Raw genomic sequence first — 57,671 nt, forward strand, 5'->3', positions numbered from 1 at the left:
GGACGGATTCGAACCATCGAAGGCAGTGCCGGCAGATTTACAGTCTGCTCCCTTTGGCCACTCGGGAACCCCTCCAGAGGATTTTTATACTTAGTAAGATGTTTTCCCAACTCATCTCCCAAGTGCGGAGCGAATCATAGCAAACTCGCTCAGGCTGTAAAGCGTTTTTCTTACGTTTTTACGTTGAATGCTGTCTTTTTGGGCAAAGATGGTAGAAAGTCAGCGTTTTGTTTGTCCTTTGAACAGAAGAGAAGCGCGCTTTTTACTTGAATTTACACTACTTGACGTTAAACACCGTATCTACTGATAAACTGTAAGCAGTTTAATGACATAAGTTTATTCGTTTAGAAGTCAATATCATGAGCATGAAAGCCACGTTATCGTTATCTGTTTTAACGCTTTCTATATTACTGAGTTCTCCATCGGTTTGCGCTGCGATGCGAGGAGGCTCAGCGGTTACCGTTGTGACTGAACAAGTAGAAACGCACGAGATCAATCAATCCTTAACTCTTATCGGCAAATTAAAGGCAGCGGAGTCTGTGGTTGTCGCATCGGAAGTCGCCGGCAAAGTGAATCAAATCGCTGTTAAAGCGAATCAAAATGTCCAGCAAGACCAGCTATTAATTAAGTTAGATGACGATAAGGCTCAAGCCGCTTTGATTGAGGCAAAGGCGTACCTTAAAGATGAACAGCGTAAGTTAAAAGAGTTCCAACGTTTGGTTAAGCGGAATGCGATTACTCAAACTGAAATCGATGCACAAAAAGCCAGTGTTGAAATAGCACAAGCGAGGCTTGATGCTGCTCAAGCCAATTTAGCTGATCTCCATATTACTGCCCCATTTTCTGGCACTGTTGGTTTTATCGATTTTAGCCGCGGCAAAATGGTCAGTGCGGGTACTGAACTTTTGACGTTGGATGATCTTTCCGTCATGGAACTGGATTTACAAGTACCGGAGCGCTATTTATCGATGCTTTCTATTGGTATGGAAGTCATCGCTAAAACCAGTGCATGGGGTAGCCAGACCTTTACTGGTAAAGTCACAGGTATTGATACGCGGATCAGCGCCGAAACACTGAATCTTCGCGTGCGTATTGAGTTTGATAACCCAGAAAATCAATTGAAGCCGGGCATGTTGATGAACGCTTCACTAGCATTTCCTGCTATTAAGGCGCCAATCATTCCTGTTCAAGCACTTGAATACTCCGGAACTAAACGTTTTGTATATGTAATTGATGAAAATAACAAAGCTACTCGTCAAGAAGTGTCGCTAGGTGCTCGTGTTGGCAACGAGGTGGTGATCGAATCTGGTGTTGAGATTGGTGACAAGATTGTGGTTCAAGGCATTGTTAACATGCGTGATGGTGTCGAAGTGAAAGAAATTGTCGCGCCACTAAAAGCGAACACCACGGATGTGACACGCAATGACAGTGAATCGGATGAGGAAGAAAACTAATGTTACTGTCCGACGTTTCAGTTAAACGCCCTGTCGCGGCGTTAGTTCTGAGCATGCTGTTGTGTGTGTTTGGCTTTGTGTCATTCACCAAATTAGCCGTTCGTGAAATGCCTGATATAGAAAGCCCAGTCGTTTCTATCAGTACGCGTTATGAGGGTGCATCTGCGACTATTATTGAAAGCCAAATTACCTCCGTTTTGGAAGACCAGCTTTCTGGGATCAGTGGAGTTGATGAAATTAGCTCCACTACTCGTAACAGCATGTCGCGTATCACGATCACGTTTGAGTTAGGTTACGATCTCAACACAGGTGTGAGCGACGTGCGTGATGCCGTGGCTCGTGCTCAGCGCTCGCTACCTGATGAAGCGGATGACCCTATTGTTTATAAGAACAATGGCTCGGGAGAGGCATCGCTCTACATCAATCTCAGTTCTGCAGAGATGGACCGTACTCAATTAACGGATTATGCCGAACGTGTATTGATGGACCGCTTTAGCCTGATCTCTGGGGTTAGCTCCATTGATCTCTCCGGTGGTTTGTACAAGGTCATGTACGTGAAGCTTAAGCCAGAACTAATGGCTGGACGTTCAGTTACAGCTTCGGACATTACATCAGCTTTACGAAGTGAGAACCTAGAAAGCCCAGGTGGTGAAGTTCGAAACGACTCAACAGTAATGTCCGTGCGTACGGCTCGTACTTATAACACGCCTGAAGATTTTCAATATCTTGTCATTAAACGCGCAAGCGACAATACACCTATCTATTTAAAAGATGTAGCAGATGTCTTCATTGGTGCAGAAAACGAAAATTCAACCTTCAAAAGTGATGGTGTAGTAAACATCAGTCTTGGTGTGGTATCGCAGTCAGACGCAAACCCGTTAGAGGTTGCTAAGCTGGTTCGTTCTGAAGTCGATAACATCCAGAAGTTCTTACCAGAAGGTACACGCCTTGCGATAGATTACGACGCGACAGTATTTATCGAGCGTTCAATCGAAGAGGTGTACAGCACGCTATTTATCACGGGCGGCTTGGTGATTTTGGTGTTGTACATTTTCATCGGCCAAGCTCGTGCAACCTTAATTCCTGCGGTTACGGTTCCTGTTTCTCTGATTTCTTCGTTCATTGCCGCGTACTACTTTGGGTTTTCTATCAACTTGATCACCTTGATGGCGTTGATATTATCGATTGGTTTGGTGGTGGATGACGCAATTGTGGTTGTAGAGAATATCTTCCACCATATTGAACGCGGTGAATCGCCATTACTCGCCGCATATAAAGGCACAAGAGAGGTTGGTTTTGCTGTTATAGCAACAACATTAGTGCTGGTGATGGTGTTCTTACCGATCTCCTTTATGGATGGCATGGTAGGTCTACTATTTACAGAGTTTTCTGTATTGCTGGCTATGTCGGTCATATTCTCCTCTTTGATTGCCCTGACGCTGACTCCTGTATTAGGTAGTCAGATTTTGAAAGCGAATGTAAAACCAAATCGATTCAATGAAGCGGTTGATCGCTTGTTTAGCAAGCTTGAGAGTGGTTATCGCGCATTATTGAAAGGCGCATTGAAAGTACGTTGGGCTGCTCCGCTGGTGATTCTAGCTTGTTTGGGCGGTAGCTATTTCTTGATGAATCAGGTACCGGCCCAGCTGACCCCACAAGAAGATCGCGGTGTTATATTCGCGTTTGTGCGCGGTGCAGATGCTACGTCATACAATCGTATGTCAGCCAATATGGATATTGTCGAAGACCGATTGATGCCATTACTAGGGCAAGGTTATCTGAAGTCATTCAGTATCCAAACGCCAGCGTTTGGTGGCCAGGCAGGAGACCAGACAGGCTTTGTGATCATGATTCTAGAAGATTGGAACGAACGTGATATCACGGCTCAGCAAGCCCTTAACAAAGTACGGAAAGAATTGGCAGGTATCCCAGATGTTCGAGTGTTCCCATTTATGCCAGGTTTCCAAGGTGGTTCGAGTGAGCCAGTTCAGTTCGTATTAGGCGGCTCTGATTACGATGAGCTCGTTGTTTGGGCTGAAATGCTAAAGAACAAAGCAGAAGAATCACCAATGATGGAAGGAGCAGAGATAGATTACTCGGAAAAAACGCCTGAGTTATTGGTTACAGTTGACCGACAGCGTGCCGCAGAGCTAGGAGTCAGTGTTCAAGACATTTCTGACACCCTAGAAATCATGCTCGGTGGTAAAAGCGAAACGACTTATGTTGAGCGTGGCGAAGAGTACGATGTGTATCTTCGCGGTGATGAAAATAGCTTTAATAATGCTGCAGATTTAAGTCAGATTTATCTGCGCACGAATAGCGGTCAGCTAGTGACGTTAGATGCGGTCACAAAAATTGAAGAAGTGGCGGCCTCTATTCGTCTTTCTCACTACAACAAACAGAAGTCCATCACTATTACTGCCAACCTGTCGGAAGGTTATACATTAGGAGATGCGCTGGATTACCTAGACCAGGAAGCCATCGACAACTTACCGGGTGACATTTCGGTGAGTTATTCGGGGGAGTCGAAAGACTTTAAAGAGAACCAAGCGAGTGTTGCTGTTGTGTTTGCATTGGCACTGCTAGTGGCGTATCTCGTGTTGGCGGCTCAGTTTGAAAGCTTCGTAAACCCGTTAGTGGTCATGTTTACGGTGCCGATGGGTGTATTTGGTGGCTTCCTTGGTTTAGTTATTATGGGCCAAGGTATGAACATTTATAGCCAGATCGGCATGATCATGTTGATTGGTATGGTGACGAAAAACGGTATTTTGATCGTAGAATTTGCCAATCAGCTACGTGATCGTGGCGTTGGGTTTGAAAAAGCGATCATTGATGCAGCTGCGCGACGTCTACGTCCAATCTTGATGACTGCGTTTACCACACTTGCTGGCGCAATTCCGTTGATCGTATCGACAGGGGCGGGTTATGAGAGCCGTATTGCCGTGGGTACGGTAATCTTTTTCGGGATGGGGTTTGCGACATTGGTGACCTTGTTTGTTATCCCGGCAATGTACCGATTGATTTCGGCGAAAACACAAGCACCAGGTCATGTAGAAGCAGAGTTAAACAAAGCAATTAGCCATGATACGAAGGGCCGTATAGCGCACCCTTAAATCAAACGTTAAAACATAAAAGCCGAGGTAATAACCTCGGCTTCTCTTTATCGGTTTAAAGTTAGCTCGGAAGCGTTCGATTAGAAGCGTTTCCCTAGGCTGATTTGTACACCTTCGTAGCTGTCGTAAAAATCTTCAAAACCCATATCCGCGACATTATAAATGTACTCTGCGCGTAACCAGATATCTTTGCTCATATCCCAATGGACACCAGCACCGATGTTGAATAGCGCGCCTGAATCATCTGTGACTTTTTGTTCGTTTGGAACATACATTTCAGCTTGAGTGCCAAGCGCAGTTACGCGACCAAACAGTGACAGCGGCGTATCGCCTAAGTTATCACTTGTTACAACAGCAGACATACCTGCTTGGTAATAGTGAAGATCTAAGTCAGTTTTTAGAGCATCGTTCTTAAGTTCATTTTGTGAATAGCGCAGAACCCCTTCAAACGCGAGGTATTGGTTTATATGGTAACCCCAGCCAACTGTGATATGTGGTGTTGACCACTCATTGTCTCTATCCGAGCCGAAATACGGTGTATCAAAACCAACGTTACCAGTACCCAGATAAAAATAAGATTGATGAGCTTGTTCTTGAGCAGCTAAAGTTGGCACGCTAATGGTCAAGGCAGACAATAATAGAATGGCGTTTTTCATAACTAGACGATAACCTTGGTAAAAGACCGTTGTAATGATTTGTTTAAATGTTAATTTAATCAATAGGATGGATGGTAATTATCATATCAGCTTTTATCAAAGGTAGTGATTTTAGAATGGGAATTGTTGCGCTAAAGCATACTTCTTACTCATGACTACCGACTAACTAGATATGGTGACGAAAGCTAGCTAAATAAGAGAGAAGGAAAGGAAAGTGGCTGAATTCAAATACAAAAACTTGACTCAAGAAGAACAAGATAAGTTAGACGCGGCGACATTTCGCCGTTTATTGGCGCATTTAGATGCTAACAAAGACGTACAAAACATCGACCTGATGATCCTTGCGGGCTTCTGTCGCAACTGCTTTAGCAAATGGTATAAATCTGAGGCTGAAAATCTCGGTTTGGATTTAGATATTGATGACGCTCGCGAACGTGTTTACGGCATGACTTACGATGAATGGAAACAAAATCATCAACCAGCGGCAACGCCAGAACAATTGGCTGCGTTTGAAGCGCGCCAGAAAAAGTAAAACCCAGCGATAAAAACAGCCCACATGAAGTTGGGCTGTTTTTTAAAGTCCAGTTTGCACGTTAAGCGTTAGTTGAGCCGCAACAAGCTGGCTCAACGCAACCTTTTGCTTGAATGACTTCGAGTTGAGCTAAGTAAGGTTGAATATCGCCGATGTTCTCTTTTACCCATGTTAAGTCATAATACGTATCTAGGTAACGCTCTCCAGAATCACATAGAAGCGTCACGATAGAACCCTTCTCACCGCGTTGTTTCATCTCACAAGCCAATTGCAGCACACCGTAAAGATTGGTGCCTGTTGATGCGCCGACTTTACGCCCAATCAGCTGAGATACCCAATGGGCGGTTGCCACACTGGCTGCGTCTGGAATTTTGCGCATTTCATCAATGACACCAGCAATAAAACTTGGTTCGACACGTGGTCGCCCGATACCTTCAATTTTGCTGCCAGTATCGCCTTTCAATGAGTGATTTCCTGACTGGAAAGCATCGTAAAACACTGAGTTTTCAGGGTCTACCACGCAAAGCTTAGTGTCGTATTTTTGGTAACGAATAAAACGGCCAATGGTTGCTGATGTGCCGCCTGTTCCAGGACTCATCACTACCCAGCTAGGAATCGGGTGATCTTCTAACTCCATTTGGCTAAAGATAGAGTTCGCGATGTTGTTGTTACCGCGCCAGTCAGTAGCGCGTTCAGCATAAGTAAACTGGTCCATGTAGTGACCATTTAGTTCTTGAGCCAAGCGTCGAGACTCGTCATAAATCTGATCTGATCGTTCAACAAGGTGCGCTTTACCACCGTAAAATTCAATTTGTTCGATCTTTTTACGTGCAGTGGTTTTCGGCATGACGGCAATGAACGGTAAGCCAAGTAAACGCGCAAAATACGCTTCCGAAACGGCAGTGCTGCCTGAGGACGCCTCGATTACAGTGGTTTCAGGACCAATCCATCCATTACAAATAGCATAAAGAAACAATGAGCGCGCCAATCGATGCTTAAGAGAGCCTGTTGGATGCGTGCTCTCATCTTTTAGGTAGATATCGATACCATCAAGAGAAGGCAGTTCAAGTTTAAATAAATGAGTATCAGCAGAACGTTGAAAGTCTGCTTCAATTTTACGCACTGCATTGTTGATCCAGTTGTGGTCAGTACACATGGCGTCTCTCCTTGGAAATCGATAGATAAGCATTAGATGGGAATAATTTACCTATAATACGAGAGAAAAACTTTGCTATAGTTGCCGGTAATGACTATTTTGATAGAAAAGTTTTCTACACTTCGTGGTTTTTATAGGATGAGTTTGGATCGGGTCGATAAACAGCTGCTTGCGTTGTTACAAACCGACAGCACCTTGTCATTAAATGAGTTAGCAGAGCAGGTAAATCTGACAACGACGCCATGTTGGAAGCGTTTGAAAAGGTTGGAAGAAGAGGGCTACATCGAAAAACGCGTGGCGTTGTTAAGTACAGAAAAGCTCGAGCTATCTTTCATTGCATTTGTTCAGTTAAAAACGATTGATCATTCCGAAGGTTGGTATCACCATTTTGTTACAACTGTGAGTGACTTTCCTGAGGTAATGGAGTTTTATCGTATGGCTGGCGAGTATGACTACATGATGAAAGTACTAGTCAAAGATATGAAGTGTTTTGACGAATTCTATAAGCGGTTAGTTAATAGCGTAAAAGGGCTATCTAATGTGACTTCAACATTTGCTATGGAGTCCATTAAATACACAACAGAGTTACCAATCCTAAAATAACTCGCCCTATAAGAATTCTATCTAATGTTAATTCTACCTTTTAGTATTTTAAATGTTAAAAGGTAGTTTGATTATGCTTTTAAAACTATTTCCTACCAGATTTTTATAAATATAAACGATATTTATTCTCTCTTCTATTTTTCATTAACCATTTGTTTTTGCAGTCCATTAATCCTATACATCATAACGAAAGAAAAAATAACGCAATTTTTTCTCTTTCTTTTTCATGTTTTATTTTATTGAATATTAATTTTTACTAAATTAATGGAAGAGTTTGATTTAAACGTTTGCTTTTTGTGTTTTCATGTAATTTGGTCGCTATTTTTGATTATTTGTTTTTAGGATTAATACAGTAGCAATTACTTAAGTAATAAAGTACTCAAAAATGGGGATAGTGATTAATAAAACATCGTATTATTATCGCCCCATCTTGTATGTAACAAAGTATTACTAAAAATGAACAGAAATTACTATTTGCTTTTTCTCGCAGCTTTACTCGCTGGCTGTGGCGGTGGGGGAGACTCTAAGCCGAACAATACGAAGACACCAACTACGATAACAAAGCAGAACCGTCCGCAATTAAAAGTGGAAGACACGGTGTTGAAGTTTGAAGGAGTGGGAACGGTTACTGAAGCAAAACTGAGCAATGTACATGGGTCGGTATCTTACCAAGTCATTGATTCTAATCCGCCAAATGTCGTGAAAATTAATGACTCAGGAATACTACAAATTCTGCGCCCAGGAACGGCGACTATTCTTGCTACAGATAGTAGCTCTGCTTATGAATCTTCTGAAGCAAGATTTTCTGTCACTGTAGAGCGAGGCATCAATACTGAACTTTCAGTGAGTGATCTGAATTTCAATGCGATTGAGTCAGAAGGAAAAGCGTTGATCGTCCGTGGCCAAAAAGGCGAACTGAGTTATGAGGTAGAAAGTGGTCATAACTTGATTCGTGTTGATGAGAACGGTTCGGTATATTCATTAGGTTCAGTTGGTCAGGCATCGGTGCTGATTACTGATTCAGGTAACGACTTTTACTTGCCGAAACAAGTTCGCGCTACGGTTAAGCTGCATGCAGTAGCTCCGGGGCAATTACAGTTCGCTTTGCTTGAAGACGAGTATCGAGAAGGGTTGACGTTAGAACCAGTGCGTCTAGATAAAGCTCAAACGCAACGTATTTCTTACAAAATTATAAATAGCGTACCAGACAGCAAGGTGGCCGAGTTGCTAGACCCTGAAACGGGTTTACTTCTTGTTCATAATGTTGGTCGATTAACGGTTGAAGCGACTGCAACTTACAGCGACGCGTTTCTGGATAAACAGCAAACAGCGCAATTTTTTGTGGATGTAAAACAAGGCAAGCGTCAAGAAATCAGGGCAGCGGATATCGTCACAACTTATGAGGAAGGTGGACGAATTTTCCCTAAGGTGACGAACGCCTACGGTGACTATGAGCTGAGAATCATTCGTGGTGAAGACGTTGTCGCTAAAACTGAAAATGGTGAAGCATTACTGATCAAAGGTGTTGGTGCTGCTGAAGTGGAAATTTACGAGCATGACATGCGTAATTATCCTGCAAGCAAAACTCGCTTTGATCTTGAAGTTAATCGCGCGCCTCATCCCGTTATAAAAGACATTGAAATGCCGCTTACCTATCAACCAAATCTTTCAATCCCTCTGGCGTTTAAAGGGCAAAAAGGTAACGTAAATCTAGTTAGCAGCTTACCTAATGGCTTACGAATGACTGACGGCAAGTTGGAGGTAGTGACTGCGGGTGAGTACGACCTTAAGTTTGAAGACGATGGTGGGGAGTTCTACCAACCTATTCAATTTAATGTCGTCATTAAAGTTGCAAAGGCTGAAGGCCAACCCATGGCAACGCACGATTATGACGTTGTATACAGCAACAAATACAGTTTTGATCTTCACCGTGATTTTGGTTTGAGTGCTGACGAGCAAATTGAGATTGTAGATAACACCGCACCAGATGTTGTCGGTGGTTTTAGTGAAGGACGTCTCCATGTGTATAAAGCGGGTAAAGCGACGCTAACTGTGCGCAGAAAAGAGAGCGCGAATTATACCGTTGGTCCTGATCAAAAAGTCTACGTGACAATTTTGAGTGCGCCGAGCCGAATTGAAGTTCAATCCGATGTGGAAGAGATTTGGAAGGTTGGCCAAACATTTGTTGCGCCGAAAATCTCTGGTACGGTTGGGGAAGTTACGTACCGATTTGCAGACAACGCAGCAACAGATGTGGTTTCCTTAAACAGCCAAACGGGTGCCATGCAAATTCTTAACGCGGGTAGCACAAAAATTATTGTTTCGGATGCGGGGGACGACAAAGTGGATCCGGGTGAAAGTGGTTTCTCGGTCACGATTAAACAAGGCACAAACCCTGTATCGGTTACTTACCCAACGGTAGAATTCTCCGCTGGTAGTGTTATCTCACCAGTGATGAGTGGTGGGACTGCGAAGGCAAGTTACCGTCTTATTAACCAAAAAGATCCTGTGGTCGAGCTAGTTTCCCCTGATACGGGGCGTTTGAAGATTTTGCACGCAGGCGAGTACCAAGTAGAGGTTACTCTTACTGGACGCAACTACAAAGCTAAAACAATCGTCGTAAATGGCACTATTAACAAAGCGAAGCACCCTGGTTTAAGTACTTCTACAATGAAGGTGGAATTTGAACCATTTAAAAAGGTTAAGCTAGATTTTGGTACACCAATAGGAAAACGCAGCTATCAAATATCCGGCTCAACAACTAACGGTGTCGCTTCATTAGATGTTGATAAGGAAGAGCTGACGTTACTTGACCTCCCACCAGTAAAAAGACGTTGGATTTCTCTCGACGTTTCGGAAGGAGAATCTCGAGATTACGAAGAGCTGGAAAGTAAGAATGTTCAGGTTTTTATAAGCTTCGCTGACAAAGGTGTTGCGGATCAATATGAATTGTTTGAGAAAGAACAAACGGTGTTGATTAGTACTCTGAATAAGCTTGAATTTTCCAATTTAGAAGAAAGTGAGTTTGGTTTGATGAACGTTCGTTCAGTGCGTGAGCCAACGGACGAAGAATTGAAATTATACGGCAAAGGTAAGGTTGCGAAGCTTATATTTAAGCCGGTGGGTAACGATGACCCAACTCTAATAAAAGCTGCGTGGGTACATGTGGCTCGATTTGATGGATGTACATCAGAACTGTTCGAAGATGATCTCAAGCCTTTTGAAGCAATTGACTACGATGACTCAGGATACTGCACCAGCGGCAGCACGATTCGTATGACTCGGTTCTTAATAATTGATGACTCGAAGATGGAAAAGGTAGAGTATGAGTTAGTAGCACCTGTGATTACTTACCGTCGTGGGGTTCGTGAATTTTTAGCAACGAATAAAGGTGGATTCTATGCCGACCCAAATGTCATTTACGGGAAAGGCGAATATGGTTACCCGAAATCACTTTACGAATGGTCGGTTATTAACATGAAGTATCAACCAAATTAATCATCGTTTGATACCCATTAAAAAAGGAGTGCGGAACAGCACTCCTTTTTTCGTCTGGCGAACACGAGCTATTTCGTGTAGCGCATCACCCCTTCTTGCACGGCGGTCGCCACTAAGTGACCTTGCTGGTTGTATATTTCGCCACGGACCAACCCACGAGTATTGCTCGCCGTTGGGCTCTCTATCGCATATAGAAGCCATTCATCCATCTTAAACGGACGATGGAACCAGATAGAGTGGTCAATGGTGGCCACTTGAAAGTTAGGCGTCATTAATGAGACTTCATGTGGATGCATTGCTGTCACAAGGAATCCCCAATCGGATGCGTAGGCCAGAAGGTACTGGTGAATTAGCTGATTCTCTGGCATTTCACCATTAGCACGAATCCAAAGGTACTGTTTGGGTTCTGCTTTTTTGGGCTTCAAAGGGTTGATAACCGTAACGGGGCGAGTTTCGATTGGCTTTTCCCCGCAAAATGTTTTGCGTAAGCGTTTGGGTAGAAATTCTGCAATATGGCTTGCGAGCTCACTCTCTGAGGCAAAGTTTTCTGGACCAGGGATATCTGGCATTTCTTTTTGATGATCAAACCCAGGTTGATCGCCATGGTAGGATGCGGTTAGGTAAAAAATAGGGCGTCCATTTTGAATTGCTTTTACGCGTCTAGTGCTAAAGCTACGGCCATCTCTCAGATTTTCTACATCATAAATAATAGGTTTTTCTGGATCGCCAGGGTACAAAAAATAGCTATGGAAGGAGTGTACCGTGCGTGTTTCTTCAACGGTGTAGCGCGCAGCAGAAAGCGCTTGCCCAATTACTTGACCGCCATAAACTTGAGGCAAACCTAGGTTTTCACTTTGGCCACGAAACAAGCCTTCTTCTAATTTTTCGAGTTGTAGTAGGCTGAGCAATTCTCGTAGTGGTTTACTCATTGTGTCTCCTCACCGTTGTCTTTCATTCCAAGTTACCTCAACAGCCTCACTCTTGTGAAGTGGCATAGTTAAGAACTATTGAGTAACTTAGAAATAGTATTGTTCCAATTATGAAACAAAATCAATTGTTTGATAAATTCTAACTCAGTCAAACTATTGTCAAATAAAGTGACAGGAAGCAGACAGTTTTATATTCCAGACCTATAATTGCTTCGGTTTAATACTCTTTTCGAGGAATATATGAAAAAAACACTACTACTTGTTACTTCTGTACTCTTTGGGGCTGCGTTAGTGGGTTGCCAAACTTCTCAAAATACAGAAATGGAATCTACAGAAGCGTCAATGAAGACGATTACAGGTACAGTGGCTTATCGCGAGCGGATTGCCTTGCCACCAAACGCAGTGGTTACTATTGCGTTAGAAGATGTGTCCTTGGCGGATGCGCCAGCAAAAGTGTTGGCGAAACAGACATTCGAAACAGAAGGTAAGCAAGTTCCTCTTTCTTTTGAGTTGAGTTACGACAGCAATGAAATCAAACCAAACCATCGTTACAGCGTTCGTGCTCGCATTGAGGTAGATGGAAAGCTGCGTTTTATCAGCGACACACATAACGGTGTTATTACAGATGAAGCACAAACTCACCAATTAGATATTCGTCTAGTTGGAACACGTTAATACGACGTACTGAGAACAAAAAATGGCAGCTTAAGGCTGCCATTTGTATTTTTTAAGTGAAGTTTTGCCAACTTCCGATACTTCAATCCCTTCTGCTTCTAATTTCTTTTTTTGTCGCTCTAAGTCTCTGCCTTTTAAAGATATTTTTCCTTGGCTATTTACCACTCTAAACCAGGGGAGTTTGCTGCCTTCTGGTAGGTTACCCAGTGCTTTACCAACATGTCTCGCATAGCCCGGATAACCGGCCATTTTTGCAATTTCCCCATAGGTGGAGACTTTTCCTTTTGGAATTTGGTGAATTACAGCAAAGATTTGCGCTAAAAATTGGTCCATACTCAAAAGTGTCTATTTTGGATTACTAAGGAATGGTAAACCATTGGACTTGTATATTGCTAACGGTTCTTAACCCTTGTGTTGCCAGCGACTCACTTTGAAGAATTACATTTTCTGTTCTTTAGTGTCGTTGGTTGATGAGCCTTAAACAGCATGAAGCAAACGCAAGCTAAGCTTGAATCTAGACCCTCTCAACGACTTTCAATCCCAGTTTTTGCCGTTGAGTTACCAAGTAGGTGGGGAAGCCAGGAGGCGCTATGATTTTATCGACACTTCAATTTTTCGTTACGACCTTACTCGCTGTTGTCTGCGTTCGGGCGATGAGTTTGAGCGAGGGTGACATTCCCGTTCTTGCACTTATGATCCCCGCGCTGTGGGTTTTGCCACAAGGTGGGTTCGCTGGCTTAGTATTACTGGGCGCGATGATGGCTTTTGGTGCGACACTCTCAATGCAGCCAATTGCTTTGTCGGTTGGTGTTTTGATCCTTTTCCCACTTTTAATGGTGGTATTTTCTCGTAGAAGCTCTTTAGGTGTGTTGCTCACCGCTGGTCTTATTGTACTTACACTGCAAGTTGGTCTTATGGTCACACAGCAAGGCGGTAAGCTGGATGGGTCTGCTTGGGTTACAGTGGTTCAAACCATTGCTGTTATGGCGATGTGGTGGTCGGCTGCGCATTGGACGCCATCCAATAAACACAGCTGGTGGCCGTTGTTTTTGTTGCTCCCTTTGTGGATTGCAGGCCTACCGTACGCCGTTCTTATGGCGTTAAGTTTGACGGGAATGTTAGCGTCAATGGAAGCACTTGCGAAGCTTCAACATACCATTCGTTGGAGCAAATTATTATGTTGGACATTACCGACTGTGGGTTTTGCCGCCTTAGTCGTCAGCCCGACCACGGATGTGCCAAACCCTGTTTTCGTGGTTTGGATCTGTTTGTTAGGGACGGCTTGGATGACTGACTATATTTTACGTAGTAGCGATGAACAGGCTGAATTATGAGTTTTTAGTCAGGTAAAAAGTGACATGTGCGGCAGAGTATCGAATTGGTTGTGGAACAAAATGGAGATTAGTATATGTTCTTCATTTCATATTTACTACACTTCCAATAATAATAACCACAATATAAGTGGTTGATTTAAGATAAGTTTGTCATGACAACTTTTGCTCGAACACTGTTGCTTTTTGCATGTTGCCTCTTGAGTTTGAATGTAAAAGCCGAAGCCCCTTTAATTGCTCATTATAAAGTCGCGACTGAAGCGGATGATGTCGTCACTCGTGTTCTTTTCAATGCTGCTTCAAAGGAGTTTGGCTTTACCGTTCAATACGTGAACTACTCCAGCTTTAATGCCATTCTAAATTCAGTAGCGAATGGGGAAGCGGACTTTGCTGCGAATATCACTTACACACAAGAACGTGCTCAACGTTTTAGTTATTCCCGCCCAACAAATATCGAATATACCTACCTCTTTGGTTTAAAAGATTCGACGTTGAGTGACATTTCGCGTGTTGGCGTCCCCAAAGATACAGTTTATGCCCAATTACTTAAACAACACTACCCTGAGCTAGAACAGATCTCTTATCAAGGTCACGAACAAGCAGTAACACTGCTACGTTCAGGTGCTGTGGATGGCGTTGTCGATGCCATTAACCAGCTCAAGCCGATGCTGATGGAGGGGTTTGACGCCAAGATGCTCAATGATCAGATTTCGATAAAGCCCGTATCCATCATCAGTAAAAAAGATCATCATCTTGAAGAGTTGGACACGTTCGCTACGTTTATTCACGGGGAAGCGGTGCAAAAGCAGCTTCGCGAAGAAATTTCCCAGTATCAATTTGAATTAAGGCGAGCAGCGTTGCGTGATTCTATTCGTTTATTACCCCTTGATTTTAATGAACCAATACGGATTAAGCTCGAATCTATCTTTCCATATGTTGTATACAACGCAGATGGTAGTGTCGAAGGGATGACGGCTGATGTAGTCCTGAGAAGCTGTGAGATCTTGGCTTTAAACTGCTTGATCATTAGTGAGCCTGGTGAAAGCTGGGGTTCTATGTACCATGAGTTTATCCAAGGTAATTTCGAAATTTTGGCGCCGTTAACGGTCAGCCGTGAGCGGCGCGCATTTAGCTACTTTCCAAAGCCCCATTACGCGCCAGCATCGGTGATGGTCAAGCGTTTAGGTTACAAACCGAGCACATACTCTCATGTTTCACAGTTGATATCTGAGCGGATTGGCGTAGTTAAGGATGACTTTTTCGATCAAATGATGACGCAACTGTTACCGCTAAAAGAACTCAAACGTTATCGTACCCAACAAGAGCTCATTCAGGGGCTACTAAATGAAGAAGTCGATTACATTCCGATGGATACGGCGATGCTCAATCATTTTTTACGTCTCAGTGAATTGGTTCCGATAGAGCAGGATACCGCTATTGGCGAGTTTTATGAGTCACAACTCTCTGTTGGATTGGTCGCGAATGAAAAAGGAGCCATGCTTGCGCCTTTCTTCAGTCGAGCGATAGCGATGTTAGAAGTTGATAAGATCATTGCTCAGTACGATGTACGCCCAGATTGGCGTACCGCACTTGAATATGAGATTCGATTAGCGACGCAAACACAAGCTGTGTTTATCTTTGTATTATTGTTTGCTATTTGTGTTTCGCTTTATCTTTACCGTCAATCGAACACTGACAACTTAACAGGGTTAAGGAATCGTCGTGCGTTGCAAGTAAAGTATCGAAAAGGAGTAAACAAAGATCTATCCATACTTTACTTAGACATTAATCATTTCAAACGAATCAATGACACTTATGGTCATCGCGCTGGGGACGAAGTTTTACAACTACTGGCGCTAAAAATTCATTATGTCTGGTCGGGAAGATGTTATCGAATTGGAGGGGATGAGTTCATATTACTGGGTTATCCTACGCAAGCCGAGTTAACTAGAGCAATGAGAGAGCTCAGTAGAATCGATGTGAAAGGCAAATTATGTAGTGATTTGGAGTCTATAAGTATCTCTATTGGTTTCTCTGCAAAAAGGGAACGGCACATGAGCTTAGAGCAAGCGATGCATTTGGCTGATGAAGACATGTACATGAGTAAGCAGTCCTCACGGCACGACTCCTCTTATCGTGACTGCACGGTTTCATCATAAAGGAATGAATTGATCGAGTTTTGTTCAAACGGTAATGAAATGATGAAATTCAAGGTTTTTGCTCTTGCATTATGAGAGCTGATACTGAATAATTGCCCCATCGATTGAGGCAAGACCTCTCGAAAAGAATTATGGGGCTCTGGTCCTCTCGCAACAATAGCTCGTGAACTCGGTCAGGTCCGGAAGGAAGCAGCCGCAGCGTGTGACTTGTGTGCCGGGATGTGGCTGGGGTCCCACCCTTTGAAAGCCCTGCGTTATCGCAGGGCTTTTTTCGTTTTTGAGCCTTCTTTTATTTTGGCTACGCTTGGTGTTCAACGTCTTCTGATGATCAAGCTTCTTGAGGTTATTTAGGTATAATTTATAATCTCATCCGCTCGATACCGAACTTTCGTGAAGATTGTTTAGGGTACACTCGCCGAATAACCATTTTCACCTGGGATACTTTAATGATTTCAAAAAACCAATTAAAACTGCTTCGTGCTTTAGGTCAAAAGAAACAGCGTAAAGCGCATGGCTTATTCCTAGTTCAGGGTGAAAAGAACGTACTAGAGCTAGCAAGTAGTTCATTGAAGGTGAAGCAGGTTTTTGCAACAGCGGCATTTCTCGAACAAAATGCTGGTACGCTAAATCGTTTTGATTGTGTTGAAGCATCGCTTGATGAATTGACCAAAGCGAGCACGCTTGTGAGCAATAATGCGGCCATTGCTGTGGTTGAAATTCCGAGTGTAAAAGAGCCTCAAGCGAAAGGCTTGATGATTGCGCTAGATGGTGTATCCGACCCTGGTAATCTAGGTACGATTATTCGTGTTGCAGACTGGTATGGCATCAAGCACATTATTGCGAGTACAGATTGTGCTGATCCTTATAATCCTAAAACGATCAGTGCGACCATGGGCAGCTTTGGCCGCGTACAAGTGAGTTTGGTGGATTTGCCAAGTTACTTGGAACACGCCAAATTGCCAGTATATGGCGCGTTTTTGGAAGGAGAGAGCGTTCATAAAACGGATTTCGCTGCTGAAGGTATTTTGTTGATGGGCAGCGAATCTCATGGTGTGCGTGAAGCCGCAGCAAAATTCGTGACAGATAAGATCACGATTCCGGCGTTTGGCGGTGCCGAATCACTGAATGTCGCGATGGCGACTGGCATTATTTTAGACAACATGCGCCGCCAACATAGCTAACGCAACAATTACATAATAACAAAGCCAGTCAATTGACTGGCTTTGTTGTATTTTGCCTAGAAAAATCAGCCTGGCTGAATCTTGCGTTTAACGAAATACAGTGAATGTTGTTCGGTGAGTTAATTTTGTTTTAGTTCAATAGGCTGTGCCTATAAATAAAATTACTCCTTTCCATTTAGTAAAATCAGGAAATTAGGCGACACTTATCTAAAGGCCGCAATAAAATGCCCTTAAGGAGATAAGAATGCATTCATTAAAAGTAAAAGATTACATGACGTTGCAAGCGGTGACTTTCACGAAAGATATGTCACTTTCGGCAGCTTTAAACAAAGTAATGCAAAGTGTCACACTAGGTGGCCCTGTCATTGATGAAAATGAAAAAGTGGTTGGGTTTTTATCGGAGCAAGACTTATTAGATAAGTTGGTGAAAGCAAGTTATCACTGCCAAGATACACATACGGTACAAGAGTGTATGCATGATGATGTCTTATCTGTTTCTCCAGAAATGTCAGTAATTGAACTGGCTGACATGATGAAAGTTGGAACGCCGAAAATGTATCCAGTGGTGGATGGCAAAGGTAAGTTGGTTGGTGTTATCACAAGAAGAGACGTGCTGCGTGCCATAGGAATGACATTAAATGAGTGTTTTAAGCATCCCGTTTAACCTCTCTGTTTAAACTTTACGGAATATTGCTTTTAAACTGGTTTGGAAAGACGCTTCGGCGTCTTTTTTATTTTCTATCGCCGAACTGTACAAATTTATCTTGACCTTGGAGCTTACTCTAAGGTTTATCCTTAGCAATAGGTAAATCACCGATACCAATAAGGAAAAAATTATGTGTACAAAACATCAAGGTTGCCAATCTAGCAAAATCAAAACTGCGGTGCCGCTTGGTGCAAGCGAGTCATGCTGTGCGCCAGTAAAATCTTCGCTCAATATCTCTCAGGCCAGTGTTGATGTTTCTGAAAGCTCTTGCTGTAGTGGAGGAGGCTGCAGCGTTGACACAGGCGAGGAAGACGATCCCACAAGGGAGAGTAATTCCTCCGTTCGGAACGCTTGGCTTGTGTCAGGTATGGATTGCCCATCTTGTGCGCAAAAGCTTGAGAAAGCCATTACGTCTTTACAAGGCGTCAGCCAAGCCAAGGTTTTGTTTGCAACAGAAAAACTGGTCGTCGATTTTGATGGTCTAGAGCTGATAGCTACGATAGAGCAGACAGCCCAAAAAACGGGTTTCCCGCTCTTTTCACTTGATGCTCCAAAACCAAGCACTACAAAGAAAGGCTGGCTTGGCGTCATAAGAGACAACATCCAAATTCTCTCGATTGCTGGTGCAATGGCTACTGCGGCAGTAATTTCTAAGATCGACCCTCAAATAAGCGCTTGGTTATTCACTTTGACGTGTTTACTTGGTTTATACCCAATCGCGCTCAAAGCATTTAAGTTGGCGCGTAGCGGTACGCCTTTTGCGATTGAAACGTTAATGAGTGTAGCGGCGCTCGGCGCTTTATATTTAGGTGAAACCGCCGAAGCCGCAATGGTGTTATTGCTTTTCCTTATTGGTGAAAAGTTAGAAGCATATGCATCATCTCGCGCGCGAAGCGGTGTCCAGGCGTTAATGGACTTAGTCCCAGAAAATTCAATTTTAATTATTGATGGTGAACGCAAAGAAGTACCAGCTGCGCAGCTTAAACCAGGGGATATCATAGAAGTCGCACCCGGAGGTCGTTTGCCTGCCGACGGTGTTTTGCAAGATGCGCTTGCGAGTTTTGACGAAAGTGCGTTAACGGGAGAATCTGTTCCCGTTGAACATCAAACCGGTGGCAAAGTGATGGCCGGGGCTGTGGTTGTCGATAAAGTGGTTCGTTTACAGGTGACTTCCCGTCAGGGCGAGAATGCGATAGATCGAATTCTTCATTTGATTGAAGAAGCAGAATCCCGTAAGGCACCATTAGAACGCTTTCTTGATAAATTTAGCCGTTGGTATACGCCACTAATGATGTTGGTGTCTCTGATGGTTATCGTTACGCCGCCATTACTATTTACCCAACCGTGGGAAACGTGGATCTATCGAGGACTCGCCCTGCTGTTGATTGCTTGTCCATGTGCATTAGTCATTTCAACGCCTGCGGCGATCACTTCTGGCTTGGCGGCAGCGGCTAAGCGGGGCGCATTGATCAAAGGTGGAGCGGCGCTTGAGTTGCTTGGCAAGGTTGAGTCTGTCGCATTTGATAAAACTGGGACACTGACGCAAGGTAAACCAGAAGTGACCGACGTCTTTGCTTTTGATATGGATGAAGACAAGTTACTTAGCCTAACTGCGTCAATCGAGGTTGGTTCAAGTCATCCTCTAGCGGTTTCTTTAGTTACCAAAGTGCAAGAGCAGGGGCTTACTATTCCTGAAGCGTTGGATAAAACCGCGCAAGTAGGCTCTGGTGTCACTGGTTACGTCGATGGAAAAATGGTCCAAGTGGTCACGCCTTCAAAGGCAGACTTTCCACTTTCTCAAGAAGCCAAAGAGCAAGTGGTTACGTTGGAACAACAAGGTAAAACGGTTGTCATTGTTCGTTACGATGACGAGGTCATTGGCGTGATCGCATGGCAAGATACATTGCGCTCAGATGCCCAGCAAGCCATCGCAATGTTGAAGGAACTTGGGGTCACGTCGGTGATGCTAACGGGTGACAACCCGAGAAGTGCAGAAGCAATGGCAAATAGAATAGGCTTGGATTATAAAGCGAGTTTGTTACCTGCAGACAAGGTGCATTACGTCGAGAAACTATCACAACAACATACCGTTGCGATGGTGGGAGACGGTATCAATGATGCTCCAGCCATGAAAGCTTCGAGCATTGGTATTGCGATGGGAGGCGGTACGGATGTTGCGCTCGAGACTGCTGATGCGGCGTTAACACACAACCGTTTGATTGAGCTACCTGCCATGATAGAACTGTCGCGTGCGACGCTAAGTAACATTCGTCAGAATGTCGCGTTAGCGCTAGGTTTGAAAGGTGTATTCTTAGTGACAAGTTTACTTGGTGTTACTGGGTTGTGGGTTGCTGTATTAGCCGACAGTGGTGCAACAGCACTGGTGACATTGAATGCGTTGAGATTACTTCGTTTTGAGTCCAAGCAGATCAAATAACTGACCTAACCATTGATCCCACTCATTAATAGCCCGAGGCATTCGTGTATCGGGCTTTTTTTAACCGAATTCACCTGATGCGATCAGACGTTTTTCTCGTCCTTGAAATCACGCATTGCTATGCAACAAAATGATATAATGCCCCTTAAAGTGTGATCAATACCAGTTTTGTTTGAAATTTCATTTTCATTACATTTTGTCATTGTGATTGTGATCACTCTATGTTGGTGAAAGGTTCGCTACAGTGCATCTGTACCCAATAACTGATTAATGAGCTTATTGTTCATAAAATAAGCCACAATAAGGAGCGACTTATGTCTCAAGCTGTATTCCATTTAGGTGTTACTGAAGCTGATCTTAATGGTGCGACTCTAGCGATCATTCCTGGTGACCCAGCGCGTGTTCAAAAAATCGCAGAACAAATGGAAAATCCAGTATTTCTAGCAAGCCATCGTGAATACACGCTATACCGTGCAGAGTTAGACGGTAAACCTGTTGTGGTTTGTTCTACAGGTATTGGTGGTCCTTCTACCTCTATCGCAGTTGAGGAATTGGCACAGCTTGGTGTTCGTACTTTCCTACGTGTTGGTACAACGGGTGCAATTCAACCACATGTAAACGTGGGTGACATGATCGTAACGACGGGGTCAGTTCGTCTTGACGGTGCGAGCCTACACTTCGCTCCTATGGAATTCCCAGCAGTTGCTGACTTTGAAGTAGCAACCGCAATGAAAGCAGCAGTAGAAGAGTCTGGCGCTACAGTTCACATGGGTGTGACTGCATCAAGCGACACGTTCTACCCTGGTCAAGAACGTTACGATACGTTCTCTGGTCGTGTTGTTAAGCGTTTCCAAGGCTCTATGCAAGAATGGCAAGACATGGGCGTACTTAACTTCGAGATGGAGTCTGCAACACTGCTAACAATGTGTGCGAGCTCTGGTTTAAAAGCGGGTTGTGTGGCAGGTGTTATCATCAACCGTACACAAAAAGAGATTCCAGATCATTCAACTCTGAAAGAGACGGAAGCGCGTTCAATTAAAGTGGTTGTAGAAGCAGCGCGTAAAATGCTTTAAGCCGCTATAGTTGGCATTTAAACAAACAGAAAAAACCAGAGGCTAACCTCTGGTTTTTTTCTACTTATAGAAATGCGTACAGCTAAAATTTAGGTATAAAAAAGCAGCATTAATGCTGCTTTTTATCGTTGTGAATTTTAGCTTTTCTTAATGGCACTAGATCTCGTCTGAACCGCCCGCGTCTTTAAACCAAGCCGTTAAGTGCGTTCTTAAATCTTTAAGCTCATCAGGGCCAATCAGGGCTAGCCCTAAGTCTTCAGCACGAGTAATGTCATTGTGACGAAGAGGACGGAAGCTCACCAACATTGCGCGCGCTTGTAAGCCACCTAATAGATCGCGAAGCGATTCTAACTTATATAAAGTATCGTCGCCGTCATCTCTCATGCCTTTGGTTTTGCACTCGATTATGTGCAGCTTGTTGTTTACAACTGTTGCGACATCTAACTCATTGCGTACTTCACTTTCACCAAGTTTGCGATAAACCTGAACATTTAACGATCGATCTTGGATCGTCGGCATGGTGTCTTGGATTTGCTTCACGGTGCTGTGAACCAAAGTTTCTAACCACTCACCGTTTGAAAAGCGTCGAGCATCTTCATCTGCAAACGTTAAAACGCCATTCTCATAGGTGGCGATTTCTGCTTCTACTAAATCTGAAAGCAACATGTTGAGCTCACGGTAGCCCTGCTGTTTTTCGGAGAGCTCGACATCAAGCTTTTGTTCTTTGCGGCATGTGGTTGCAAGGTAGTTAAGTGTTGCTAGACCTGGCCCAAGCTCAAGCGCATTTGAGGCCCATCGTTCACCAAGTTCATACAATTTTTTATCAAGAAGAGGTGGTAAATCAACGTGGTGAAACTCGCCGCGTGCACCAAAGATAGTGAGGTAATCTGCAATCGTAATGTGATCTTCGACTTGGGTATCTTCTTTGCCATCAGGGTATAACCAACAAAGCTTATCGCTACTAGGCTCAACCACAAAAATTGGCCAGCGATAGGTACGGAAAACTTCGTACACCGACAACAAGCGATGACGAAGACCACAGCTCGCGTTCAATTTTACATCTTCGCCGCGTTCATGGAGATCTTTTGCCAGTTTTTGAATTGCTTGTTTGATCAGAGATGTATTAACAGCGGATGGAATTTCAAAAAATTCAGAAGTAATTTCTCGTTGATCTAAAACGGCACTCAGTCGGTCAAATATATCTAACTGGCTCTTGTCTCCGATGAAGACGATATGTGTGCTTAGCGTACGATTATCTAATAGAGGAGTGACCAATCTCACTGGGTCTTGGTCGATAATACCAACATGAACAGCCATAGATTTTCCTTTTTATGAGGCCGCTCGAAAAGAGTTGTGCAAGGGGATGAGCTGGCCTTATTAATCATATGTAGACATGGCCGACAAAAAACAAGGGCGACTTAACAAAAAGTCGCCCTTATACAGTTGATTGCACTAATTAATACTCTTAATTATAAAGTATTTATAACTTAAAGCGGTGGACCAATTCATTTTGCTGATGAGCCAAGTGGGTCAGTGATTCACTGGTTTGTGCGATACTCGACATGGCTTGGAAACTTTCATCGGCGATGCTGTTGATATCTTCAATACTGCGAGCAATGTCTGTTGATGTTTCACTTTGCTCTGCTGCTGCTTGTGAAATGTGCGTACTCATTTGGCTGATCTCAATGATTAGCGCCTGGATCTCTTCCATTGAGCTGTTCGCTTTTGATGCTTGCTCAACCGACATCTCCATATCGCTCATACAGCTTTGTATGACTTGGTTCGCCGATTGCGAGCTAGATTGCAGATTACTGATCATGGATTCAATTTCAGTGGTTGATTGAGTCGTTCTTGATGCGAGTACTCGTACTTCATCTGCCACTACCGCGAAGCCGCGACCTTGTTCACCAGCGCGAGCCGCTTCAATTGCCGCGTTCAATGCCAGTAGGTTGGTTTGCTCCGCAATGTTGCGGATCACATCAAGGATAGACCCAATTTGACCACTCATTTTTTGTAGCTCAGAAACTGCGGAGACCGATTCGTTCAAACGTGTTTCTAGTTGATTAATGGTTGAGATATTACTGCTCATAACATTTCTACCTTCTTCAGAGGCAGATTCGACGCGTTGCACCATTTCTAACGAGCCTTGCGCACTTTGCGCGACTTCCTGCACTGAATGAGACATTTCTGTCATCGCGGTAGCGACGTTTGCTGTTTGTTCGCGTTGAGAGCTCAATTTAATTTGTGCTTGCGAAGAGGTGCATTCGTTGGTTGTCGCGGTTGACGATAGGTTTTCTGACGCTTCGTTGAGTTTCACCAAGATCTCGTGAAGGTTGTCGGCGAGTGAGTTAATGTGTCCACTCACACGGCTGAATTCGTTGTTATAGCGAATGTCGATACGCTGTGTCATATCACCTTCAGTCAGGCTTTCTAACACTTTTAGAATACGAGTCAACGGTTCGCGAACGCTTTGTGCGATGTGGTAGCCAATCGCTGTCGCGAGTAAAACGACAATAACGCCAATGATGATGGCTTTCGTTACACCCGCCGAATATATGTCACCTGCGTCTGCCAATGATTCATTGAGCTTATCTGTTGCGGTTGTCGTGAATTGCTCAAGAATCGCCATGGTTGAATCCACTTTATTTGCTAGGTTGGCGATATTGTTATACAAAGCGGTGCGAGCATTGAGGTAATTATTATGTTGGTCTAGCACACCGCCACGCATACCAACGTCACGAGTAAATTGCTCTACAGATTCGCCAAAAGCTTTTTCTAGCTCAGGAAGCTGAGTCACCAACCCGCGGAATGCGTAATTCAAGTGCGTTACTGCTTTGCGGTTTTTAGCTACGGCTTGCGTAACAAACTCAGGGTTGGAACTGGCGAGGGCATCAGAGGTAATTACTTCGGCATCTTTTAACTTGATAAAGTAGCTCTTTGCCATGACTTTGACAGAAATGCTGGTTTGATCTGCCACATATTCTTTAAGACCAACCGACAGTTCGGTATTCAGTTTTTGGAAGCGGCGTGAGGATTTTTGCACTTCTTCTTGAGCCGCGAACATTGCTTCGTAGTTGTCCATGGCCTCTAGAGCTTCTGTAAAATAGCTCTGCTCTAACGTTTTTAACTGTGAAAACGGTTCGGCAAGAGAAGGGTAAATTTGGCTTGCGGTTTTCAGTTGAGCCAATGTGGATTCGAAGCGCTGTTGAGATCTAGCAAATTCCTGACGCATTTCATCCATGCGTTGTTTATTCTCTGTTGTCAGGAAGTCTTTAAATGATTTGTCGGCAGAAAGCAGCTCAACACTGGTTTGATTAGATAACGATACCAACGGTAGGGATGATTTAGAAACCGTGCCAAATTTTCCGTGAATATCACTCATTCCTCCCATCATAATGGCAATTGTGACGGCAAATAGGATGATGATCAGTGCAAAGCCGGCATACATCCTTTTAATAACTGAACCTCGCATAAGTGAGCTTCCTCTCCCAAAAATAGACAAGCTACCCAAGTATTTTTGAATTTACTTGGGTATAAAAATAATAATTGTCTTAAAAAAGTAACAAAATTCATTGGATTGTATTCAGTTTGTGATGCGCATTTTATGACGCACACGACAAAAAAAGCTTCGTTAATTAGCATTTGATTAATAATGTTAAGTGAACACTGTTTTTATTGAGCTCCGCTTTTGGTTGGCGCATACTAATTGGGGTCTAATTACGTTTATAAAATGGAGTCCTCATGGCGGAAGAAACGATCTTTAGTAAAATTATTCGCAAGGAAATCCCTGCCGATATCCTTTATCAAGATGATTTGGTGACTGCGTTTCGCGACATTAACCCTCGCACACCAAGCCATATTCTCATTATTCCGAATAAACTGATCCCAACAACGAATGATGTAGAAGCTGAAGATGAAGCAATGATGGGGCGTTTGTTCACTGTTGCTAGAAAGTTAGCGAAAGAAGAAGGTATTGCTGAAGACGGCTATCGCCTGATCGTTAATTGTAATCCACATGGTGGCCAAGAGGTTTACCATATTCACATGCACCTACTAGGCGGCCGCCCTCTAGGTCCAATGGTATTGAGCTAAGCTTTTAAAAGTGGGTGGCGATTCACCCACTTCTTTTTCCTGTCGAATGACACATTTGTGGAGATAAATGTGAAACTAGGTGTAAAGCTGTTAGGGCTGATGAGCTGGGCTTTAATGGCCTCTGGCTGCGCGAATTTATCTGCGGGCAATCTGTTTAGCCATTACAGCAACCAGAATCAAGAAGTTTATCAAGCCGTTGTTGCAGGGGAATATGCCAAAGCAAAACAACTTCAATCAAGTCAAGTGGGTGGCGAGATACTTGGCAATTTTGAAAAAGGTCGTATCTCTTTTCTTGCTGAAGATTACCCGACAAGTTTGAATGCGCTAGAAAGCAGCGATCGTGCCGTACGTGTTCAACAAGATCGAGCGACGATATCTGTGTCAGACACGGCAACGAGCGTCGGCTCTCTCGCAGTGAACGACAATCTCCAAGACTATCATCCCGCCGATTACGAACTTGGCTTTTTGCACCTGTATCTAGGACTAAATTACTTACAGAAAAACGATTTAGAAGGAGCACTAGTTGAAGTGCGTCGAGCTAATCAAGTTCAGGAAGCGGCAAGAAAGGCGCGTGAAAAAGAGCTAAAAGCAGCAGAGAAAGACCTTAACAAGCAAGGCATGTCTGCCAATTTAGGCAGTGTATTAGCGAACTACCCTGATGCTGGTAAAAAACTAAGCGCGGTACAAAATGGTTATCTGTTCTATCTTTCTGGCTTGTTATATGAAGCGTCGCGAGACTTAAACAGTGCTTACGTTGATTACCGACGAGCACTCGCTGTAATGCCAGACAACAAGCAAGTTGTAGAAAGCACCTTATACGCTGCTAAGAAGTTAGGCATGCGTGAAGACTTGCGCATGCTAGAGAAGCGGTATGGCAAAGCACCTTCTGGATTAACTCAGTCACAAGGGCGAGTCATCGTTATTGATGAGCAGGGTGTTGTTGAGGCGATGAAAGGGTGGCGTATTGATTTACCGATTTACGACAGTCGCGATAATGGCGCGATTTATTCGTTGGCGCTTCCTTATTATCAGAACCGAGGTGCTCAACGTTTTAGCGATGTTGTTTTAAATGGTCAGGTATTGCCTTCCAGTACGCTGGTTGATGTTAATGCGATGGCGCAAAACGATCTTAATGAACGCCTTACTACAATAGTGATCCGTCAAGCTCTTCGTGTTTGGGCAAAAGATCGAATCCGAAAAGAGGCGGCGAAAAAAGGCGATGATGTGGGCAACATACTTTTCAATGTATGGAACACATTGACCGAACAGCCAGATACGAGAAGTTGGCAAACATTGCCAGCGCAAGTGAAAACGGCTTCAAAAATCGTGAAACCGGGAACACAAAGTTTAAACTTGGGTGATCAAACCTACCAGTTTGAAGTGCCTGCACAGCAGACTACATTGGTATGGGTATCTCGTCAGGGAGCACACTCAACCGTGTGGCATAAACAGCTAGGGAGACTGTAATGAAAGCATGGCTTGTTTGTTTAGCAATGGCTATTGGTTTAGTTGGATGCGCCGAAAACACGGCTGGTATTCGAATTGATGGCCAAACGCAAAAAGTATTCTTTAATGATAACGTTTTAGGTAGTCGCTTATTAGTTGACAACATCACCACCACTTACGTTGATGATCGCCCACGAGGAGTCGTGCAGTTGAGTAGCAATTACAAAGGTGATCAGCACATTCTTTACCGATTTTATTGGTATGACAACAATGGTTTAGAAGTGAATACCAAACCTGGTCCGTGGCGAAAAATGATTGTGCGAGGATTTGAGCAAGTCACGTTATCTGAAGTTACTGTGAATCCAAATGGCACAAAATTCCGTGTGCAAATTAGAGAAGCACAAGACGATTAATCTTAACGGCTCTGCCGAAGCTGCCGCGCTAACGATGCGCTGGTATTGAAAAACTAAGGAACTCTCATGAAAAAAAGTATTATTGCTCTTTTAGGTCTTGCCGTCATTTTAGGTGGCTGTTCTAACAAAGTCTCTTACGGCGATGCGCAAGCAACAGAAACCACGACTATCGATTTTGGCTCAACAGATTTACAAAAAATCGCGGCTGAAATGGTGGATAGCATGATGATGTCGGGCTCTGTAGCAGCAATTACTCGTGACCAACGTCCTATCGTTTTTGTTGAGCGAATTAAGAACAAAACCAGTGAACATATTGACACTGAATCCATTACTGACACGATCTCTACTAAGATGTTGAACTCAGGTAAGTTCCGTTTTGTTGATATGGATCGTGTTGAGTCTGTGCGTGAACAACTTAACTTCCAAAACACGGATGAGCTTGTTAACCAAAGCACAGCGATCCAATTTGGTAAAATGGTTGGTGCTCAATACATGCTTTACGGCAACCTATCTAGCATTGTGAAAAATGCAGGTAGCGATAAAGATGTATACTACAAGATGACCATGCGCCTAATGGACCTAGAAACAGGTTTGATTGAGTGGGCGGATGAAACTGAAATTCGTAAAGCGCAATCTAAGAGCCTATTCGGTCTTTAATCGAACAGGGTGGAGAAGTCATCAATGGCATGGTTTTCTTGGCAACAAGCAAAACAGTTAGATCCGAGTCTTAATGCTCTCGATGGCTTCTTTACGGAGCCTCCGGTAAAAGTACAAACTGTTACCGGGGGGCTAACCAACCGCTGTTGGCGGTTGGAATCTTCTCAAGGCCTTGCATACATCTGGCGACCGACCAGTCATGTCTGCAAGGCTTTTTCAATTTCTCGTCACAATGAATATCAAGTGCTGAATGCAGTCTCTTCATTGGAAATTGGCCCCAAGCCAGTTTTTATTCATGAGCAAGGGTTGCTGGTGGAATGGATAGAAGGAGAGGCACTGACGGAATCAGGCTTAGCACTAAGCGATTTATTATCCATTGCGGCGAAGATTCATCAATATCCGATAAGCGCAATTCCTTTGGTTCCATTTTCATATATTTCTCGCATCGATCATTATTGGCTTGAGCTTGATGGTCAGTATGTGGGTACGGAGTTTGATGCTTTGTACATGAAGTGGCGCACGGAACCGAACGTTGAACCTGTTCCACTTGCCCTATGTCACTTCGATCTGGGGTGTTATAACCTAGTGCGAGGAGAGAATGGGGTGAAAGTCATTGATTGGGAGTATGCCGGGATTGCTGACCCTAGGCTTGATTTGACCTTAACTATTCAGGTCGCGAATTCGCCTGTGGAAGAAGCGGTAAAGCAGTATTGCCAAATTCGAGGTATCGAAGATGTGTCTCTTTGGCTGAGAGGTGTACATGCTTGGCAACCAAGAACCTTGGTGATGGCGATGCTCTGGTATCTACTTGCCTATAAATTGTGGGGAAATGAACAATACTTAAACAGTGCGTATGAGTTGAAAGGCTCATTGTGTATGGAAGATCACTGTTTTGAGAACTCGTGATATTTTCCCCTTTAACAGTAAGGAAATAGTGGTAGTTTTAATAAAAGTACCAGATACACACAGGGAGAGGTACAGATGATTATTTACTTACACGGCTTTGACAGCACAAGCCCGGGTAACCACGAAAAAGTTCTTCAACTGCAATTTATCGACGACGACGTTCGTTTTATCAATTACAGCACCCTTCACCCAAAGCACGACATGCAACACTTGTTAAAAGAAGTGTCTAAAGTTATCGATCAATCTGATGACCCAAACCCGTTAATCTGTGGGGTAGGTTTAGGTGGTTACTGGTCTGAGCGAATTGGTTTTCTATGCGGTATCAAGCAAGTGATGTTCAACCCGAACTTGCACCCAGAAAAAACGATGGCTGGTCGAATCGATCGCCCAGAAGAGTATGAAGATATCGCAACAAAATGTGTTGATCAGTTCCGAGCGAAAAATCAAGCGCACTGCTTAGTGATTCTCTCTAAAGATGATGAAGTGCATGACAATTCGAAAACGGCAGCTGAGTTAGAAAAACACTATCAAATCATTTGGGATGAAACTCAGTCTCATAAGTTCAAAAAAATCTCTCATCATTTACAAGCGATAAAGGCATTTAAAAATACTTACTAATGTTGAGTGTAGACAGTAAAGCGGCGTTTTTATCGGCTGCTTTGCTGCGATTCCTTCTCTTGAGTATGCCGAGCCACTGTCTCTTTGAAAGGCACATTTTCTTGGTTTAACGCTTTGAATATTGTGTTCTCCTTACCGTTTTCTTACTTCCCTCCTATGTAGCACGAACACCTTGTTGTAGAGTAGTCGAAAAGTAGTCAATCCGTACTCGTTACACGGATTTTGGTTGCCTTCAAAGTTGGTCTCTATATAATGAACCGGACTAAAATAATTTGATAAATATCAAAAAAAATTGAGAGCGAGTAATAAACTTGCCCAAAAACTTCTGGCGCCGTATGCGTACCAGATAAACATGCCAAACCCTGACAAGTCATTGATAGATAAAGAATCAAAGTGGGTGGTAGTTTTTTAATCCAAGTAATTGAGACACCTCTAAGAACCAAGAATTCATCGGTTGGATGGATGCCACAAATGTTTGTGAGTCATGCATCGAGCTGAACCCCATATATTCATTTTTGTAGAGGAAAATCATTGTGACACGCATTATCGTTGTAGGCGGCGGTGCAGGTGGTCTTGAGTTGGCAACTAAGCTTGGTCGAACTCTAGGTCGCAAAAACCGTGCGCAAATTACGCTAGTCGATCGAAAAGCGAGCCACTTGTGGAAGCCATTATTGCATGAGGTTGCTACAGGTTCTTTGGACGAAGGAGTAGATGCACTGAGCTACCGAGCTCATGCAAAAAACCACAGCTTCGACTTCCAAATGGGTAGTCTTCAAGACATCGACCGTGAACGTAAAGTTATCATCTTAAGTGAGCTTAAAGACGAACACGGTGAACTTCTTATGCCAAGCCGTGAGCTAGAATACGACATTCTAGTGATGGCGATTGGCTCGACATCAAACGACTTCAACACGCCTGGCGTTCGTGAAAACTGTATTTTCCTAGACAGCCCTGAGCAAGCACACCGTTTCCGTACAGAAATGAACAACGAGTTCCTAAAGCTGCACGCGAAAAACGGTAACGGTACGGTCGATATTGCGATTGTTGGTGCTGGTGCAACTGGCGTTGAACTATCAGCTGAGTTACATAATGCTGTTAAAGAGCTGCGCACTTATGGCTTCGGTGATCTTGATTCTAGCAAGTTGAACGTCAATCTGATTGAAGCAGGTGAGCGTATTTTACCAGCGTTACCTCCACGTATTTCTTCTGCTGCTCATCAAGAGTTGGTGAAGTTGGGCGTAAACGTGCGCACCGCCACTATGGTGACTAAAGCTGAAAAAGATGGCCTTACTACAAAAGATGGTGAGAAAATCCCAGCTCAAATCATGGTTTGGGCTGCAGGTATCAAAGCTCCAGACTTTATTAAAGATATCGCTGGCTTAGAAACGAACCGTATCAATCAGCTTGTAGTGAAAAACACACTACAGACAACACGAGATGATGACATCTTTGTTATTGGTGACTTAGCACAATGCACCCAGTCTGACGGTTCGTTCGTGCCGCCACGCGCTCAAGCTGCACACCAAATGGCAAGCCAGGCATTTAGTAACATCGTCGCGAAGATCAACGGGCGCGAGTTGAAAGACTATGTATATAAAGATCACGGTTCATTAGTGTCTCTAAGTCGCTTCTCAACCGTTGGTAGTCTGATGGGGAACCTAACTAAAGGGTCGATGATGGTAGAAGGCCGTATTGCTCGTGTCGTTTACATCTCATTGTATCGCATGCACCTAATGGCGTTGCATGGTGTATTCAAAACCGGTCTGATGATGCTCGTCGGCCGCATTAATCGCGTGCTGCGTCCAAACCTTAAGCTGCACTAAGGTTTTAAATCCACTCTGTGTGGATGTGTTGTATCTTAAAAAATGCAGAAGCCACCGCAAGTCGGTGGCTTTTTGTTTATGTTAGATCTGTCGGTAAAAGTGAGAACACAACGCCATCTTTAGGCTTACCCTGAAAAATAAACCGGTTTCTGGCGATGGCTTCTTTTTGTGCACCGACGGACTCAATTAAGGCTTGGCTAGCTTCGTTGTCGGGGTCACAAACAATCTCTAGTCGAGTTAAACTTAGCTTTGCGAAGCAGAATTCTGCTAAGGCTTTAACGGCTTCTTGGGCATAGCCTTGCCGTTGATAGCGGTCGGCAACCCAGTAACCAATACTCGCCATATTAAACGTATGATATAACTCATTAACCGCTGCCATTCCAACCAAAGTGTTACTTTGCCGCTCATAGATACCGAAACCAAAAGCCTCAGTTTTGACCCAGTTAAGACGGGTTGCCAACAGAAAGTCCTGCGCGGTTTTCAATGTGACGTTTTTATCACACCAGTCAAGCCATTGGTGCAGCGAAGGGGATTCTGCAAGTAATCGTTGTAGTGAATGTGCTTCTTCAGCAGGGATGAGCTTGAGCGCTAAGCGGGGCGCAATGATTTCAAAGTCTGGACTCATGAACTAATACGACTTCCATGTTGAGTGTAAGTAAATTGAAAGCTGTCTATTTATACTTGAACGCAGCTATTTTCCTTGCTCTGCGTTGGTTAGGAATAACTGAGGTATAGCAGATAAAAACAAAGCGCAGCTTTGCTGCGCTTTGTCGAACCGCTCGTGCTTATCGAACCCGACGAACTTGAATGATCATACCCATCAACGGGTTATCTAGGTAATGAGTCTCGCTGCTACGCATACGACGTTTTTGATCCATTCGATAACTCTTCAGGAATTTCTCTTCGGTTACTGTCGGCGATATTTCTGCCAAGTTACCGACTTGGACGTTACCATCTACTTCACCTAAATCATCCGCCAATTGCTCAGTTGAGGTTGGTTCAAAACGCACCTCTCTAACACTTGGTTCGCGCAGATCTAGTGTTGTTTCGGCGAAGAGGTAATGCTGTACGTATATTTGGAATCGACCATCTAGTTCATATAAAGGACCATTGACCGTCTCTTCACTGTAACCGTCGCTGGAAAATGTTTGATTGCTATTGCCATTGATTGGGCGGCCATCTGCTTGATAAGAATCAGAGAAATCTCGCCCGCCAACGATGCGGAAAATTGGGGCGCTAGATTTACCTCGGTCACCTTGACGCCAGGCTACGTGTTTAAGCACTTTAAAGCCGGCATGATTATTTAGTGCCGCTTCTTGCGCGTTGAGACGGAAAGAAGAACTTGGCAAAAGTGTCACGCCTTTAGAGCGGCGGTAGGATTCACTCTCTAGGCTACCGACATTTTCCATATCGATTTTTGGCAGTTGATTCGGCCAAGATTCTGTTGTGCTTTCAGCGTCGACTGCTCGCTTGAAAATGATCACTTCAATATCAAATTGGCGCTGTGCCCAAGAGGGCATTGAGACACATAGAAGCAATAACGGGATCAGTATTCTCATTCGACTATTAGCTCGTTGGTAATAAATTCTGTTTAAAATCATTCAGTAAGTCTTGAGCAAACTGAATGCGTTTACGTCGGTCCACCAATGGTACGCTAAACTTGAACTTAGTTGGACCTTCCATTGCAAATTTTTGCGGCTGTGATTGCAGCAGTTTAACTAAATACGCTGGATTTATGTCAGCATCAGGGTAAAACTCGATAAATCCACCTTTATCATGGGCTTCTATCTTTTTCGCTTTTAAACTACCAGCCGAAATTTTCAATTCTGAGACGGCAAGTAAGTTCTTTGTTGCGTCTGGAAGCAGACCAAAGCGATCAATCAGTTCCACTTTTAGCTCTGATAGTTCATCACTGCTTGTGACACTCGCAATGCGTTTGTACATCGACAGTCGTGTGTTTACATCTGGAATGTAATCATCTGGTAAGAGCGCTGGGATTCGCATTTCCACTTCAGTTTGCTCACGAAGCAGCTCATCCAAAGATGGCTCCTTGCCTTCTTTTAATGCTTGCACTGCTTGTTCCAGCATTTCCATATAAAGTGTAAAACCAACGGATTGAATTTGCCCACTTTGCTCATCACCAAGCAGCTCACCAGCACCACGGATTTCTAAATCGTGGGTTGCTAACGTAAAGCCAGCACCTAAGTCTTCCAGTGAGGCAATCGCATCAAGACGCTTGATGGCATCTTTGGTCATGGCTTTTGGATGTGGCGTTAATAAGTAAGCATAGGCCTGATGGTGCGAACGTCCAACACGGCCACGCAATTGATGCAACTGCGCCAAGCCAAGATTGTCCGCACGATCCATGATTATGGTATTTGCCGTTGGTACGTCGATACCGGTTTCGATGATGGTTGTACACACCAACACATTAAAGCGCTGATGGTAGAAGTCATTCATGATTCGCTCAAGTTCGCGCTCGCGCATTTGACCATGAGCCACGGTAATGCGTGCCTCTGGGATGAGTTTCTGTAAGTCTTCTGCCGTTTTTTCAATGGTTTCAACCTGATTGTGCAGGAAGTAAACCTGACCACCACGCATAATTTCACGCAGTACCGCTTCACGGACCACTGGCTCTTCTTTTTGTCGAACAAAGGTTTTAATGGCTAAACGGCGTGCAGGAGGTGTCGCGATGATCGACAGGTCTCGCATGCCACTCATTGCCATATTCAGTGTGCGTGGAATTGGTGTTGCGGTGAGGGTAAGAATGTCCACATCCGCACGCATTGCTTTGACTTTTTCTTTTTGACGAACCCCAAAGCGGTGTTCCTCATCAACGATCAACAAACCTAAATCTTTGAATTTAATGTCGCTCGAAAGCAGCTTATGCGTACCAACGACAATATCGACTTTACCATCGGCAACGTCTTGCAGAATGACTTTTTGTTCTTTGGCAGATTTAAAACGAGACAGTACTTCAACTCGGATTGGTAAGTTGGCAAAACGGTCACGGAAGTTTTCGAAATGCTGCTGAGCAAGCAAGGTTGTTGGTACGAGTACGGCGACCTGTTTACTGTTATCCGTTGCGACAAATGCTGCGCGCATAGCGACTTCCGTTTTACCAAAGCCCACGTCACCACACACTAAGCGATCCATCGCTTTTGCCTGGCACATGTCTGACAAGACGGCATTGATGGCCATCGCTTGGTCATCTGTTTCTTCAAACGGGAATGTTGCTTTAAATGTTGCGTGTTGCCCACGATCTAGCTCAAATTTGAAGCCAGGTTTTAATTCTCGTTTAGCATATACATCCAGCAATTCTGCCGCGACATCACGCACTTTTTCTGCCGCTTTACGACGTGCTTTTGCCCACGCTTCACCACCTAATTTATGCAGTGGCGCACTCTCTTCAGCGCCGCCAGAATAACGGCTGATAAGATTCAGTGATGAAACTGGCACGTAGAGCTTGGCATCGTTTTGATACTCAAGGGTGACGTATTCCGTTTTCATACCACCGGCTTCAAGTGTTTGTAAACCGATGTAGCGGCCAATACCGTGATCAATATGAACCACAGGTTGACCGGGTTTTAGTTCCGCAAGATGGCGAATAACGGTGTCACTGTTGACGGCTTTTTTATCTTTGCGGCGTCGCTGGATAACACGGTCACCGAGTAGATCACTTTCACAGATCAGAGCGAAGTTCAGCTCTTCGTGAATGAAACCATGCTCTGCTGCGCCTAAGATCAAGCTGAATCGATCACCCGAGTCTAGAGCTTGGTAAAGTGAGCCATGTACGACCGGCCGAACTTTGATGCCTTGCAACAGCTCCGTTAGCGCTTCACGACGACCTTCTGACTCTACCGAGAAAACGATTTTGCCGCTGAATTGCTCACTAAACTGACGAAGGCGCGAGAGCGGCTCTTTATTTTGTTGTTGAACGCCAAGCTCGGCTAACGATTGTACTGGTAGGTTTTGACGACCGGCACGCTTAACCACTTTATCTAGGCTCAATTGAGCGATAGGGAGCTGTTTTAGTTTACTGAAAAGTTCGTCTTTTTTCAACCAAAGCTGTTCAGGAGTCAAAAGAGGACGCAGCGGATCAACTTTTTTCTGGTCGTATCGATATTCGACATCGGTTAAGAAAGTATCGACCGCAGATTCGATATCACCATATGTGATGACTTGAGAGTCTTCTGGCAAATATTCAAATAAAGTCTCGGTATGGTCAAAAAACAGCGGCTGCCAATACTCAATACCAGCGGGCCACGTGCCTTTGGTAACTTGCATGTAGATTGATTCAGGCTCGCGGCGTGCGTCGAACTGGGTGCGCCAACGTGTACGGAAATCTTCAATCGCTTCTTTAGTGGTTGGGAACTCATGTGCAGGCAGCAATTGGATTTGCTGAATATCGTCGATAGAGCGTTGGTTCTCTGGATCAAACGTGCGAATGGTATCTATTTCATCATCAAAGAAGTCGATGCGGTACGGGTCATTGCTGCCCATAGGAAAGAGATCCAGAATAGACCCACGACTTGCATATTCACCTGGTCCAAATACTTGATCTACATGGCGGTAGCCTGAATTTTCAAGTTGTACACGTAACTTCTCTAGCGAGAGCCGATCACCAGTTTTCACCATTAAAGTGTGTTGCAACAGAAAATCACGTGGCGATTGGCGTTGCAATACTGTACTGACCGGGACGATGGTTATGCCATCACGTTGACTTGGCAGTTGGTATAGGCGTGCGATACGTTCAGAGATGATTTCTTGATGCGGAGAAAAGTTATCGTAAGGCAGCGTTTCCCAGTCGGGGAACAGGCTTACCGTTTGGTCGGTGAATTGCTCAATCTCTGCCTGAAGCTTTAAAGCGATTTGCGGGTCAGGCACAACGAGTAGCGAGTGACTCGAATGCTGCTTGGCCAGCTCTGCAATGGCTAGAGGTAGAGCTGCGCCCGGCAAATTACCTAGCTGTTTTTTGTCGCCACGCTCTGAAGGGTTTGTGACGGAAAGAATCGTTGCTTTTGTCATAGGAATTATTTTTTATCTCGCTCCATCGAGCGCTGACGTAAAAGTTTTTGTTGTTGATACAGTGCCGCCTTTATCAGTAAATCTTGATCAGATTCTCGGAGCATCTTGTATCTAAGCGTGATAATGAAATCTTGCTCTGAAGCATCACATTCTTCTACTTGAGCGTAACAGTAAATCGCCGCAGCAGGGTGATCGAGGAACAGTTTAACACGAACGAGTTGTTGAGTAGTTAACGCTGTATCTGAGCGGAAACTGAGTTGACTAGCACCAAACTGCGTCGTTTGATAGCGAATGGAGGCGTCATCTTGTTGTGAAAGCATAAAGCTCAACAAGAGGTTAAGTTTCGCGTTTTGCGTATCAAGCAAGTTGATCACATGCTTTAACTCTTTGTTTTTCAGCTCTAGACGCGCGTTGTCTGCCAACATATCTAAGTGACTAAATTCACTGGCGACAATAAATGGTGCTGGAATTTCGGAGACAAACGTTTCTTCATCTGGCAAAGCAAAGTCCGCACTCAACGTTTCGACGTTGATGGTGAGGTTATGATGGACGGTAAAGTATTCTTGCTCTGTCATATAGTCGATCCTTTTGCCAGCGAGCGCTCCTTGCTCACTCAACAAACAAAGAGAAATAGGGCACTGATTATCGCTAACTGAATGAAGTTATCAAGTTTAGCCGATTTGTCCTTGAACTTTTTGCCCTAAATACAGACTTATTGCATGTCGTTGACAAATTTAGCGATTCTCTTGTCTTCTTAATGAGAAGAGTAAGGTAAGATAATCCGCTAAAGCTTTATATCAAAACAACCAGTTGGTTTGTCTTATATGTATCATCCTATCTCATTGTTTATTGGCTTAAGGTATCTTCGGGGACGCTCTGGAGATAGGTTCAGCCGATTTGTTTCTTATATGTCGACGGCGGGTATTACGATCGGTGTAATGGCGTTGGTGACGGTTCTTTCTGTGATGAACGGGTTTGAATCGCAGTTAAAAGAACGCATTTTAGGTGTGCTACCTCATGCCGTTGTTTCGCAACACGATGGAAAAACGCCTATGACCGAGTCTGCCCCTCCATTTGTTCAAGCGATGTCGAGTGAATCTCAGCCGGAGCCTATCGTTAGAGGAGAGGCTGTTATTCAGAGTTCTGCACAGCTGACGGCTGGTTACCTCATCGGTATTGAACCTAAGAAAGGCGATCCGATTAGCAACCATTTGATTGCCGGACGATTATCGTCACTTCAAGCAGGTGACTACAATGTATTTTTGGGTCACAGTTTGGCGCGTTCACTAAAGGTCTCAATCGGGGATAAAGTGCGCTTGATGGTGACCAACGCGACGCAGTTTACCCCACTTGGTCGTATTCCTAGCCAGCGAAACTTTACTGTCTCAGGCATTTTCAATACGGGATCGGACGTTGATGGTCAATTAATGATTGTGAACATGACGGATGCATCTAAGCTGATGCGTTTCCCTAAAGACACGGTTTCTGGTTGGCGTGTCTTTTTCTCTGACCCATTTATGGTGACGGATTTTGCTGACCAACCCATGCCTGATGGGTGGCAATGGAGTGATTGGCGCGAACAGCGTGGTGAGCTTTTCCAAGCGGTGAAAATGGAAAAGAACATGATGGGACTTATGCTAGGTCTAATTGTGGGTGTCGCTGCATTCAATATTATCTCCGCTTTAATCATGGTGGTAATGGAGAAGCAATCAGAAGTCGCAATATTGAAAACTCAAGGCATGACTCAATCTCATGTGATGACCATTTTCATGGTGCAAGGTGCAAGCAGTGGTGTAATTGGCGCGATTGTTGGTGGCGCTGCGGGCGTGATCTTGTCACTTAATCTAAATGCGATTCTTGAATCTGCTGGTGTGGCGCTATTCAGCTTTGGTGGTCATCTACCCATCTTGATTGATTCACTGCAAATTCTTTTAGTGGTGGTATTGGCGATTGCTCTTAGCCTTGCTGCTACGCTTTATCCTTCTTATCGAGCATCTTCTGTTAAACCTGCTGAGGCACTTCGCTATGAATAAGCTATTAGAATGTCGTGATATTCGTAAAGTCTACCGAGAGGGTTCGTTAGATACGGAAGTGTTGAAAGGCGTAAGTTTCGATATCGACAAAGGGGAGTTGGTTTCTATTGTTGGCTCTTCTGGTTCGGGAAAAAGTACCTTATTGCATATTTTAGGTGCGTTAGATGACGCAACTCATGGTGAAGTTGATTTTCTAGGGCAAAACCTATCAGCTTTGAGCTCGAACAAACAGGCGGCATTACGCAACAAGCACCTTGGTTTTGTATACCAGTTTCATCACTTATTGGCTGACTTTACTGCGCTTGAAAATGTGGCGATGCCACTGATGATTGGCGGTGCTAAAGTAGCGGATGCAAAACAGGCGGCTAAAGCGCTGTTAGATAAAGTTGGTTTGAGTCATCGGATGCAACATAGACCCTCCGAGTTATCGGGCGGTGAGCGTCAGCGTGTTGCGATTGCGCGTGCATTGGTGAATAAACCTGATCTGGTCTTGGCTGATGAACCTACGGGGAACTTAGATCACAATACGGCACTGTCTATCTATGATTTGATGCGCGAGCTCAATAAAGAGTCAAACATTGCATTTTTGGTTGTCACGCATGACAAAGAGCTGGCAGCAAAAATGGATCGTCAAATGCACATGCAAGATGGTTTGCTCGTAGATCGTTTTGTGACTGATACAGCATCTGCGGAGGGCTAGTTTTGTTTACCTCTTTAGCTTTGATGATTGGTGGTCGCTTCAGTCGAGCGAAAAAGCGCAACAAGATGGTGTCTTTCATATCGCTTTCTTCGACCATTGGTATTGCGGTTGGCGTTGCTGTGATCATTATCGGTTTGTCTGCAATGAATGGCTTTGAGCGCGAGCTGCAATCGCGTGTGTTGTCTGTGATCCCACACGGCGAGTTAGAAGGTGTTAATGGACCACTTCATGACTACACCAAAACGATGAATCAAGCTCTAAAACATGAACATGTTGTCGCGGCAGCACCGTACGTTCGTTTTACGGGTTTGGCAGAAAAAGGCAGTAAGCTAAAGGCGATAGAAGTTCGTGGCGTAGAGCCTACTTTCGAGCAAGCGGTGTCGAGCTTATCGAATTTTATTGACCAAGCAGCTTGGCAAAACTTTTATGCCGGTCAGCAGCAAGTGATCTTAGGCCGAGGTGTAGCAAACGAGCTAAATGTCGCCGTGGGGGATTACGTTACGTTAATGATTCCGCAAACAGGCGGCGCAAATAAAGTGCAGGCTCCTAAGCGTGTGCGCGTGAAGGTGTCAGGGTTCTTAACGTTGAATGGCCAAATCGACCACTCTCTAGCGTTAGTACCATTAGCTGATGCGCAGCAATACGCGAGGTTAGGGGGAGGGGTCACAGGCATTTCACTAAAAACTGACGATGTTCTCAATGCGCCTTCTATTGTTCGCGAGGTTGGTAGCATGGTTGATGTTTACGTGTATTTGAAAAGCTGGCAGCAAAAGTTTGGTTTTTTGTATCGCGATATTCAGCTCGTGCGCACCATTATGTACTTGGTGATGGTACTGGTGATTGGCGTGGCATGTTTTAATATTGTGTCTACGTTGATGATGGCAGTGAAAGACCGAGCGGCGGAAATTGCAATTTTGCGAACAATGGGAGCAAAAGATAGCCTAATCAAACGGATCTTTGTTTGGCAAGGTGTATTCTCTGGTGTATTTGGCAGTCTCGTCGGCAGTGTTATCGGTGTCTTAGTGGCGTTAAACCTGACTCCGTTAATTAAAGGGTTAGAGAGCTTAATTGGTCATCAGTTTTTATCGGGTGATATTTACTTTGTTGACTTCTTACCATCACAACTACACTGGCCAGATGTGGCATTGGTGTCAGTGACGGCGATAGTGCTTAGTTTACTTGCGACGTGGTATCCTGCTTCTCGTGCCGCAAGGTTGAATCCGGCGGCTGTACTGAGTTCTAAATAGCTGATTGTTTTACAATATGCGAAAAACAAAAAGGACCGAATTCGGTCCTTTTTTGTATTTATCCGACTTGAGTAACATCGCGTTTCATTCTAACTGTTAGATGCCCCTCAACTGATAGCTCAAATGCTGATTTTTACGCAGTAAGGTCTTATCTTATTTTGCGTTTTTGCCAGCTCCGTACCACGGAGTAGCGCCAAAGCCCTCGAATTCCGAAGTAGCCAATAATCGCGGATACAACCCCACAAATTGCGCAGCCCAATAGAAATGGAGGTCCAATGGTGCTCATTTGCTGCATGATGAATTCCCACGATAGTTCAAAATGAAAAGGTTGCGGGGGAAGACGCATCACTAGAGCACCTAGCTTGTACGCAAAGTAAAATAGCACAGGCATAGTGATAGGGTTGCTGATCCATACCAAAGCGACGGAGAGGGGCAGATTGACACCCAACATAATGGCCAAGCCAGCGGCCATGATCATTTGGCTTGGCAGCGGAACAAAAGCCATAAATAACCCGACAGCAAAAGCCCCTGATGCCGAGCGGCGGTTTAAGCACCACAAGTTCGGGTTGTACAACACATTGCCGAAGACCTTCAATGCTTTTTGGCGTTTGATCAATTCATGATCTGGCATGAAGCGTTTTATCAGCTTTCTAGGCATAGGACAGCATGACTCTCTCAGAAAAAAGTTGGACCTTGGCGTTATTTGTAGCGAGCGTAATCTCGTCGGCTTGGTGGCCGACAATACCAGATTGGCGTTGGTTGCTGCTGGGAATAATAACCACTGGCTCAATAATCAAATTACGTCGTGGCTTAATTAGCATAGGCGCAATTGCGGGCTTTATGGTTGTCATCGTCCACGGCAATGTATTGGAGTCTCAGAGACAAGCCCTTTTTCAAGCAGGGGAGAATATTACCATAATTGGTAAAGTTGACAGCCCTTTTACGCAAATAAGTCACGGTTATGAAGGTATTGTCGCGATAGAAGCGGTAAATTCTCAAACTCTGTTACCTTTTCTTAAACCTAAAATCCGTCTTATTACGCCTTTTCCACTCGATGTTAACAGTGAGTTTACGACATCCATCTCGTTAAAGCCGATTACAGGTCTACGCAACGAAGCTGGCTTTGATGCTGAAAAGCACGCGATGGGTAAAAATATTATCGCCCGAGCGGTTGTTAACAAAGATGCTAAGTGGATTGTTCGTTCTAATGTATCTCTGCGTCAATCCATTATTGCCGATGTCGCTGATGATGTGTCTTCCCTTCATCATTTCTCGTTAATAAGTGCGTTAGTTTTTGCTGACCGTTCTTGGTTGTCTAAGGAAGATTGGCAAGCGCTCAGGGACAGTGGTTTACTGCATTTGGTCTCCATTTCTGGTTTACATATTGGTATGGCGTTTACTTTTGGGCTAGTCGTGGGCGGTACCGTTCGTTATCTATTACCCCAATACCAGTTGTTACCTAGCTTATATGGGCTGATCTTCGCTGTTGCCTACGCTTGGTTAGCGGATTTCTCTCTGCCTACTACGCGAGCAGTGTCGGTATGCGTTGTTTACGTTCTCCAGAAGTATACTCTGGTGCACTGGACTTCTTGGCGAGTTCTTTTGCTTGCAGTATCTCTACAACTGCTTGTCCAACCTTTTACATCCTACAGTATGAGCTTTTGGTTATCATACCTCTCCGTTTGTGCGGTATTGTTCGCAATTAATTTGATTCGACATCAAAGGGGAGGTTGGAAAGCGCGATTAAAAGCGTTATTGCTTACTCAATTGATGTTGAGCGCTTTAATCGTACCTGTTAGTGGCCATTTCTTCTCCGGTTTTAGTTTGTCCTCAATAGCCTACAACTTGGTATTTATTCCTTGGTTCGGATTTATCGTTGTACCTTTGATGTTTCTAGCCCTGTTCTCATCTTTGTTTCTTGAAATGATAGCGAAGCCTCTGTGGCATTTGGTGGACTGGTCATTACAGCCATTGAGCACGTCAATACAGTACGCAATAGGTTCTTGGCAACCTATTAGCATGGAAATGACAATGCTGGTTATGGCGATAGTGGTTTGCTTAATATTTCAACGGTTCATGTCTCAGTACGCGTGGTATTTGTTACTCGGCATCGTTATTAGTATCAAGCTTGCATCGGAGTATGAACCGCATTGGCGTATCGATGTATTAGATGTAGGTCATGGCCTTGCAGTGGTTGTAGAAAAAGACGACAAGGTGTTGCTGTATGACACTGGTAAAGCATGGCAAAGCGGCAGTATCGCAGAGCAGGTCGTCACTCCGGTTTTGCATCAACGAGGTTATGAAAGCATAGATACACTGATTCTAAGCCATTCCGATAATGATCACGCAGGCGGCCGCTTTTTCATTGAAGATGCCTTTTCTCCACAACGTAAACTTAGTAGTCAATTCTTTATCGAATATGAGCCTTGCACTAGAGGCGACCAATGGAAATGGCAAGGATTAAACATGGAAGTGCTCTGGCCTCCTGCACTTGTTCAACGTGCGTATAATCCGCACTCCTGTGTATTACGACTTACTGACCCTATTTCTAACTTTAGTATGCTTTTTACTGGTGATATTGAGGCCATTAGCGAGTGGATTTTGCTTAGAGAACCCGGAAAGTTACAAAGCGATGTGATGCTAGTCCCTCACCACGGGAGTAAAAGTTCATCGAATCCTCGATTTATCGAGTCGGTGAGCCCGAGTGTGGCGGTTGCTTCTTTAGCAAAAAACAATCGATGGGGAATGCCAGCGGAAAATGTCGTTGCTTCATACCGAAAGCTTGGCATTACTTGGCTTGATACTGGTGAGGGTGGTCAGGTAAGCTTCTTTATTCACCGTGATAATTGGCACTCAGAAACCAAACGTAGCGATACATTTGAGCCTTGGTATAGGCAGATGCTGCGTAAGGGAGTAGAATGAGAGTCTTAATGTAAGAAAATAAAGCACTTCTATGTCGATAAATACTGATGAAACGACTTGGCAGACGTTTAAGCGTCTATGGCAATTTATTCGCCTTTATAAGTCAGGTCTTGTCGTTGCAGTCATTGCATTAGTTATTAATGCCATATCAGATACCTATATGATTTCCCTGCTAAAACCACTACTCGATGAAGGTTTTGGGAACGCTGAATCTGATTTTTTACGCACGCTTCCATTGATTATTTTTGCCATGATGTTCATCCGTGGCATAAGTGGATTTGTCTCCACCTACTGTTTGAGCTGGGTATCTGGCAACGTAGTTATGCAAGTCCGTCGCATGGTGTTCAATCACTTTATGCATATGCCAGTGTCTTACTTTGATAAGGAAAAGACGGGCAATTTATTGTCGCGTATAACCTACGACTCAGAGCAAGTGTCAGCGGCAACTAGCCAAGCGTTGGTGAGCATTGTCCGTGAAGGCGCAAGTATCATTGGTCTGTTAGTTTTGATGTTTTACAACAGCTGGCAATTGTCGCTAGTGCTGTTTGCTGTTGCTCCCGTTGTAGCATGGGGTATTGGTGTTGTTTCTAAACGTTTTAGAAAAATATCCAAAAATATGCAGACCATGATGGGTAACGTAACTGCATCAGCAGAGCAGATGCTGAAAGGCCATAAAGTTGTGTTGAGCTATGGCGGCCAAGACATCGAACGTAAACGATTTGAAAAAGTCAGCAACCAAATGCGTCAACAAAGCATGAAGTTGGTGACGGCTCAAGCGGCGGCTAACCCTATCATCCAAATGATTGCATCACTTGCAATTGTTGCCGTTCTTTATTTAGCAAGTATTGATTCGATTAAAGAGCAACTGACTCCAGGTACATTTACTGTTGTCTTCTCTGCAATGTTTGGTCTGATGCGCCCACTTAAAGCGCTGACTAACGTTACTTCTCAGTTCCAACGTGGTATGGCCGCGAGCCAAACGCTCTTCGCGTTAATTGACCTCGAGCCTGAGAAAAACGAAGGTAAGTTGACAGTTGAACGCGCAAATGGCGATGTTTCAGTTAAAAACGTCAGCTTTACTTACACTGGTGCAGAAAAACCAGCATTGGAAAATGTCAGCTTCGATATTCCAAGAGGAAAAACGGTGGCGCTAGTTGGCCGTTCTGGTTCAGGTAAAAGTACCATCGCGAACTTGTTCAACCGCTTCTATGATGTTGACAGTGGATCTATCACATTAGATGGGCATGATATTCGTGATTACGAGCTAAAGAATTTACGTCAGCAATTTGCACTAGTATCGCAAAATGTTCATTTGTTTAATGACACGATAGCAAACAATATTGCGTACGCAACGGATGGCCAATACGAGCGCAGTGATATCGAGAAAGCGGCAACACTCGCGCATGCGATGGAGTTCATCGGCAAAATGGATGATGGACTTGATACCATGATTGGTGAAAATGGTGCTAGCTTGTCTGGTGGTCAACGCCAACGTGTTGCGATTGCGCGAGCTCTATTGCGTGATGCTCCAGTGCTGATTCTTGATGAGGCAACTTCGGCTTTGGATACCGAATCCGAGCGAGCTATTCAAGCTGCACTTGATGAGCTGCAAAAAGACAAAACGGTACTTGTAATAGCGCACCGCTTATCCACAATCGAGAAAGCCGATGAAATTCTTGTGGTTGATGATGGTGCCATCATTGAACGTGGCAACCACGCTGAGCTTATTGAGAAAAATGGTGCGTATGCACAATTGCACCGTATTCAGTTTGGTGAATAAGCGCGGTGATTGAAAAAATCTGGTTTGAAAGCCATCCAATAAAATATCTCTTGTGGCCGCTTTTGTGGCCACTGAGTTTATTATTTGGAACGATAAGCAAGTCAAAGCGAAAGCAATACCAAACTGGCCGCAAGCAAGCTTATAATGCGCCAATACCTGTTGTTGTGGTTGGCAATATCACTGCTGGTGGCAATGGTAAAACACCAGTTGTTGTGTGGCTTGTTGAGCAACTACAGCAAATGGGCTTTAAGCCGGGGGTTGTTTCTCGTGGTTATGGGGCAAAGGCTCCTGCCTATCCGTTAGTGCTAAAAGAAGATACGCCAGCGAAGCATTGTGGCGATGAACCTAAGTTGATTCATCGCCGTACAGGAGCACCTGTTGCGGTAGATCCTGTGCGTTCAAATGCAGTGAAAGCACTGCTAGATTTGGATGTGGATATCATAATTACGGATGATGGATTACAACATTATGCGTTAGGCCGTGATATTGAGTTAGTGATTGTGGATGGTAATCGCCGGTTTGGGAATGAAAGCCTGATTCCATTAGGTCCTTTACGTGAAGGTATTGAGCGACTTAAAGAAGTCGACTTTATCATCACCAATGGCGGTCAAGCGCATACGGGCGAAATCGCAATGGCTTTAGCACCCTCTAAAGCTATTAATCTTAAGACTAAGCAACATGTGGATGTCTCGGAGTTGAAAGACCTCGTCGCATTTGCGGGCATTGGTCATCCTCCGCGTTTTTTTCATACACTAAACTCGATGAACGCAGATGTTAAAGTCACAAAAGGTTTTGCTGACCATCAAGACTTTGATCAACAAGAATTAGAAGCATTGGCTCAACAAGGGACCAATGTGATTATGACCGAGAAAGATGCCGTCAAGTGCAGCCATTATGCGCAAGATAATTGGTGGTATCTGCCTGTATCTGCCCAGTTTGAATCAAACGATGCAGAGCAAATTTTAAATAGAATAAAAGAGGTTAAAGCGGCTTATGGATCACCGTCTACTTGAGATTGTAGCTTGCCCTGTTTGCAAAGGTAAGCTGACGTACGATAAAGATAATCAAGAGTTGATCTGCAAATTGGATCGCCTTGCTTACCCGATCAAAGAGGGTATTCCAGTTCTGCTAGAGCCTGAAGCTCGCACTATGAGCATGGATGAGGGACGCTAATGTCTTTTACGGTTGTCATCCCTTCGCGCTACGCATCGAGCCGTTTGCCTGGTAAACCGCTAGCGGATATTGGTGGTAAGCCTATGGTTCAGTGGGTTTATGAACAAGCGCTACAAGCGGGTGCGGAAGATGTCATCGTTGCAACTGATGACGAGCGTGTTGCGAAAGCGGTTTCGTCATTTGGTGGTAAAGTTTGTATGACCTCTCCCCAGCACGAATCAGGTACGGAGCGTCTTGCAGAAGTTGTTGAAAAGATGGCTATTCCGTCAGACCACATTATTGTTAATGTGCAAGGGGATGAGCCTTTGATTCCGCCGTCCATCATTCGTCAGGTTGCTGATAACTTATCAGGGTGTGAAGCCCCGATGGCGACGTTAGCTGTAGAAATAGACTCGGAAGAGGAAGTGTTCAACCCGAATGCTGTTAAAGTTGTCGCCGATGAGCAAGGCTATGCGTTGTACTTTAGTCGAGCAACCATCCCTTGGGATCGCGATAACTTTGCTAAACAAGACAAAACCATTGCCAACCCATTAATGCGTCATATTGGTATTTATGCTTATCGAGCTGGTTTCATTTATACGTATGTCAACTGGGCACCAAGTGCATTAGAGCAGATTGAGTGTCTTGAGCAACTGCGAGTGCTTTGGTACGGTGAAAAAATTCATGTGGCGGTAGCGAAAGAAGCACCAGCGGCAGGGGTTGATACGCCCGAAGATCTAGAAGCCGTGCGCGCGATTGTTGCAAAGCAAGCGTAACAAATGCTCATATAGATTTAAGAATAAACAAGGCTCCTGAATTAGGAGCCTTTTTGTTTTACTTGTATCGAGGTATTAGTTAAATGTTAGTGTCGTATTGGTTCCGTTTAGGGCAGGTCGCTAAGACCTCTCGGTGACCGGTGTCTTTCACTTCTTGGAGAATGACATCAAAGCCCCATAATCGATACACGTGCTTTAGAACTTCTTCGTAACTATCATCAAGTGGGATGCGGTTGTGAGGAACGTACTGCAACGTAAGCGAGCGATCACCACGGACATCGACATTAAACACCTGAATGTTTGGCTCAAGATTAGATAAGTTATACTGAGCGGCTAGGGTTTCTCTAATGCGTTTATAACCCATCTCATCGTGTATCGCAGCGACTTCAATAAAGTTCTTATGATCATCATCGTTGATCGCAAACAGCTTGAAATCACGCATTAATTTCGGAGAAAGGTATTGGCTAATAAAGCTTTCATCTTTGAAATTATGCATCGCGAAATGCACTGCATCTAACCAGTCGGTTCCTGCTAGGTCTGGAAACCACTCCTTGTCCTCATCAGTTGGTTCTTCGCAGATACGCTTAATATCTCGGAACATGGCAAAGCCTAACGCGTAGGGGTTAATGCCATTAAAGTAAGGACTGTTATAAGGCGGCTGAGCCACGACACTGGTGTGGCTATGTAAGAACTCTAGAATGAACTTTTCAGACACCAAGCCCTCATCATAAAGATGGTTGAGTATGGTGTAGTGCCAGAACGTTGCCCAGCCCTCATTCATGACTTGCGTTTGTTTTTGCGGATAAAAATACTGACTGATCTTACGGACGATCCGAACAACTTCACGTTGCCACGGCTCTAGCAACGGCGCATGTTTTTCGAAGAAGTAGAGCAAGTTTTCCTGAGGCTCGCTCGGGAATCGCTCTTTAATGTCTTCCTCTTTCGTCTTGGCTGTCGGTACGGTGCGCCAAAGCTCATTAACTTGAGATTGTAGGTATGCTTCGCGTTCTTCTTGTCTTGCTTTTTCCTCTGTAATTGAGATTTTCTCTGGACGCTTGTAGCGGTCTACACCAAAGTTCATTAATGCGTGACAAGAGTCGAGCAGTTTTTCCACTTCTTTTACGCCATATCGTTCTTCACATTCGGCTAAGTACTTTTTGGCAAACAGCAGATAGTCGATAATAGAGCTAGCGTCAGTCCACGTTTGGAATAGGTAATTACCTTTGAAAAAAGAGTTATGGCCGTAACACGCGTGCGCTATCACGAGTGCTTGCATTGTTACCGTATTTTCTTCCATCAAATAAGCAATACAAGGGTCGGAGTTAATCACAATCTCGTAGGCTAGCCCCATTTGACCATGTTTATAGTTCTGCTCTGTTTGGATGAATTTTTTACCAAATGACCAGTGATTGTAATTGATAGGCATGCCGATACTTGAGTAGGCATCCATCATCTGTTCTGAAGTAATCACTTCTATTTGGTTAGGGTAAGTGTCTAGGCGATAATGCTCCGCGACACGCTTAATTTCTTTGTGGTATCGCTCTAACAGCTCAAATGTCCAATCTGGTCCATCTGGCAACACTTTACTGTTACGCTTCTTAGGCGCCTCTCCTGAGAGGTTTCTCGTTGCGGTATTCATCGCTAGCCTCCTTACGCCGTTTCTTTTTGGAATAGTTCACGAAAGACTGGGAAAATATCCTCCACAGAGCGAATGTTTTTCATTGCGAAATTAGGAAACTCTTCAGTGAGTTTTTCGTACTCATGCCATAGAGTTTGGTGCGAGCGCCGTGTGATCTCTATGTAAGAGTAGTACTGACAGTTTGGAAGTAATTTGTTCACTAATAGATCCCGGCACCTTGGCGAATCATCTGCCCAGTTGTCACCGTCGGATGCTTGAGCTGCATATATGTTCCACTGACCAATCGGGTATCGCTCTTTTACTATTTCATCCATTAACTTGAGTGCGCTAGATACAATGGTGCCCCCGGTTTCTTGTGAGTAGAAAAATTCGTGCTCGTCCACTTCCTTCGCTTGGGTATGGTGGCGGATAAAGACGACTTCGACATTCTCGTAGGTACGAGTTAAGAACAAGTACAAAAGAACATAGAAGCGTTTTGCGATGTCTTTCGTTGCCTGATCCATCGAACCGGATACGTCCATTAGACAGAACATGACCGCTTGGCTCGATGGTACCGGGCGTTTCTCATAGTTCTTGAAGCGTAAGTCGAAGGTATCGATGAACGGCACGCTTTCGATTTTCTTGCGCAGTTCTTCAATTTCAGCCTTCAAGCGGTTCTCTTCAAACTGCTGAGCAGGTTCAATATTTTTGATGCGAGCAAGTTCGTCTTCTAACTCTTTAAGAAGTCGTTTCTTACCAGCAGTCATTGCAGTACGGCGCGCAAGAGATTGTTGCAGAGAGCGTACTACGGCGATATTGGAAGGGATACCGGCAGTTTGAAAGCCTGCACGGTGCGTTTTCCATTCTGTGATTTTGGCAATTTGGTTTTTTTCTAGATTAGGCAGCTCGAGATCTTCGAACAAAATATCGAGGTACTCATCTTTTGATATTTGGAATACAAATTCGTCTTGGCCTTCTCCATCTGGACTGGCGTTCCCTTCTCCTGAGCCGCTACCCTGACCGCCACCTTTGGGACGCTCAATTTTATCACCAGTAATGAATTGGTCGTTACCGGGATGAACTCGTTCGCGAACACCACCTTTGCCCTGATGAAATATAGGCTCATTGATGTCTTTGTGAGGGATAGAGACGTCTTCGCCCGTTTCCGTATTCGTAATCGAGCGTCGATTCACTGCGTCTGCTACCGACTCTTTTATTTGCTCTTTGTGGCGCTTCAAGAAGCGCTGTCGATTAACAGCGCTCTTGTTCTTGCCATTGAGCCTTCGGTCTATAAATTGCGCCATGAAATAGCCCTCTTCATGTTTCACAAGCGACCTAACTCAATACTGGGTTAGGATGACTTACGTACTCGTAGGTACCACTCAGAAAGTAGGCGAACCTGTTTCTCGGTATAGCCTTTTTCCATCATGCGAGCGACAAAGTCGTCGTGCTTCTTCTGATCTTCAGAAGAGGTTTTCGCATTAAATGAGATAACCGGAAGTAGCTCTTCGGTATTGGAGAACATTTTCTTCTCGATTACTGTGCGCAGTTTTTCGTAGCTGGTCCAAACCGGGTTTTGACCATTGTTATTCGCTTTCGCACGAAGCACAAAGTTAACGATTTCGTTTCGGAAATCTTTCGGGTTAGAAATACCAGCTGTTTTTTCGATCTTCTCTAGCTCAGCATTCAGTGAAGAGCGATCAAATAGCTGACCAGTTTCTGGATCTCGGTACTCTTGGTCTTGAATCCAGAAGTCTGCATAGGTGACATATCGGTCGAAGATGTTTTGGCCGTACTCAGAGTAAGACTCAAGATAAGCGGTCTGAATCTCTTTACCGATAAATTCAACGTATCGAGGTACTAGGTAGCCTTTCAAGAACTCGAGATATTTCTCTGCTGTTTCAGCAGGGAACTGTTCGCGCTCAACCTGTTGTTCAATCACATAGAATAGATGTACAGGGTTGGCTGCCACTTCGGTTTGGTCGAAGTTAAATACGCGTGACAAAATCTTAAAGGCAAAACGTGTTGAGAGACCGTTCATGCCTTCATCGACACCAGCATAATCACGATACTCTTGATAGCTTTTTGCCTTTGGATCCGTATCTTTCAGCGTTTCACCGTCGTATACGCGCATCTTAGAGAAGATGGACGAGTTTTCAGGCTCTTTAAGTCGAGAAAGAATACTGAATTGTGCCAGAGTCTCGAGCGTGCTTGGTGAACAAGGGGCTTGAGACAACTCACTGTTTTCAAGAAGTTTTTGGTAGATTTTGACTTCTTCTGAAACACGTAGACAGTAAGGTACTTTCACAATATAAACACGGTCCAAGAACGCTTCATTGTTCTTGTTGTTACGGAAGGTCTGCCACTCAGATTCGTTTGAGTGAGCCAGAATCATACCGTCGAATGGAATCGCAGAAAGGCCTTCTGTACCGTTGAAGTTGCCTTCTTGCGTTGCTGTTAACAGCGGGTGAAGCACTTTGATTGGTGCTTTGAACATCTCAACGAATTCCATTAAACCTTGGTTTGCTTTACACAGCGCACCGGAGTAGCTGTAAGCGTCTGGATCGTCTTGCGAATAGTGTTCAAGCTTACGAATATCGACTTTACCAACCAATGATGAGATATCTTGGTTGTTTTCATCGCCTGGTTCAGTTTTGGCAATACCGATTTGGTCAAGGATAGAAGGGCGTACTTTCACTACTTTAAATTTGGTGATATCACCACCAAACTCGTGAAGACGTTTAGCGGCCCAAGGAGACATGATCGAGCGAAGATAACGGTGCTCGATGCCATATTCTTTTTTCAAAATATCGCCATCTTCTGTGGCTTTGAATAGGCAGAACGGATGGTCATTCACTGGGCTGCGTTCGCCGTTAGCAGTAAGAACATAAATAGGCATCTGTTCCATCAAAGCCTTAAGCTTTTCTGCAAGCGAAGACTTACCGCCACCTACAGGGCCGAGTAAGTAAAGAATCTGCTTACGCTCTTCTAGGCCTTGCGCCGCATGTTTTAGGTAAGACACAATTTGTTCTATGGCATCTTCCATGCCATAAAAGTCTTTAAAGGTTTCATAACGAGAGATAACACGATTCGAGAAGATTCGGCTTAGTCTCGGATCCTTTGCCGTATCGATTATCTCTGGTTCACCAATCGCCATCAGTAGGCGTTCTGCTGCATTAGCATAAGCGCTTTTGTCATCTTTACACAGGGCTAAAAACTCCTGTAACGACATCTCTTCATCTTTTGCAGCTTCATATCTTGATTGATAGTGGTCGAAAATACTCATGTCGCTTTCCCCTTTAATAGTCAGTCTACCGACGAACGTTGATTCAGGCTTTCCACCAACAGTTATGCTCGTTGTTGTTTGAATATACGTCCTGTTATCACATTTGGTTCGTACAGAATGTAAGATTGGCGACACCAAAGACTTTGCTTTATGGACGGTTTTTTCGTTACAACGGTGAGCGGTGGATATGAATTTTTCAATCACAGCCTTTCTCTACTTAAGCCTAGTCGGGGATTTGCAATTTTGCTTAACAATTATGAATTTATTGTAAAAGTGACATTTGAATCACTCTTTTATTAAGGACGAATTTATGTCGTGAATAGGTGCAATAGAAATCAAATATTTGGCAAAGACAGAAGAGTCTCAGTGATTCGTTGTTCTACATTGAGCAAGGTAAGTGAAAGAGGTAGGAAGAGAGCAAAGTCTTAGATAAGTTTGTGACAGGGTAAATAACAAGGAGAGCGGGCGCTCTCCTCATTCTTAGACGACCATTTTATGCGCTGAAGATTTGCGCTAGTTCGTTTTCACATAAATGATACTGACGAGGGCAGTTACGCCAAGTTTGCAGCATACGGCGGTATTTATCTAGCATCGGCATTTGGCTGTTAAAGTGATGATCTGCCTTGTCAAACTGAGGGTACAAACCTTCAGAATCGATGAGAAAACGTACGTAATGTACTTGTTGCGCTTCTGAAGCAATATCAAATCCCAAGAACTTCAAGCGGCGCTGATCTACGTTGCTGCGATCTTCATCGTCTAGCATGTTGTAAGATTCTTGCATCGCATGATACATCTCCATAACGTCGATGATCTCACGACACTCTGCTTCTGAGAGGCAGCCGAAATCTTTGTTCAACTCTCGCATTTGTAGTTCATAACCACGTTCAATGATCGTTTGTAAGCGTTTGTATTTGGCCGCATTACTTGGATCAAGTTGAGACATAAGGTTGTATTGGTTTGATAGAATCAAACGTTGAGCGTTTGACATTTCCATGGTGACCTCACTAGATATCTAATACATTTTTAATGTGCTTAGGTTAACGCTTAAGACATGAGTGAAACATGATCTCAACACATATTTAATACTAAAAAATGGCAAGAACTGTCACTTTTGACCAGTTTGAAAACACTTATTTATGGTAATGATTGTATATGTAGTCTCGGTCTGAAAATACTCTCAGCCACTCTGGCTTGAATACGGTTAAAACCGCCAGTGCCATACCATTTAATAGACCTTCTGGAAAGGCGAGCAACGGCACAAAAACAAAGTAGTTATGTTGAATGGTTTCCCAATCGTAGTGACCAACTGATAGGTGATAAAAAGAGTTAATGATGAGGTGCAGACTTCCTGTTATCGCGCCATTGAAAAATCCAGCAACGAAGATGAAAACAAAAATGTTTCGTGGCAAGTAGTGGTAACTCAGAAGAAACACTAAGTAACTAATGAAAATCGGAATTAGGGCAGATAGAACTAACGACGTGGGTAAGAGTAGCAAGGACACATCATGTAGTAGGTGGTTGACCAACATAGCGGGAATGCTGAGTATAAATGCCATGCGCCAACCATACATCATCGTCAGCGTTGTTAGTGCAAGAAAATGAATCTGTAATCCTTCTTTTACACCTGCTTGAGCGGCCCATAAAATACTGAAAAAGAAGAGCGTTGCAAAAACGAGGTGCTGAAATCCTTTTTCTTTTTCCAGTTTGGGCCAAACGACTTTTTTCCAATCTGGTAGGCAGTAGACTACTACTATCCAAATTGAGACAACAAGAGAGCCTAAGTTAAACAAATCCATGTTACTTCCTTCCTATGCGAACATGACGCAATCATTTCTATCGTTCTTTTTATACCTAAATGACCGCAGAGAAACTCACTGATAAGGCTTAGATATAATCAAAAAAATACCAGCAATAAGCTGGTATTTTAAAGAGGTTAGTCTTGCGGTTCACTTAGTATTTTACGTTATCGTTGTATTGAGCAAGAATGGATTGAATTTCATCCATGGTTTCTTTCGGTGGCGGGTTTACGCCTTCGAGTGGGTATTCTAAGCCTAACGCTTCCCACTTATGAGCCCCTAATTTGTGGTAAGGAAGTAACTCGACCTTTTCGATGTTATCCATGTCTTTAATAAATTCACCAAGCATGTGTGCTGCTTCTGGGTCATCTGTGTAACCAGGCACGACGACATAGCGAATCCATGTTTTCTTTCCGATTTTTTGCAAGTAACGAGCAAAGTCCAATGTGCGTCGGTTGGATACACCGATGAGATCTTGGTGCACTTCGTCTTTCATGTGTTTGATGTCAAGCATGACTAAGTCTGTTGCATCCAGTACTTCATCGATAACATCAGTGTGCTTACGAACATAACCGTTAGTATCTAGACATGTATGAATGCCTTCGGTTTTAGCTGCGCGGAAAAAATCACGTACGAATTCCGGTTGAAGCATCGCTTCGCCGCCAGAACAAGTAACGCCACCACCTGATGCATTCATGAAGTGGCGGTAACTTTTCGCTTCGGAAATGATTTCTTCAACCGTGACTTCTTTGCCATCATGCGTGTCCCAAGTATCGCGGTTATGGCAATACTTACAGCGCATTAAACAACCTTGCAAGAAGACGATAAATCGAATACCAGGTCCGTCTACGGTACCACATGACTCAAATGAGTGAATACGACCAGCTGTTGACATCTTTTGCTCTCATTACTAGTAAATTCTAGCTGTTATTTTATTACAAAAAGCAGGGTTAAAACAGCTTTGTCGGTACTAAAGGCAAGGTTATTTGAAGAAAGAAAATAGATGGAGCCAATCTGCATAAACGCTTGAACACGAGGTGGTTAATACCTACCCCGAGAACTTGCCGTGTATCTAGATTGACTTCGATGCTGGGATAATCCAGTTTTTAGAAAAAGGCGAACACGGAGAACGAGCCTGTCCCATAAACATCGGTTTGGGCTTCTTCATAATCCGGTGTTTTAATTGTAAAGGTGATGCTTGCACCGTAATTTTGGTTGTACCAAGATACTCCCGCGACGGCACTTGCTTGCCAATTTTGCAGTGTGACGTCGTATGGCGCTGACGGTTCAGGAATGCCAGGACGATCTCCTTCGATAGTCATGTCATTAAAGCGGTAACGACCTTCAAACCCGGTGAACAAGAACCAACTCGACGTGTTCTGAGCGATCATACTTGCTGAGAAAGGGCTTTCGACACTGATATTGGCGGCTCCGATGCTATTCGCTAGGTTTGTACCCCAACGAAACATGACGCCTTGAGAGACATCACTACGGAAGTTACCCGCATTGATGTCGTTAATGTTGGTGATCTCCCATTGTGTTTTTTGTTCTTCGCTGCGCATCAATTTGTTAAATACGCGGTAACCAAGGCTGAACGCCACTTTATCTTCAATCTGGTAATCCCAACCTTGAGGGTCCGTCGATCCTGTTATGCCGTGAACGATTTCTTGCGCCTTTTCTGATAGCGAACTTTCACCCGTAGTTCCTATGGTGAAATTGTACCGTACAGCTTTGTCACTCGTTAGGGAAAGGTAGTTGATTTCGGTGTGTAGGTAACCGGCATATGGGCGATCATTGATTAGTGGATAATCGGCTTCAATGTCGCTTGGAGTCCACATCTTGTGGCCAAGAACCAACTCTATTTTATCGATATTGGCGTGCTCTGAGTTAGCTAGACTCAGCCATTTCCATTGGCTTTCTTGTGTCAGTTGGTCTGTCGCGTAAGAAAGGAAAACACCATTCGTATAGTCTTGATCGACGCCAAAAATACCATCGTTGTCGATGGTAAAAGAAACCGTAGACTTAGTGGATGCTATTGCAACTGGAGAAAGAAGGGTAAGAATAATTAATTTACTAAATCTCATAGACTTTATTTGCTAACTTTTTTCGCATCATACGTAAGAATGCGGGCAAAAGTCTTTCGCGATATCACAACTTTCATTCAAGAAATAAAAAAAGGCTGATGCTACTTAGCATCAGCCTTTGTTGTACTACTAGAACGTTATTTCGCTATAGTCTTATAGAGACTCAGTGAATGTACGCGCGATTACGTCAGCTTGTTGCTCTGCAGTTAGAGAGTTGAAGCGAACAGCGTAACCAGATACACGGATTGTTAGCTGAGGGTATTTCTCTGGGTGCTTAACTGCGTCTTCTAGAGTTTCACGGTTAAGAACGTTCACGTTTAGGTGTTGACCACCTTCGATACCCGCTTCGTGGTGGAAGTAACCATCCATAAGACCAGCAAGGTTAGCGCGTTGTGAACCCTCATCTTTACCTAGTGCGTTAGGTACGATAGAGAATGTGTAAGAGATACCATCTTGTGCGTCAGCAAACGGCAGTTTAGCAACTGAAGTTAGTGATGCTACAGCACCTTTCTCGTCACGACCGTGCATTGGGTTTGCACCTGGAGCAAATGGAGCACCAGCACGACGACCGTCAGGCGTGTTACCAGTTTTCTTACCGTAAACCACGTTTGAAGTGATAGTAAGAATTGACTGAGTAGGGATTGCATCACGGTAAGTCTTAAGCTTACGGATTTTGCCCATAAATACAGAAACAAGTTCACATGCAATGTCATCAACGCGTGGGTCGTTGTTACCGAATTTAGGGTAATCGCCTTCGATTTCGAAGTCGATTGCTAGACCGTCTTCGTCACGAATTGGCTTAACTTTTGCGTATTTAATTGCAGATAGTGAGTCAGCCGCAACAGATAGACCAGCAATACCACAAGCCATAGTACGTTTAACGTCACGGTCGTGTAGAGCCATTAGTGCCGCTTCGTAGCTGTACTTATCGTGCATGAAGTGGATAGCGTTTAGTGCAGTCACATATTGTTTCGCTAGCCAATCCATGAAGTGGTCCATTTTCTCCCACAGTTCATCGTAGTTAAGAACATCGCCTTCGATCTTAGGCATTTGCGGGCCAACTTGGATTTTTAGCTTCTCATCCACACCACCGTTGATGGTGTAAAGCATTGTTTTCGCAAGGTTCGCACGAGCACCGAAGAACTGCATTTGCTTACCAACAACCATTGGAGATACACAACATGCGATCGCGTAGTCGTCAGAGTTCATGTCTGGACGCATTAGGTCGTCATTTTCGTACTGAATAGAAGAAGTATCGATAGATACTTTCGCACAGAACTTCTTGAAGCCTTCAGGTAGTTGCTCAGACCAAAGAACAGTGATGTTTGGCTCTGGAGAAGGACCCATAGTGTATAGTGAGTTTAGGAAACGGAAGTTTGTACGAGTAACTAGCGTACGACCGTCAAGACCCATACCACCCATAGACTCAGTTGCCCAGATAGGGTCGCCAGAGAATAGATCATCGTACTCAGGAGTACGTAGGAAACGAACCATACGTAGTTTCATTACGAAGTGGTCGATCATTTCCTGAGCTTGTTCTTCAGTTAGCTTACCAGCCGCGATATCACGTTCGATGAAGATGTCTAGGAACGTAGAAGTACGACCTAGAGACATAGCCGCACCGTTTTGAGATTTAACAGCAGCTAGGTAACCGAAGTAAGTCCACTGAATAGCTTCTTGCGCAGTTTCAGCAGGACGAGAAATATCACAACCGTATTTTGCAGCCATTTCTTTGATTTGACCTAGAGCACGGTGTTGCTCTGCGATCTCTTCACGAAGCTGCATTGTCAT

46 protein-coding genes, 1 tRNA gene and 1 other RNA gene (1 of these 48 running past the window's edge) are annotated in these 57,671 nt (G+C 44.1%); 28 read left to right on the forward strand and 20 right to left on the reverse strand.

What is annotated here, in order from left to right:
- Positions 1-67 (reverse strand) — tRNA-Tyr (locus R7E78_RS04205).
- 292 nt (positions 68-359) lie between these two features.
- On the opposite strand from R7E78_RS04205, the gene R7E78_RS04210 reads away from it, so the two are divergent.
- Both R7E78_RS04210 and vmeF read left to right on the forward strand, forming a co-directional pair.
- Positions 360-1,454, forward strand: a complete 1,095-nt coding sequence (locus tag R7E78_RS04210; RefSeq protein WP_017820000.1) for an efflux RND transporter periplasmic adaptor subunit — start codon at positions 360-362, stop codon at positions 1,452-1,454.
- Positions 1,454-4,567: a multidrug efflux RND transporter permease subunit VmeF gene (gene vmeF / locus R7E78_RS04215; protein WP_054576347.1), complete on the forward strand. Its 3,114-nt coding sequence runs from the start codon at positions 1,454-1,456 to the stop codon at positions 4,565-4,567. The genes R7E78_RS04210 and vmeF overlap by 1 nt, the downstream gene beginning before the upstream one ends.
- Positions 4,568-4,647: 80 nt before the next feature.
- On the opposite strand, the gene R7E78_RS04220 is transcribed toward vmeF, so the two are convergent.
- A complete protein-coding gene (locus tag R7E78_RS04220) occupies positions 4,648-5,223 on the reverse strand; it encodes a porin family protein (protein ID WP_053307492.1) in 576 nt (191 codons plus the stop codon).
- A 214-nt stretch (positions 5,224-5,437) separates the two neighbouring features.
- Between R7E78_RS04220 and R7E78_RS04225 the strand changes: the two genes are divergently transcribed.
- Positions 5,438-5,755, forward strand: coding sequence for a DUF1244 domain-containing protein (locus tag R7E78_RS04225; RefSeq protein ID WP_005378586.1), 318 nt, complete (start codon positions 5,438-5,440; stop codon positions 5,753-5,755).
- Positions 5,756-5,816: 61 nt separating this feature from the next.
- Here the strand turns inward: R7E78_RS04225 and R7E78_RS04230 are convergent, their stop codons facing one another.
- Positions 5,817-6,911, reverse strand: coding sequence for a PLP-dependent cysteine synthase family protein (locus tag R7E78_RS04230; RefSeq protein ID WP_005389952.1), 1,095 nt, complete (start codon positions 6,909-6,911; stop codon positions 5,817-5,819).
- A 138-nt stretch (positions 6,912-7,049) separates the two neighbouring features.
- Between R7E78_RS04230 and R7E78_RS04235 the strand changes: the two genes are divergently transcribed.
- Both R7E78_RS04235 and R7E78_RS04240 read left to right on the forward strand, forming a co-directional pair.
- Complete coding sequence (locus tag R7E78_RS04235) at positions 7,050-7,514, forward strand: Lrp/AsnC family transcriptional regulator (protein ID WP_017820003.1); 465 nt, start codon at positions 7,050-7,052, stop codon at positions 7,512-7,514.
- A gap of 456 nt (positions 7,515-7,970) precedes the next feature.
- Positions 7,971-11,012 carry a cadherin repeat domain-containing protein gene (locus tag R7E78_RS04240; protein ID WP_258457924.1) on the forward strand — a complete coding sequence of 1,014 codons (3,042 nt, stop codon included), beginning with the start codon at positions 7,971-7,973 and terminating at the stop codon, positions 11,010-11,012.
- A 68-nt stretch (positions 11,013-11,080) separates the two neighbouring features.
- On the opposite strand, the gene tesB is transcribed toward R7E78_RS04240, so the two are convergent.
- A complete protein-coding gene (tesB, locus tag R7E78_RS04245) occupies positions 11,081-11,941 on the reverse strand; it encodes an acyl-CoA thioesterase II (protein WP_005378575.1) in 861 nt (286 codons plus the stop codon).
- A gap of 240 nt (positions 11,942-12,181) precedes the next feature.
- On the opposite strand from tesB, the gene R7E78_RS04250 reads away from it, so the two are divergent.
- On the forward strand, positions 12,182-12,616 hold the full coding sequence (locus R7E78_RS04250; protein ID WP_258457668.1) for a YbaY family lipoprotein: 435 nt from the start codon (positions 12,182-12,184) through the stop codon (positions 12,614-12,616).
- A 30-nt stretch (positions 12,617-12,646) separates the two neighbouring features.
- Here the strand turns inward: R7E78_RS04250 and R7E78_RS04255 are convergent, their stop codons facing one another.
- The gene (locus tag R7E78_RS04255) at positions 12,647-12,949 is read right to left on the reverse strand and encodes a DNA base-flipping protein (protein ID WP_005378570.1); all 303 of its coding nucleotides are present in this window, start codon (positions 12,947-12,949) and stop codon (positions 12,647-12,649) included.
- Positions 12,950-13,206: 257 nt separating this feature from the next.
- Between R7E78_RS04255 and R7E78_RS04260 the strand changes: the two genes are divergently transcribed.
- From R7E78_RS04260 to udp, 7 genes are all read left to right on the forward strand, one after another.
- Positions 13,207-13,950, forward strand: coding sequence for a hypothetical protein (locus tag R7E78_RS04260; RefSeq protein ID WP_005389942.1), 744 nt, complete (start codon positions 13,207-13,209; stop codon positions 13,948-13,950).
- A 152-nt stretch (positions 13,951-14,102) separates the two neighbouring features.
- Positions 14,103-16,106 (forward strand): GGDEF domain-containing protein, encoded by a 2,004-nt coding sequence (locus R7E78_RS04265; RefSeq protein WP_318057680.1) that lies wholly within the window; start codon positions 14,103-14,105, stop codon positions 16,104-16,106.
- A gap of 137 nt (positions 16,107-16,243) precedes the next feature.
- An RNA gene (gene ffs / locus R7E78_RS04270) (signal recognition particle sRNA small type) lies at positions 16,244-16,340 on the forward strand.
- A 212-nt stretch (positions 16,341-16,552) separates the two neighbouring features.
- Positions 16,553-17,287 carry an RNA methyltransferase gene (locus R7E78_RS04275; protein WP_005378485.1) on the forward strand — a complete coding sequence of 245 codons (735 nt, stop codon included), beginning with the start codon at positions 16,553-16,555 and terminating at the stop codon, positions 17,285-17,287.
- Between the two features lie 244 nt (positions 17,288-17,531).
- Complete coding sequence (locus R7E78_RS04280) at positions 17,532-17,951, forward strand: CBS domain-containing protein (protein WP_318057681.1); 420 nt, start codon at positions 17,532-17,534, stop codon at positions 17,949-17,951.
- Between the two features lie 172 nt (positions 17,952-18,123).
- Positions 18,124-20,430 carry a zinc/cadmium/mercury/lead-transporting ATPase gene (locus R7E78_RS04285; RefSeq protein ID WP_318057682.1) on the forward strand — a complete coding sequence of 769 codons (2,307 nt, stop codon included), beginning with the start codon at positions 18,124-18,126 and terminating at the stop codon, positions 20,428-20,430.
- 314 nt (positions 20,431-20,744) lie between these two features.
- Positions 20,745-21,503, forward strand: a complete 759-nt coding sequence (udp, locus tag R7E78_RS04290) for a uridine phosphorylase (protein WP_005378479.1) — start codon at positions 20,745-20,747, stop codon at positions 21,501-21,503.
- A 156-nt stretch (positions 21,504-21,659) separates the two neighbouring features.
- Here the strand turns inward: udp and R7E78_RS04295 are convergent, their stop codons facing one another.
- Positions 21,660-22,820 (reverse strand): DUF1887 family protein, encoded by a 1,161-nt coding sequence (locus tag R7E78_RS04295; protein WP_005378476.1) that lies wholly within the window; start codon positions 22,818-22,820, stop codon positions 21,660-21,662.
- A 163-nt stretch (positions 22,821-22,983) separates the two neighbouring features.
- Positions 22,984-24,975 (reverse strand): methyl-accepting chemotaxis protein, encoded by a 1,992-nt coding sequence (locus tag R7E78_RS04300; protein WP_318057683.1) that lies wholly within the window; start codon positions 24,973-24,975, stop codon positions 22,984-22,986.
- Positions 24,976-25,244: 269 nt separating this feature from the next.
- Here R7E78_RS04300 and hinT point away from each other — a divergent pair, with 269 nt between their 5' ends.
- From hinT to R7E78_RS04335, 7 genes are all read left to right on the forward strand, one after another.
- Positions 25,245-25,595, forward strand: a complete 351-nt coding sequence (hinT, locus tag R7E78_RS04305) for a purine nucleoside phosphoramidase (protein ID WP_005378473.1) — start codon at positions 25,245-25,247, stop codon at positions 25,593-25,595.
- A 69-nt stretch (positions 25,596-25,664) separates the two neighbouring features.
- Positions 25,665-27,062 carry a hypothetical protein gene (locus tag R7E78_RS04310; RefSeq protein WP_318057684.1) on the forward strand — a complete coding sequence of 466 codons (1,398 nt, stop codon included), beginning with the start codon at positions 25,665-25,667 and terminating at the stop codon, positions 27,060-27,062.
- Positions 27,062-27,454 carry a YcfL family protein gene (locus tag R7E78_RS04315; protein ID WP_005378469.1) on the forward strand — a complete coding sequence of 131 codons (393 nt, stop codon included), beginning with the start codon at positions 27,062-27,064 and terminating at the stop codon, positions 27,452-27,454. Before R7E78_RS04310 ends, R7E78_RS04315 begins: the two co-directional genes overlap by 1 nt.
- A 66-nt stretch (positions 27,455-27,520) precedes the next feature.
- Complete coding sequence (gene lpoB / locus R7E78_RS04320) at positions 27,521-28,111, forward strand: penicillin-binding protein activator LpoB (RefSeq protein ID WP_005378467.1); 591 nt, start codon at positions 27,521-27,523, stop codon at positions 28,109-28,111.
- A gap of 24 nt (positions 28,112-28,135) precedes the next feature.
- Positions 28,136-29,017 carry a thiamine kinase gene (thiK, locus tag R7E78_RS04325; protein ID WP_170893726.1) on the forward strand — a complete coding sequence of 294 codons (882 nt, stop codon included), beginning with the start codon at positions 28,136-28,138 and terminating at the stop codon, positions 29,015-29,017.
- Between the two features lie 75 nt (positions 29,018-29,092).
- A complete protein-coding gene (gene ycfP / locus R7E78_RS04330) occupies positions 29,093-29,635 on the forward strand; it encodes an alpha/beta hydrolase YcfP (protein WP_005378464.1) in 543 nt (180 codons plus the stop codon).
- A gap of 533 nt (positions 29,636-30,168) precedes the next feature.
- A complete protein-coding gene (locus R7E78_RS04335; protein WP_005378463.1) occupies positions 30,169-31,458 on the forward strand; it encodes an NAD(P)/FAD-dependent oxidoreductase in 1,290 nt (429 codons plus the stop codon).
- A gap of 76 nt (positions 31,459-31,534) precedes the next feature.
- Here R7E78_RS04335 and R7E78_RS04340 read toward each other — a convergent pair whose 3' ends face one another.
- From R7E78_RS04340 to R7E78_RS04355, 4 genes are all read right to left on the reverse strand, one after another.
- The gene (locus tag R7E78_RS04340; protein ID WP_005387823.1) at positions 31,535-32,083 is read right to left on the reverse strand and encodes a GNAT family N-acetyltransferase; all 549 of its coding nucleotides are present in this window, start codon (positions 32,081-32,083) and stop codon (positions 31,535-31,537) included.
- A 160-nt stretch (positions 32,084-32,243) separates the two neighbouring features.
- Complete coding sequence (locus R7E78_RS04345; RefSeq protein ID WP_005387825.1) at positions 32,244-33,017, reverse strand: peptidoglycan binding protein CsiV; 774 nt, start codon at positions 33,015-33,017, stop codon at positions 32,244-32,246.
- A 7-nt stretch (positions 33,018-33,024) separates the two neighbouring features.
- Positions 33,025-36,486, reverse strand: a complete 3,462-nt coding sequence (gene mfd / locus R7E78_RS04350) for a transcription-repair coupling factor (protein WP_318057685.1) — start codon at positions 36,484-36,486, stop codon at positions 33,025-33,027.
- A 5-nt stretch (positions 36,487-36,491) separates the two neighbouring features.
- Entirely contained in the window at positions 36,492-37,061 is a 570-nt protein-coding gene (locus R7E78_RS04355; protein ID WP_054576371.1) for a hypothetical protein, read from the reverse strand.
- Positions 37,062-37,310: 249 nt separating this feature from the next.
- Here R7E78_RS04355 and lolC point away from each other — a divergent pair, with 249 nt between their 5' ends.
- From lolC to lolE, 3 genes are read left to right on the forward strand one after another with little or no spacing between them, the layout of a single operon-like run.
- On the forward strand, positions 37,311-38,519 hold the full coding sequence (gene lolC, locus R7E78_RS04360) for a lipoprotein-releasing ABC transporter permease subunit LolC (RefSeq protein ID WP_318057686.1): 1,209 nt from the start codon (positions 37,311-37,313) through the stop codon (positions 38,517-38,519).
- On the forward strand, positions 38,512-39,219 hold the full coding sequence (gene lolD / locus R7E78_RS04365) for a lipoprotein-releasing ABC transporter ATP-binding protein LolD (RefSeq protein WP_005378457.1): 708 nt from the start codon (positions 38,512-38,514) through the stop codon (positions 39,217-39,219). The genes lolC and lolD overlap by 8 nt, the downstream gene beginning before the upstream one ends.
- Before the next feature lie 2 nt (positions 39,220-39,221).
- Positions 39,222-40,466: a lipoprotein-releasing ABC transporter permease subunit LolE gene (gene lolE / locus R7E78_RS04370; RefSeq protein ID WP_065274291.1), complete on the forward strand. Its 1,245-nt coding sequence runs from the start codon at positions 39,222-39,224 to the stop codon at positions 40,464-40,466.
- A 148-nt stretch (positions 40,467-40,614) separates the two neighbouring features.
- Here lolE and R7E78_RS04375 read toward each other — a convergent pair whose 3' ends face one another.
- Positions 40,615-41,124, reverse strand: coding sequence for a DUF2062 domain-containing protein (locus tag R7E78_RS04375; protein WP_005387834.1), 510 nt, complete (start codon positions 41,122-41,124; stop codon positions 40,615-40,617).
- 8 nt (positions 41,125-41,132) lie between these two features.
- On the opposite strand from R7E78_RS04375, the gene R7E78_RS04380 reads away from it, so the two are divergent.
- Genes R7E78_RS04380 through kdsB form a run of 5 tightly spaced genes read left to right on the forward strand, consistent with a single transcriptional unit; the run spans position 41,133 to position 47,096 of the window.
- Positions 41,133-43,388, forward strand: a complete 2,256-nt coding sequence (locus R7E78_RS04380) for a DNA internalization-related competence protein ComEC/Rec2 (protein WP_213962930.1) — start codon at positions 41,133-41,135, stop codon at positions 43,386-43,388.
- A gap of 31 nt (positions 43,389-43,419) precedes the next feature.
- The gene (gene msbA / locus R7E78_RS04385; protein WP_042522131.1) at positions 43,420-45,168 is read left to right on the forward strand and encodes a lipid A ABC transporter ATP-binding protein/permease MsbA; all 1,749 of its coding nucleotides are present in this window, start codon (positions 43,420-43,422) and stop codon (positions 45,166-45,168) included.
- Positions 45,169-45,173: 5 nt separating this feature from the next.
- Positions 45,174-46,181: a tetraacyldisaccharide 4'-kinase gene (gene lpxK / locus R7E78_RS04390; RefSeq protein WP_318057687.1), complete on the forward strand. Its 1,008-nt coding sequence runs from the start codon at positions 45,174-45,176 to the stop codon at positions 46,179-46,181.
- Complete coding sequence (locus tag R7E78_RS04395; protein ID WP_005378451.1) at positions 46,162-46,341, forward strand: Trm112 family protein; 180 nt, start codon at positions 46,162-46,164, stop codon at positions 46,339-46,341. Before lpxK ends, R7E78_RS04395 begins: the two co-directional genes overlap by 20 nt.
- Positions 46,341-47,096, forward strand: a complete 756-nt coding sequence (gene kdsB, locus R7E78_RS04400) for a 3-deoxy-manno-octulosonate cytidylyltransferase (protein ID WP_053303248.1) — start codon at positions 46,341-46,343, stop codon at positions 47,094-47,096. The genes R7E78_RS04395 and kdsB overlap by 1 nt, the downstream gene beginning before the upstream one ends.
- A gap of 79 nt (positions 47,097-47,175) precedes the next feature.
- Here kdsB and R7E78_RS04405 read toward each other — a convergent pair whose 3' ends face one another.
- From R7E78_RS04405 to pflB, 8 genes are all read right to left on the reverse strand, one after another.
- Entirely contained in the window at positions 47,176-48,735 is a 1,560-nt protein-coding gene (locus tag R7E78_RS04405) for a SpoVR family protein (protein ID WP_005378449.1), read from the reverse strand.
- Positions 48,736-48,746: 11 nt separating this feature from the next.
- On the reverse strand, positions 48,747-50,018 hold the full coding sequence (locus tag R7E78_RS04410; protein ID WP_005378448.1) for a YeaH/YhbH family protein: 1,272 nt from the start codon (positions 50,016-50,018) through the stop codon (positions 48,747-48,749).
- A 47-nt stretch (positions 50,019-50,065) separates the two neighbouring features.
- On the reverse strand, positions 50,066-52,000 hold the full coding sequence (locus tag R7E78_RS04415; protein WP_005378447.1) for a PrkA family serine protein kinase: 1,935 nt from the start codon (positions 51,998-52,000) through the stop codon (positions 50,066-50,068).
- A gap of 493 nt (positions 52,001-52,493) precedes the next feature.
- On the reverse strand, positions 52,494-52,994 hold the full coding sequence (locus R7E78_RS04420) for a YfbU family protein (RefSeq protein WP_318057688.1): 501 nt from the start codon (positions 52,992-52,994) through the stop codon (positions 52,494-52,496).
- A 136-nt stretch (positions 52,995-53,130) separates the two neighbouring features.
- Positions 53,131-53,796 (reverse strand): energy-coupling factor ABC transporter permease, encoded by a 666-nt coding sequence (locus tag R7E78_RS04425; protein WP_104978939.1) that lies wholly within the window; start codon positions 53,794-53,796, stop codon positions 53,131-53,133.
- A gap of 154 nt (positions 53,797-53,950) precedes the next feature.
- Complete coding sequence (gene pflA / locus R7E78_RS04430) at positions 53,951-54,691, reverse strand: pyruvate formate lyase 1-activating protein (protein ID WP_005387854.1); 741 nt, start codon at positions 54,689-54,691, stop codon at positions 53,951-53,953.
- Between the two features lie 211 nt (positions 54,692-54,902).
- Positions 54,903-55,880 carry a lipid A deacylase LpxR family protein gene (locus R7E78_RS04435; RefSeq protein ID WP_005378443.1) on the reverse strand — a complete coding sequence of 326 codons (978 nt, stop codon included), beginning with the start codon at positions 55,878-55,880 and terminating at the stop codon, positions 54,903-54,905.
- A gap of 153 nt (positions 55,881-56,033) precedes the next feature.
- Positions 56,034-57,671, reverse strand: the 3' portion of a protein-coding gene (gene pflB, locus R7E78_RS04440; RefSeq protein ID WP_005378442.1) for a formate C-acetyltransferase. It continues 639 nt past the right edge of the window; the window shows 1,638 of its 2,277 coding nt (coding positions 640-2,277); its start codon lies beyond the right edge, outside the window; the stop codon is at positions 56,034-56,036.

The sequence above is a fragment of the Vibrio sp. YT-19(2023) genome (assembly GCF_033337395.1).

What these genes read in the sequence shown, in the direction of transcription:
- R7E78_RS04210 (WP_017820000.1), top strand. Translation starts at nt 360, where the DNA reads ATGAGCATGAAAGCCACGTTATCGTTATCTGTTTTAACGCTTTCTATA.
- vmeF (WP_054576347.1), top strand. Translation starts at nt 1,454, where the DNA reads ATGTTACTGTCCGACGTTTCAGTTAAACGCCCTGTCGCGGCGTTAGTT.
- R7E78_RS04220 (WP_053307492.1), bottom strand. Translation starts at nt 5,223, where the DNA reads ATGAAAAACGCCATTCTATTATTGTCTGCCTTGACCATTAGCGTGCCA.
- R7E78_RS04230 (WP_005389952.1), bottom strand. Translation starts at nt 6,911, where the DNA reads ATGTGTACTGACCACAACTGGATCAACAATGCAGTGCGTAAAATTGAA.
- R7E78_RS04235 (WP_017820003.1), top strand. Translation starts at nt 7,050, where the DNA reads ATGAGTTTGGATCGGGTCGATAAACAGCTGCTTGCGTTGTTACAAACC.
- R7E78_RS04240 (WP_258457924.1), top strand. Translation starts at nt 7,971, where the DNA reads ATGAACAGAAATTACTATTTGCTTTTTCTCGCAGCTTTACTCGCTGGC.
- tesB (WP_005378575.1), bottom strand. Translation starts at nt 11,941, where the DNA reads ATGAGTAAACCACTACGAGAATTGCTCAGCCTACTACAACTCGAAAAA.
- R7E78_RS04250 (WP_258457668.1), top strand. Translation starts at nt 12,182, where the DNA reads ATGAAAAAAACACTACTACTTGTTACTTCTGTACTCTTTGGGGCTGCG.
- R7E78_RS04255 (WP_005378570.1), bottom strand. Translation starts at nt 12,949, where the DNA reads ATGGACCAATTTTTAGCGCAAATCTTTGCTGTAATTCACCAAATTCCA.
- R7E78_RS04260 (WP_005389942.1), top strand. Translation starts at nt 13,207, where the DNA reads ATGATTTTATCGACACTTCAATTTTTCGTTACGACCTTACTCGCTGTT.
- R7E78_RS04265 (WP_318057680.1), top strand. Translation starts at nt 14,103, where the DNA reads ATGACAACTTTTGCTCGAACACTGTTGCTTTTTGCATGTTGCCTCTTG.
- R7E78_RS04275 (WP_005378485.1), top strand. Translation starts at nt 16,553, where the DNA reads ATGATTTCAAAAAACCAATTAAAACTGCTTCGTGCTTTAGGTCAAAAG.
- R7E78_RS04280 (WP_318057681.1), top strand. Translation starts at nt 17,532, where the DNA reads ATGCATTCATTAAAAGTAAAAGATTACATGACGTTGCAAGCGGTGACT.
- R7E78_RS04285 (WP_318057682.1), top strand. Translation starts at nt 18,124, where the DNA reads ATGTGTACAAAACATCAAGGTTGCCAATCTAGCAAAATCAAAACTGCG.
- udp (WP_005378479.1), top strand. Translation starts at nt 20,745, where the DNA reads ATGTCTCAAGCTGTATTCCATTTAGGTGTTACTGAAGCTGATCTTAAT.
- R7E78_RS04295 (WP_005378476.1), bottom strand. Translation starts at nt 22,820, where the DNA reads ATGGCTGTTCATGTTGGTATTATCGACCAAGACCCAGTGAGATTGGTC.
- R7E78_RS04300 (WP_318057683.1), bottom strand. Translation starts at nt 24,975, where the DNA reads ATGCGAGGTTCAGTTATTAAAAGGATGTATGCCGGCTTTGCACTGATC.
- hinT (WP_005378473.1), top strand. Translation starts at nt 25,245, where the DNA reads ATGGCGGAAGAAACGATCTTTAGTAAAATTATTCGCAAGGAAATCCCT.
- R7E78_RS04315 (WP_005378469.1), top strand. Translation starts at nt 27,062, where the DNA reads ATGAAAGCATGGCTTGTTTGTTTAGCAATGGCTATTGGTTTAGTTGGA.
- lpoB (WP_005378467.1), top strand. Translation starts at nt 27,521, where the DNA reads ATGAAAAAAAGTATTATTGCTCTTTTAGGTCTTGCCGTCATTTTAGGT.
- thiK (WP_170893726.1), top strand. Translation starts at nt 28,136, where the DNA reads ATGGCATGGTTTTCTTGGCAACAAGCAAAACAGTTAGATCCGAGTCTT.
- ycfP (WP_005378464.1), top strand. Translation starts at nt 29,093, where the DNA reads ATGATTATTTACTTACACGGCTTTGACAGCACAAGCCCGGGTAACCAC.
- R7E78_RS04340 (WP_005387823.1), bottom strand. Translation starts at nt 32,083, where the DNA reads ATGAGTCCAGACTTTGAAATCATTGCGCCCCGCTTAGCGCTCAAGCTC.
- R7E78_RS04345 (WP_005387825.1), bottom strand. Translation starts at nt 33,017, where the DNA reads ATGAGAATACTGATCCCGTTATTGCTTCTATGTGTCTCAATGCCCTCT.
- mfd (WP_318057685.1), bottom strand. Translation starts at nt 36,486, where the DNA reads ATGACAAAAGCAACGATTCTTTCCGTCACAAACCCTTCAGAGCGTGGC.
- R7E78_RS04355 (WP_054576371.1), bottom strand. Translation starts at nt 37,061, where the DNA reads ATGACAGAGCAAGAATACTTTACCGTCCATCATAACCTCACCATCAAC.
- lolC (WP_318057686.1), top strand. Translation starts at nt 37,311, where the DNA reads ATGTATCATCCTATCTCATTGTTTATTGGCTTAAGGTATCTTCGGGGA.
- lolD (WP_005378457.1), top strand. Translation starts at nt 38,512, where the DNA reads ATGAATAAGCTATTAGAATGTCGTGATATTCGTAAAGTCTACCGAGAG.
- R7E78_RS04375 (WP_005387834.1), bottom strand. Translation starts at nt 41,124, where the DNA reads ATGCCTAGAAAGCTGATAAAACGCTTCATGCCAGATCATGAATTGATC.
- R7E78_RS04380 (WP_213962930.1), top strand. Translation starts at nt 41,133, where the DNA reads ATGACTCTCTCAGAAAAAAGTTGGACCTTGGCGTTATTTGTAGCGAGC.
- msbA (WP_042522131.1), top strand. Translation starts at nt 43,420, where the DNA reads ATGTCGATAAATACTGATGAAACGACTTGGCAGACGTTTAAGCGTCTA.
- R7E78_RS04395 (WP_005378451.1), top strand. Translation starts at nt 46,162, where the DNA reads ATGGATCACCGTCTACTTGAGATTGTAGCTTGCCCTGTTTGCAAAGGT.
- kdsB (WP_053303248.1), top strand. Translation starts at nt 46,341, where the DNA reads ATGTCTTTTACGGTTGTCATCCCTTCGCGCTACGCATCGAGCCGTTTG.
- R7E78_RS04405 (WP_005378449.1), bottom strand. Translation starts at nt 48,735, where the DNA reads ATGAATACCGCAACGAGAAACCTCTCAGGAGAGGCGCCTAAGAAGCGT.
- R7E78_RS04410 (WP_005378448.1), bottom strand. Translation starts at nt 50,018, where the DNA reads ATGGCGCAATTTATAGACCGAAGGCTCAATGGCAAGAACAAGAGCGCT.
- R7E78_RS04415 (WP_005378447.1), bottom strand. Translation starts at nt 52,000, where the DNA reads ATGAGTATTTTCGACCACTATCAATCAAGATATGAAGCTGCAAAAGAT.
- R7E78_RS04420 (WP_318057688.1), bottom strand. Translation starts at nt 52,994, where the DNA reads ATGGAAATGTCAAACGCTCAACGTTTGATTCTATCAAACCAATACAAC.
- R7E78_RS04425 (WP_104978939.1), bottom strand. Translation starts at nt 53,796, where the DNA reads ATGGATTTGTTTAACTTAGGCTCTCTTGTTGTCTCAATTTGGATAGTA.
- pflA (WP_005387854.1), bottom strand. Translation starts at nt 54,691, where the DNA reads ATGTCAACAGCTGGTCGTATTCACTCATTTGAGTCATGTGGTACCGTA.
- R7E78_RS04435 (WP_005378443.1), bottom strand. Translation starts at nt 55,880, where the DNA reads ATGAGATTTAGTAAATTAATTATTCTTACCCTTCTTTCTCCAGTTGCA.